The sequence below is a fragment of the Fulvimarina pelagi HTCC2506 genome, assembly GCF_000153705.1.
GTDB lineage: Bacteria > Pseudomonadota > Alphaproteobacteria > Rhizobiales > Rhizobiaceae > Fulvimarina > Fulvimarina pelagi.
In genome coordinates, this window is sequence record NZ_DS022272.1 from 3,448,862 (window position 1) to 3,504,331 (window position 55,470).

The 55,470-nt window shown below is 60.8% G+C and carries 44 protein-coding genes and 2 pseudogenes (1 of these 46 running past the window's edge); 23 read left to right on the forward strand and 23 right to left on the reverse strand.

What is annotated here, in order from left to right; genetic code table 11:
- The 5 genes and pseudogenes from FP2506_RS15990 to FP2506_RS19610 form a co-directional block, all read right to left on the reverse strand.
- Positions 1–801 carry the 5' portion of a zinc-dependent alcohol dehydrogenase gene (locus FP2506_RS15990; protein WP_007068625.1) on the reverse strand. 393 nt of this gene lie to the left of the window's left edge, so only the first 801 of its 1,194 coding nucleotides appear in the window; it begins with the start codon at positions 799–801; its stop codon lies beyond the left edge, outside the window.
- Between the two features lie 11 nt (positions 802–812).
- Positions 813–1,481 (reverse strand): SRPBCC family protein, encoded by a 669-nt coding sequence (locus FP2506_RS15995; RefSeq protein ID WP_007068626.1) that lies wholly within the window; start codon positions 1,479–1,481, stop codon positions 813–815.
- Between the two features lie 119 nt (positions 1,482–1,600).
- Positions 1,601–2,425: a manganese catalase family protein gene (locus FP2506_RS16000; RefSeq protein WP_007068627.1), complete on the reverse strand. Its 825-nt coding sequence runs from the start codon at positions 2,423–2,425 to the stop codon at positions 1,601–1,603.
- Positions 2,426–2,558: 133 nt separating this feature from the next.
- Positions 2,559–3,008: a ferritin-like domain-containing protein gene (locus FP2506_RS16005; protein ID WP_007068628.1), complete on the reverse strand. Its 450-nt coding sequence runs from the start codon at positions 3,006–3,008 to the stop codon at positions 2,559–2,561.
- A 689-nt stretch (positions 3,009–3,697) separates the two neighbouring features.
- Positions 3,698–4,468: pseudogene (locus tag FP2506_RS19610) on the reverse strand (alcohol dehydrogenase catalytic domain-containing protein); the annotation flags it as partial.
- An 821-nt stretch (positions 4,469–5,289) separates the two neighbouring features.
- Between FP2506_RS19610 and FP2506_RS16020 the strand changes: the two are divergent.
- Together FP2506_RS16020 and FP2506_RS18570 are read left to right on the forward strand one after the other, a co-directional pair.
- Complete coding sequence (locus tag FP2506_RS16020; protein WP_007068631.1) at positions 5,290–6,162, forward strand: SDR family oxidoreductase; 873 nt, start codon at positions 5,290–5,292, stop codon at positions 6,160–6,162.
- A 664-nt stretch (positions 6,163–6,826) separates the two neighbouring features.
- The gene (locus FP2506_RS18570) at positions 6,827–8,320 is read left to right on the forward strand and encodes a phospholipase D-like domain-containing protein (RefSeq protein ID WP_081448376.1); all 1,494 of its coding nucleotides are present in this window, start codon (positions 6,827–6,829) and stop codon (positions 8,318–8,320) included.
- Here the strand turns inward: FP2506_RS18570 and FP2506_RS19615 are convergent.
- From FP2506_RS19615 to FP2506_RS16045, 3 genes are all read right to left on the reverse strand, one after another.
- The gene (locus FP2506_RS19615; protein ID WP_148227604.1) at positions 8,304–9,362 is read right to left on the reverse strand and encodes a lysylphosphatidylglycerol synthase domain-containing protein; all 1,059 of its coding nucleotides are present in this window, start codon (positions 9,360–9,362) and stop codon (positions 8,304–8,306) included. The two genes, FP2506_RS18570 and FP2506_RS19615, sit on opposite strands and share 17 nt — an antisense overlap.
- 248 nt (positions 9,363–9,610) lie before the next feature.
- Entirely contained in the window at positions 9,611–10,345 is a 735-nt protein-coding gene (locus FP2506_RS16035) for an endonuclease/exonuclease/phosphatase family protein (RefSeq protein ID WP_007068635.1), read from the reverse strand.
- A gap of 520 nt (positions 10,346–10,865) precedes the next feature.
- A complete protein-coding gene (locus FP2506_RS16045; RefSeq protein WP_050765099.1) occupies positions 10,866–11,561 on the reverse strand; it encodes a Crp/Fnr family transcriptional regulator in 696 nt (231 codons plus the stop codon).
- Positions 11,562–11,759: 198 nt separating this feature from the next.
- On the opposite strand from FP2506_RS16045, the gene FP2506_RS16050 reads away from it, so the two are divergent.
- The 5 genes from FP2506_RS16050 to FP2506_RS16070 all read left to right on the forward strand — a co-directional run bounded on the left by FP2506_RS16050 (position 11,760) and on the right by FP2506_RS16070 (position 17,545).
- A complete protein-coding gene (locus tag FP2506_RS16050) occupies positions 11,760–12,476 on the forward strand; it encodes a Crp/Fnr family transcriptional regulator (RefSeq protein ID WP_007068640.1) in 717 nt (238 codons plus the stop codon).
- Positions 12,477–13,338: 862 nt separating this feature from the next.
- Positions 13,339–15,270 (forward strand): PQQ-dependent dehydrogenase, methanol/ethanol family, encoded by a 1,932-nt coding sequence (locus FP2506_RS16055; RefSeq protein WP_007068642.1) that lies wholly within the window; start codon positions 13,339–13,341, stop codon positions 15,268–15,270.
- The gene (locus FP2506_RS16060; RefSeq protein WP_148227605.1) at positions 15,251–16,111 is read left to right on the forward strand and encodes a substrate-binding domain-containing protein; all 861 of its coding nucleotides are present in this window, start codon (positions 15,251–15,253) and stop codon (positions 16,109–16,111) included. The genes FP2506_RS16055 and FP2506_RS16060 overlap by 20 nt, the downstream gene beginning before the upstream one ends.
- 91 nt (positions 16,112–16,202) lie before the next feature.
- On the forward strand, positions 16,203–17,045 hold the full coding sequence (locus FP2506_RS18175; protein WP_007068644.1) for a c-type cytochrome: 843 nt from the start codon (positions 16,203–16,205) through the stop codon (positions 17,043–17,045).
- Positions 17,046–17,047: 2 nt separating this feature from the next.
- Positions 17,048–17,545, forward strand: a complete 498-nt coding sequence (locus tag FP2506_RS16070) for a hypothetical protein (RefSeq protein ID WP_007068645.1) — start codon at positions 17,048–17,050, stop codon at positions 17,543–17,545.
- Between the two features lie 745 nt (positions 17,546–18,290).
- On the opposite strand, the gene FP2506_RS16075 is transcribed toward FP2506_RS16070, so the two are convergent.
- The 3 genes and pseudogenes from FP2506_RS16075 to gshB all read right to left on the reverse strand — a co-directional run bounded on the left by FP2506_RS16075 (position 18,291) and on the right by gshB (position 21,020).
- Positions 18,291–18,704 (reverse strand): universal stress protein, encoded by a 414-nt coding sequence (locus FP2506_RS16075; RefSeq protein WP_007068646.1) that lies wholly within the window; start codon positions 18,702–18,704, stop codon positions 18,291–18,293.
- Between the two features lie 520 nt (positions 18,705–19,224).
- A pseudogene (locus FP2506_RS16080) lies at positions 19,225–19,872 on the reverse strand (magnesium chelatase domain-containing protein); the annotation flags it as partial.
- A gap of 206 nt (positions 19,873–20,078) precedes the next feature.
- The gene (gene gshB, locus FP2506_RS16085) at positions 20,079–21,020 is read right to left on the reverse strand and encodes a glutathione synthase (RefSeq protein WP_007068648.1); all 942 of its coding nucleotides are present in this window, start codon (positions 21,018–21,020) and stop codon (positions 20,079–20,081) included.
- A gap of 139 nt (positions 21,021–21,159) precedes the next feature.
- Here gshB and sthA point away from each other — a divergent pair, with 139 nt between their 5' ends.
- Both sthA and FP2506_RS16095 read left to right on the forward strand, forming a co-directional pair.
- Positions 21,160–22,611, forward strand: a complete 1,452-nt coding sequence (gene sthA, locus FP2506_RS16090) for a Si-specific NAD(P)(+) transhydrogenase (protein ID WP_007068649.1) — start codon at positions 21,160–21,162, stop codon at positions 22,609–22,611.
- Positions 22,612–22,788: 177 nt separating this feature from the next.
- A complete protein-coding gene (locus FP2506_RS16095) occupies positions 22,789–23,979 on the forward strand; it encodes a D-alanyl-D-alanine carboxypeptidase/D-alanyl-D-alanine-endopeptidase (protein ID WP_007068650.1) in 1,191 nt (396 codons plus the stop codon).
- 28 nt (positions 23,980–24,007) lie between these two features.
- Here the strand turns inward: FP2506_RS16095 and FP2506_RS16100 are convergent, their stop codons facing one another.
- The 3 genes from FP2506_RS16100 to FP2506_RS16110 all read right to left on the reverse strand — a co-directional run bounded on the left by FP2506_RS16100 (position 24,008) and on the right by FP2506_RS16110 (position 27,332).
- Positions 24,008–25,039, reverse strand: coding sequence for a glucokinase (locus tag FP2506_RS16100; RefSeq protein ID WP_007068651.1), 1,032 nt, complete (start codon positions 25,037–25,039; stop codon positions 24,008–24,010).
- Between the two features lie 154 nt (positions 25,040–25,193).
- A complete protein-coding gene (mepA, locus tag FP2506_RS16105; protein WP_244404218.1) occupies positions 25,194–26,156 on the reverse strand; it encodes a penicillin-insensitive murein endopeptidase in 963 nt (320 codons plus the stop codon).
- Between the two features lie 171 nt (positions 26,157–26,327).
- Complete coding sequence (locus FP2506_RS16110; RefSeq protein WP_007068654.1) at positions 26,328–27,332, reverse strand: adenosine kinase; 1,005 nt, start codon at positions 27,330–27,332, stop codon at positions 26,328–26,330.
- 304 nt (positions 27,333–27,636) lie between these two features.
- Here FP2506_RS16110 and guaB point away from each other — a divergent pair, with 304 nt between their 5' ends.
- Positions 27,637–29,139 (forward strand): IMP dehydrogenase, encoded by a 1,503-nt coding sequence (gene guaB / locus FP2506_RS16120; RefSeq protein WP_007068656.1) that lies wholly within the window; start codon positions 27,637–27,639, stop codon positions 29,137–29,139.
- Between the two features lie 44 nt (positions 29,140–29,183).
- Positions 29,184–29,462, forward strand: coding sequence for a hypothetical protein (locus FP2506_RS16125; RefSeq protein WP_148227606.1), 279 nt, complete (start codon positions 29,184–29,186; stop codon positions 29,460–29,462).
- Here FP2506_RS16125 and FP2506_RS16130 read toward each other — a convergent pair.
- Positions 29,451–30,512 carry a Gfo/Idh/MocA family protein gene (locus FP2506_RS16130; protein ID WP_007068658.1) on the reverse strand — a complete coding sequence of 354 codons (1,062 nt, stop codon included), beginning with the start codon at positions 30,510–30,512 and terminating at the stop codon, positions 29,451–29,453. The two genes, FP2506_RS16125 and FP2506_RS16130, sit on opposite strands and share 12 nt — an antisense overlap.
- The gene (locus FP2506_RS16135) at positions 30,509–34,198 is read right to left on the reverse strand and encodes a hydantoinase B/oxoprolinase family protein (RefSeq protein WP_007068659.1); all 3,690 of its coding nucleotides are present in this window, start codon (positions 34,196–34,198) and stop codon (positions 30,509–30,511) included. Before FP2506_RS16135 ends, FP2506_RS16130 begins: the two co-directional genes overlap by 4 nt.
- Before the next feature lie 207 nt (positions 34,199–34,405).
- On the opposite strand from FP2506_RS16135, the gene FP2506_RS16140 reads away from it, so the two are divergent.
- The 3 genes from FP2506_RS16140 to coaE are packed head-to-tail and all read left to right on the forward strand — an operon-like array spanning position 34,406 to position 36,631.
- Positions 34,406–35,005, forward strand: coding sequence for a Maf-like protein (locus tag FP2506_RS16140; protein WP_007068660.1), 600 nt, complete (start codon positions 34,406–34,408; stop codon positions 35,003–35,005).
- Complete coding sequence (locus FP2506_RS16145; RefSeq protein ID WP_007068661.1) at positions 34,998–36,026, forward strand: shikimate dehydrogenase; 1,029 nt, start codon at positions 34,998–35,000, stop codon at positions 36,024–36,026. Before FP2506_RS16140 ends, FP2506_RS16145 begins: the two co-directional genes overlap by 8 nt.
- Before the next feature lie 17 nt (positions 36,027–36,043).
- Positions 36,044–36,631: a dephospho-CoA kinase gene (gene coaE / locus FP2506_RS16150; protein WP_040490145.1), complete on the forward strand. Its 588-nt coding sequence runs from the start codon at positions 36,044–36,046 to the stop codon at positions 36,629–36,631.
- A gap of 588 nt (positions 36,632–37,219) precedes the next feature.
- Here coaE and FP2506_RS16155 read toward each other — a convergent pair.
- From FP2506_RS16155 to puuE, 7 genes are all read right to left on the reverse strand, one after another.
- Positions 37,220–38,233, reverse strand: coding sequence for a branched-chain amino acid ABC transporter permease (locus tag FP2506_RS16155; RefSeq protein WP_007068663.1), 1,014 nt, complete (start codon positions 38,231–38,233; stop codon positions 37,220–37,222).
- Entirely contained in the window at positions 38,230–39,114 is an 885-nt protein-coding gene (locus tag FP2506_RS16160; protein ID WP_007068664.1) for a branched-chain amino acid ABC transporter permease, read from the reverse strand. Before FP2506_RS16160 ends, FP2506_RS16155 begins: the two co-directional genes overlap by 4 nt.
- A gap of 228 nt (positions 39,115–39,342) precedes the next feature.
- Positions 39,343–40,047 (reverse strand): ABC transporter ATP-binding protein, encoded by a 705-nt coding sequence (locus tag FP2506_RS16165; protein WP_007068665.1) that lies wholly within the window; start codon positions 40,045–40,047, stop codon positions 39,343–39,345.
- Positions 40,040–40,798, reverse strand: coding sequence for an ABC transporter ATP-binding protein (locus tag FP2506_RS16170; protein ID WP_007068666.1), 759 nt, complete (start codon positions 40,796–40,798; stop codon positions 40,040–40,042). Before FP2506_RS16170 ends, FP2506_RS16165 begins: the two co-directional genes overlap by 8 nt.
- 143 nt (positions 40,799–40,941) lie before the next feature.
- Positions 40,942–41,433: an ureidoglycolate lyase gene (locus tag FP2506_RS16175; protein WP_007068667.1), complete on the reverse strand. Its 492-nt coding sequence runs from the start codon at positions 41,431–41,433 to the stop codon at positions 40,942–40,944.
- On the reverse strand, positions 41,421–42,455 hold the full coding sequence (gene alc / locus FP2506_RS16180; RefSeq protein WP_007068668.1) for an allantoicase: 1,035 nt from the start codon (positions 42,453–42,455) through the stop codon (positions 41,421–41,423). Before alc ends, FP2506_RS16175 begins: the two co-directional genes overlap by 13 nt.
- Complete coding sequence (puuE, locus tag FP2506_RS16185) at positions 42,452–43,924, reverse strand: allantoinase PuuE (protein ID WP_007068669.1); 1,473 nt, start codon at positions 43,922–43,924, stop codon at positions 42,452–42,454. Before puuE ends, alc begins: the two co-directional genes overlap by 4 nt.
- A 388-nt stretch (positions 43,925–44,312) precedes the next feature.
- Between puuE and FP2506_RS16190 the strand changes: the two genes are divergently transcribed.
- The 9 genes from FP2506_RS16190 to FP2506_RS16230 all read left to right on the forward strand — a co-directional run bounded on the left by FP2506_RS16190 (position 44,313) and on the right by FP2506_RS16230 (position 55,356).
- Positions 44,313–44,981 carry a DUF1236 domain-containing protein gene (locus FP2506_RS16190; RefSeq protein ID WP_007068670.1) on the forward strand — a complete coding sequence of 223 codons (669 nt, stop codon included), beginning with the start codon at positions 44,313–44,315 and terminating at the stop codon, positions 44,979–44,981.
- Positions 44,982–45,502: 521 nt separating this feature from the next.
- Entirely contained in the window at positions 45,503–45,871 is a 369-nt protein-coding gene (gene uraH, locus FP2506_RS16195) for a hydroxyisourate hydrolase (RefSeq protein WP_007068672.1), read from the forward strand.
- The gene (gene xdhA / locus FP2506_RS16200; protein ID WP_007068673.1) at positions 45,871–47,373 is read left to right on the forward strand and encodes a xanthine dehydrogenase small subunit; all 1,503 of its coding nucleotides are present in this window, start codon (positions 45,871–45,873) and stop codon (positions 47,371–47,373) included. Before uraH ends, xdhA begins: the two co-directional genes overlap by 1 nt.
- Positions 47,373–49,790 carry a xanthine dehydrogenase molybdopterin binding subunit gene (gene xdhB / locus FP2506_RS16205; protein ID WP_007068674.1) on the forward strand — a complete coding sequence of 806 codons (2,418 nt, stop codon included), beginning with the start codon at positions 47,373–47,375 and terminating at the stop codon, positions 49,788–49,790. Before xdhA ends, xdhB begins: the two co-directional genes overlap by 1 nt.
- A complete protein-coding gene (gene xdhC, locus FP2506_RS16210; RefSeq protein ID WP_007068675.1) occupies positions 49,787–50,593 on the forward strand; it encodes a xanthine dehydrogenase accessory protein XdhC in 807 nt (268 codons plus the stop codon). Before xdhB ends, xdhC begins: the two co-directional genes overlap by 4 nt.
- Before the next feature lie 44 nt (positions 50,594–50,637).
- Entirely contained in the window at positions 50,638–52,188 is a 1,551-nt protein-coding gene (locus FP2506_RS16215; RefSeq protein WP_007068676.1) for an ABC transporter ATP-binding protein, read from the forward strand.
- On the forward strand, positions 52,188–53,312 hold the full coding sequence (locus tag FP2506_RS16220; protein WP_007068677.1) for an ABC transporter permease: 1,125 nt from the start codon (positions 52,188–52,190) through the stop codon (positions 53,310–53,312). Before FP2506_RS16215 ends, FP2506_RS16220 begins: the two co-directional genes overlap by 1 nt.
- Positions 53,313–53,314: 2 nt before the next feature.
- Complete coding sequence (locus FP2506_RS16225; protein ID WP_040490152.1) at positions 53,315–54,223, forward strand: ABC transporter permease; 909 nt, start codon at positions 53,315–53,317, stop codon at positions 54,221–54,223.
- A gap of 29 nt (positions 54,224–54,252) precedes the next feature.
- Entirely contained in the window at positions 54,253–55,356 is a 1,104-nt protein-coding gene (locus FP2506_RS16230; protein WP_007068679.1) for a BMP family ABC transporter substrate-binding protein, read from the forward strand.
- Positions 55,357–55,470 lie beyond the last annotated feature (114 nt).

A 55,470-nucleotide genomic window follows, 5' to 3' on the forward strand; every position in this document is an offset into this window, starting at 1 on the left:
GTGCGACTCCATGCCGACCGCGTCGATAACCGCATCCGGGCCGATGCCGCCGGTCATTTCCATCAGCGCTTCGGTGACGTTGGTCTGCTTGAAGTCGATCACTTGAGCGCCTGCCTGACGCGCAAGCTCGAGACGGCGGGAATAGTGATCGATAGCGATGACACGGTCGGCACCCATCAGGAGCGCGCTCTGAATGCAGAAGAGGCCGACAGGACCGCAGCCCCAGACGGCGACTGTGTCACCTTCCTCGATATCGGCGTTGTCCGCCGCCATCCAGCCGGTCGGCAGAATGTCGGAGAGGAACAGCACCTTGTCGTCATCCAGATGGTCCGGCACCACGATTGGGCCGACATCGGAGTATGGGACTCGGACGTATTCGGCCTGGCCTCCGGAAAAGCCGCCTGTGAGATGGGAATAGCCGAACAGGCCGCCAACGGCATGCCCGTAAAGCTGCTCAGTCATGTCCTGCTTCTCGGCCGGATTGGCATTGTCACAGGCCGAGAATTGCTGCTTCTCGCAGAAATAGCATTTGCCGCAGGAGATGGTGAACGGCACCACCACCCGCTGCCCTTTCTTAAGCGTACTCTTCGGGCCAGTTTCGACGACTTCACCCATGAACTCATGGCCGAGGATGTCGCCATTGAGCGTCCCCGGGATAACGCCATCATAAAGGTGGAGATCGGAACCGCAGATCGCCGTCGAGGTGATCTTGATAACAGCATCGCGTGGATTGATAATTTCTGGATCTGGCACGGTGTCGACGCGAACGTCCTTGGTGCCGTGATAGGTCAGGGCGCGCATGGGTCATCTCCTTACGACTGGCGACGGGTTCGCCACGAGGTCGAGACCTCGCCGGCTTCCATTAGCATTTTGAACCGTTTCAGATCGTGTCGGGCCTGCACATGAGGCTCACGGCGGAAGAGATCGGCAATAGCTCGGCCGACGGCGCCGCCAGGCGGCTTATATTCGATGAGCGCGTCAACATAGGTGCCACGACCAGCGGGAGCGTCGCGAAAATCTATCGTGCCCTTAGTTTCAATTTGAGATTGGGGCGTCGACTTCCAAGCCAGACGTTCATTGCGCAGATCCTCGACTACCTCGACTTCCGCAGTCACGGTTTGTCCCGCGGGTGCCGCGATCGTCCAAGTTGAGACGTCGCCGTTCACTTCGACGGCGCGGATGTTCTCCATGAACTGGGGGAACAATTCGAAGTCGCGCCAGAAGTCGTAGAGCTCTGCGCGAGGGCGGTTGATGAGAACGCTCTTGCCCACAAAGGCTGGAGAGCCTGCCCGCTCGCGTGACAAACGGCGGGGCGCGTCGTCCTCCAGTTCGCGGCGGCGTTGAGCGGGGGAATTTCCAAAGAGAGGTTTTGCCGCAAAGGCCAGAAGCGCGATCGCGGTGCCAGCGGCTGCAAAGAGTGCTAGCCGGGGAAGCGGGTCGGGGCCCCGATAGCCACGCACTTCGATCGGATGTCTCGACATGGAGCTACCTCGTTGAATTGAGAAGGAAAACGGGCGGAATTGGTTTGAAAAAGCGATGCCGCGAGATTGCCGCCGCGCAGCTGACAAGGCTCCGCGCAGCGGCGTCGACGCTAGGCTTTCTAGATCTGCTCGGTTTGAGCGCCGGAGTTCGGCCGGGCCTTGCCGAGATCAGGTTCCTGCCCTTCAGGGGCTGGCTGGTCCACAACGTGGAACTCGGCGCGACCGTCAAGCGAGGGTCCTGACGACCAACGACCTTCTGGCGCCTTCTTGTCGAGAAGCGTGTTGAGGTAATAGTAGGAATGCTTCATCGCCTCGTGATCCTCCGGCGTCGAATTGGGGATCGGCAGCGCTGCAGCCATGCCGCCCAGTTCCTCGATCACCGCGAGCCATTGCTGCTGATGATAGGTGTCGCGGGCGATCAGGAAGGAGAGCATGTCCTTCATGCCGCTGTCGGACGTCCAGTTGTAGAGGCGCGAGGCAAGCACGCGGCCGCCGGCTTCTGCGGTGGCGTTGGCCAGCATGTCCGCCCCGATATTGCCGGTCGCGTAAATATGGCTCATGTCGAAGGGAACGCCGTTCGAGTTCACCGGCATTGCCGAGAGACCCGATGAGAGAAGGTGGCGCGGATTGGCGCCGCCGAGGATTGCGTTCACCACCGGATCCTTCGCGGCCTCTTCCTGAGCGGTCACCGGGGCGCCTTCGAGGTTGAGGGCGACCGCATGGCCGAGAAACTCGATATGCGAAAGTTCCTCGGTCGCTGTCGAGATGAGCAGATCGCGGATGCGGCTGTCGCCTCGTGCACCCATTGCCTGAAAAAAGTACTGCATGGCAACGCGGATCTCGCCTTCGATGCCGCCGATCGCCTGCTGGAGAAGCTTGGCGAACTGCGGATCGGGCGTGTCGACTTTCACGGTGTACTGAAGCTTTGAGGAATGATGGAACATGATGGTCTCCGAAGAAGTAGGGGAGCAATGCGTTTGCGCGCGCGAGATCCCTCGCAAGCAAGAGGAGGGCAATCGGCTTGTATGGTGAAGCGCGGGCGGGTAGCCGCCCGCAGATAAGACCCGATCCGGTGGATCAGACGCTCTGGGCCATTCGGTTCATCCAGGTGCGATGGCGCTCTTCGTCTGCGAGCGCCTTGGCGAAGAAATCCTTGGAGCGCTGATCGGCGTCGGCGTGACGGTTTGCCCGCTCGTATGCCTCGACCGTATCGTCCTCGTTGGTCTTCATTGCTTTGAGAATGGCCGAGTCGCCCATGAGGTTGGCAAGAGCGATCTTGCCGGTCGTCAGCCACTCCTTGGCATCGCCATGCTGCGGCGTCTCGATCGACAGGTCTCGTGCCATGAAATCCAGCATGTCGAGATGCTGCTTATGGTCTTCCCGAAACTCGGCGACCTGTTCTCTCAACGCGCTGTCGGAAAGCTTCTCGATCGTCGAATCGTAAGCGGCGATTGCATCGCGCTCCAGCCGGATGAGGTCTGTGACCAAACCTTCGATATCACCTTCGCGCCCAACCAATGTGGCCATGATAATAACCCTATCTGCGTTTTGTTGAAGCTGTCGGGATAAATAAATCGCTGGCAATGCGTTCCAAAATTGGAACGCCAACTTCGTTGTTGTGCTAAGTACTTTTTGAATGCTTGGCTAAACGATATGCTGATAAGATTAAACCAGTTTATAGACTTGCCGACTTACAGTTATGTCGGCCAGGAAACTCAATGAACGTGGTCCGGTTGCAACCCGCGCCTCGTTCGAGAATCTCAGACCGCGGTCGGATCGAGTTCCACCTTGATCCAGCCTTTCTGCTGATCGTCAAAGGTCTCATAAGCCTTCAGCACGTCCCGCATCGGTTCTTCCTCGGTCAGGATGGCCTCCGGTTTCAGCCCGCCCCTCCGGACCAATTCGACGAGGTGCTGCACATATTTCTTGTGATTGGCGTTGCCCATGCGCATCGTGATGTTCTTGTTCATGGCCGTACCGATTGGAAAGAACGGATCGGATTGCGGGTAGACGCCGATAATCGAAAGCGTACCGGCTTTCGCGAGAGACTGGACCGCCCATTCGAGGGATAGCGATGGTGCGTCTCCGGCGGCGTATTGTACGGCGTGGGTATCGGCACTTTCTTCCGCCAAATGCTTTACCTGCATCGCGTAGAAGTCGGATCGTTTATCGACCATCTCCTTCATCGGTCCCTTGGTCGGCTTGAACGCGTCGACTCCGACCGCGTCGATCGCTCGATCCGGGCCGATCCCACCAGTGAGATCCCGAACCGCCTCGATTGGGTTCTCCTCCTCGAAGTTGATGGTCTCGGCACCAAGCCTGCGTGCCATGTCGAGCCGGTCTGTGCGTCGATCGACGGCGATCACTCGCTGGGCTCCGTAATGCCATGCGCCGAGAATGGTGAAGAGGCCCACTGGGCCGCAACCCATGACGAGGACGGTCTTGCCGTCGCCGGCCTGAATGTCGGCGATATCGGCACCGAACCAGGCAGTAGACGCAATATCAGACAAACAGATCGCCTGATGGTCCGATATTTCGGGATGCAGAGGGACGAGATTGACGTTCGCGTACGGAATACGCGCATATTGCGCCTGTAGCCCATCGAACGGACCAGTCGGCCCCGGCCCACCATAGAAAGACGTGCCGGCCAGATGACCATTCGGATTGGCATCGTCGCACTGGGCAGTATACCCGGAGCGGCAGTAGGAACATGTGCCGCAGGCAATTGTGGACGGAATGACAACGCGTTGTCCGGGCGACAGATTGCGGACGCCGGGTCCGACCTCCTCTACGACGCCGACGCCCTCATGACCGAGGACTGTTCCTTCGACCATGCCAGGCATGGTACCTCGCACCATGTGAAGATCAGTTCCACAGATCGCGCTCGAAGTGATGCGGACAATGGCATCGGTCGGCTCTTTGATAGAGGGGTCGGGGACGGTGTCGAGACTGATGTCGCGCACACCGTGAAAGACGACTGCCTTCATGATTGAGGCTCCCTGAGCGAGATTGCGCTAAAGGTCATTCACTCTCTTGGCGCAATGGCGAGCCGGATGCCTCGTTGCACTACGCGCATCGGAAAAAGCTGTTCCCGTCTAAAGACTTGGCGACTTTAGCCGCCGTTCTTCGGGACGGAGCTTCCATGGCAAGTCGATACAAATCCCCGCAATCTCGGCTCTGGCACCGCTGCTCCCATCCTGCAGATTTGCTGTTGTCCTGTGCGAAAATTCGGCTCTGTCGGGTTCCAGACGGTTCGTTTCCGTTAACAAAGTTAAATTCGCTGGCCGGATCAGGAGGCTACGGTTCAGGAGATCGTTCAAGTGAGGTTCGGCGATGTTTCTGCAATTCGAATTGAGCGTGCCCGAAGCGGTTCTTCTCGATCGTCTGTTCCGACACGGGCCCGTTAGGGTCGACACGCTTCCGGTCGCGCAAGGGCTTATTGAAAAGGATCTGGCTTGCTGGGCAGACAGCGAAGGTCTGATCGAAATCAGTGAACTCGGCCGAAATTCGGCTTGCATTTACCAGATCAGTTGACGCGACCGAGCCAAATGGAAGGGTTGAAATGTAGTTGATAGCAAGACTTGTTCGAGGTTAGCTACGACGAGCATTTTTGCTACGCTTACGTTTAGGTCAACACATATTTTATTTTTCTTTCAGCTAGTAATCGGCGAAGACAGTACCGCGCTATCCGCAGCCCGCTGTTCGGAACATTCACGTGATCTCGTGTATTTGCTGTCGATACTTCTGCTCGCCTTATCTGACGATCGAAACCATGCGCTTCATCAATTCCGAATAGAGGAGAACATTCATGGCTCGCGATCCCAGAACCGCCTATCCACAGCCCCCGCAGCCGCTGCAGAAACAGGAGCTTCCCGGCAAAACAGACGCGATGGAGCCAGTGCCCGACCATGGCGAGAAGAGCTACACGGGCTCCGGCAAGCTTGAAGGGCAGGCGGCAATCATCACGGGTGGTGACTCCGGGATCGGCCGCGCCGTCGCCATCGCCTTTGCCCGCGAGGGAGCGGACGTGCTCGTCTCATATCTCGACGAACATGGCGATGCTGAAGAAACGAAGACTTGGGTCGAGAGAGCCGGCAAGCGCTGCGTGTTGCTGCCGGGCGACGTTAAGGAAGAGGCCCACTGCGCGGCGATTGTTGAGCGGACCGTCTCAGAGTTTGGTCGGCTCGACATTCTCGTCAACAATGCGGCCCATCAGAAGGTCATCGCTGATTTCGAGGATCTCTCGGCCGAAGAGCTCGACGTCACCTTCCGCACCAATGTCTATTCCATGTTCTTTCTGGCGAAGGCGGCGGTGAAGCACATGAAACCGGGCGCGACGATCGTGAACACGACCTCGATTAACGCCACCGATCCGTCGGCCGGTCTCCTGCCCTATGCGGTCACCAAGGGGGCAATCTACAATCTCACTGGCGGTCTGGCTCATCGGCTGATCGACCGGGGCATCCGCGTCAACGGCGTTGCCCCGGGGCCAATTTGGACACCGTTCATCCCGGCAACGATGACCGATGAAAAGATCAAGTCTTTCGGTTCTTCGACACCGATCGGCCGCGCCGGCCAGCCGGCGGAACTCGCGCCCGCCTATGTCTATCTAGCTTCCGACGACTCGACCTATGTAACCGGCGAGGTGATCGCTGTAACGGGCGGCCGGCTGATGCTCTGAACGCGGGACGGTCTCGGTTCTCAGGCTACGCAGACCTGGAACCATTTAAGGTTTGCTCAAATGCCGTCCGTCCGAGCTGGCTTGCAGGCGAAAAACGACGGTCCCGGTAAGGCGTCAGCGTCCCGATAGATTGTTCAACTGTGTTCCCACGAAAAGGGGGCAGGTATTTCTACGCCGATCGCCGCCTGCAACAAGGCCTGTAGATCACGACCCGTCACCGAGCCCGAACACCGAGACGGACGGTGGAAATTCGGGCTAGAGGACGAAGTAGTCCACAGTGATTTCAGGAAGGCGATTGGCTTACTCGTCGTTCGCTGCGGCTGATTGGAAAAGCGTGTTCAGTGGTCCACGCATCCGAGCCTCAGTTCCAGCAAGACTTCTTTGCTAGACCGCGGAGCCTCCTCACATTTCGGCGGAATCGTGCTTACGGCTGTCGTCTGGTCGTTAAGACGATCGTAAGACGTCGGTCCGGGCGTCTAGCCCTAGTCAGGGAAAGGGGTGACCGTCCGAAACATGCGCCATGGGTGCTCAATGTCGGATAGCAGACACTCGATAGGAGGAAGGCCTGACCTCTGGATAGGGTCGGCTGTCGAGCCAACTTTCCGTTACATAGCGGCGGTTTGCGGCTCGACCGACAGCTTTAGAAACCCAACATCGAGGGCTGATGCACTGGGAAGCCGGAATGACAGAAGAACCGAAGAATGCCTCCGTGCCAAAGCAGAGAGGAGTCTTCAAACCTGGTCGAAATTGCCCACGGATCTCACAGGTCGAGCGGGGGAAAGTGCTGATCGACGGTGCGAATTATTTCGCACAACTCGATGCTTGTTTTGAAACAGCCGGCCGCTCGATCGTCATTGTAGGCTGGGATTTCGACGCCAATACCCGTCTGACACCGGATCTACATGGAGGCGGGATAAGCCTCGGGGATAGGCTACGGTCTCTGGTCGATGAGCGGCCAGACCTAGAAATTCACATTCTCGTCTGGAGCTTGGCGGCAGCCCATGGGCCGAGCAGGGGCTTGCCTCTCATCTTGGGGGAGCAATGGCACGCTCATCCCCGTATTCACCTGAAACTCGATCGAAATCATCCAATTTTCGGATCGCATCACCAGAAGATCGTCATCGTCGATGGCACGATCGGCTTCACCGGTGGGATAGATCTGACCGTCGGTCGCTGGGATACCCCGCACCATCCTGCGCATGATTTGCGTCGCAATGAGGGAGAAGGCGATCCGACCCATCCCGTTCATGACTGTCAGATTATGATATCTGGACCGATCGTGAACGACCTGACGGCCATCGCCGTCAAACGCTGGCGCGCAGCGACTGGTGCCGAACCGAACTTCGCGGGGGTACCTATGGACAGTTCATGGTGGCCCAAACGTGAGACGAGCGATCTCGAACACGTTCCTGCAGCTGTCGCAACCACTGAGCCCGGCCTTTGGAGGCGTAAACAGAGTTGGCATTCCGCCATTCTCGCAGCCGATGTCTTTCGAACCGCGCGATCCGTCGTCTACATTGAAAACCAATACTTCGCAGGCGAACTCGCGCGACAGGTGCTCCCCGATCTTTTGCTCCGAGAGAATGGACCGGAGATTGTAGTTGTAACGACCAATACAATGAACGGACGAGTTGAACAGATTTCAAACGGTCGAAACCGTGATCGGCTCATTCGCCATCTCAAGCGCTTCGATCGACACGATCGTTTGCGTGTTTTTTATCCGGTCCGCGACGAACGTGGAAAGAGAACGGAAATTTTCATCCATTCGAAGATCGCGATCGTAGATGATCACGTGCTTCGGATCGGTTCAGCCAATCTGAATAACCGCTCGATCGGTGTCGACAGCGAATGTGATGTCGCGATCGAAGCCAATAGATCACAAGCTTCCGCCGCGATTGCGGGAATTAGATATCGGCTCATCGCCGAGCATCTGGGCGTCGGGATGGACACTTTGTTGGGCGTCGCGCAAAGGGCTGGCTCGCTTATTGCAGCGATCGAGAAGCTCAACGGCGGCACGCGAAGTCTTGTGCCGTTCCCTGCCCTTTGCGACAGAGGTCAGTTAAATCCCGGCCTTGGCACCCGCCTTTTCGACCCGATTGCGCCGTACGGATCCTTAAAGTGGCTTCGCGGCAGCATCGATTTCAGCGCGCCGGTTTAGTGTTGATCTGTCTTCCCAGTTTCTTGCCCTGTCGCAAACGCCAGATCGCCTCGGTTGCCCCGAAGCAAATGGCACCGAGCGCGAGCGGAGCGATAAAGTAGACAAAGCGAAAGACGAGCAGCGAGGCGATAAGGCGTGCCTCCGACAAGAGGGTGAGAACGACGGCCTCGATGATGCCGAGCCCGCCCGGAACATGTGTGATCATCACTCCGGCATTGGCTAGAACATAAACGGTCGCAGCGGACGTGTATGGAACGTCAGCTAGACCGAGTATTGCTTGGTGAAGACATGCGGCGACCAGCATGAAATTGATCGTACCGACAACCACTTGGCCGACTGCGAGCTTTAGCGGCGGCATTTCCAGCTGGAATGATCGAATCTGAAGGGGGCGTCGCAGGAAAGCGGATCCTATGAGGTAGAGTACGACGGCAACTGCCGCCAAGCCCCCGACAGCCATTGTCGCCGGAACGCCTAGCCCCATGACATCAGCGGCGATTTCAGGTCGCACCAGCGTTGCAAGCGAACCCAGCGTCGCCAGGCCGAGGCCTACCGTCAGTCCTGAAAAGAGTATGAGCTTTGCGACCTCTTGCACCCTAAGCCCCCATCGCGAGTAAAAGCGATATCGGATCACTCCGCTGCTGAGGCCTGCAAACCCGATCGAGTGACCGAGGGAGAGGGATACGAAAGAAGCGAGCGCGACCCGCCGGTATGCAAGGGGGCGACGAACATAACGTGTCCCCAGCCAGTCGAAGCAAGTAAGGCTCAGGTAGCTGGCCGCAGCGAAGAACGCTGCATATCCGAGTCGATTTAGTGGAAATCGAGTGATCGCATCGACGAGTTCGGTAAGGCTATATTCCCGAAGCGTTCGCCAAAGCAGGAAGCCGGCCAAGGCAATGAACGAAACGATCGCAGCCCGTCCGAGCCATTTGAACCATGGCTTTCCCCCACCTGGATCCGACTTCGGTGTCCCGACTGTCTCCGCACGCGTTTCGGGGTCCGTCGGCTCGTCCAAAGTTCCAGATCGTGCTCTTGCCCCAGTCATTGATGGATCAAGCCGAAAAGACGAGCGCGGAGATCCCACCGAAGACGAGTATGAAGGCCAGGAGCAACACGCCCAGTCGGACCCAAGGCGCGAGACCTCGATGGCCAAAGATTTTGTACCAGGTGCGTGGACTGGCTAGCCCGCTTCTTTTCTTGTTCGCCAAGTGGGTGCCTCTCATTCCTTTTCGTCCTTGTTAACGGTTGAGCTGAGCATTGGTCTCGCAACGACGCCGGCAAAGTCGCTAGCCGTCACGCCAATCGTCTCTGCGCGTCGAAATCAATCACGAGCGGCAAGTGATCTGAGGCACGGCGAACGAGAGGACTGCGTACGACGTATGCAGACCTGACCTTGAGATCGCCTCGAAAGAAGCAGTGGTCGAGCGCAAGAATTGGAAATCGGCTCGGAAAAGTTGGCCGTAGCCCCGAACGGCCGCCGAACCGGCGTGCATCGTCCAAAGAGGCCGTCAATAGGCTGTGGGCCTTCGATCCAGATACGGCATTGAAATCGCCAAGGAGCACAAACGGGGCAGAGAGGTCGGCAAGCCATTCGGACGCTAAAAGAGCCGCAGCCTGAGTCAGTCGTTCGCGCGATCGAAGACCAAGATGGGTGTTCACAACGTTCATGACACCTGCCTCACTCTCGAGTTGCACAAGAAGCGCACCTCTTGGTTCGAGGTTTGGGTATGTCTGGAGGCCAGGAAGGAGCGCGGCCTTCATCAGTGTCGCAGCAGAGCGCGTCAGGAAGGCAATGCCGTAACGCTCACCGCATTCCTCGACCGGAGCAAAAAAATAGTGATGGAGACCCGTCTTTTCGGCAATCCGTTGCGCCTGATCGACAAAACCCGAACGGGCTCTTCCGACGTCAACTTCCTGAAGAGCGACGACATCAGCACGAAGATCACTAATGACCGCCCCGATCCGATCGGGATCTCGGCGTCGATCGGTCCCAAGGCAGGAATGAATGTTATAGGTGACGAAGCGCATGGTTTTCAAAACGGAATCTGCAAAGATCGTTTTTCGATATGTTCCTTTGCCGCGTTTTGCGGGTGCCCATCTCGCGGAGTGAGATGGACTACGGGACGGGAGATAACCGCCGTCGAGAAAGGCCGTAGGGCCGCCATCTCCGTGCGACCAGCTTCAATTGCAGTTTTCGTGAAGCCAATTTTTCGCGGAATCGAGATCGAAGAACGGCTCCGGCAGCGAACCCTTCAGAGCGCACGGGCCGAAGCTTGCCTCTAGGAACCACCTGCCTTCGTTTTCTCCGTAATGATCTCCGCTGAGATGCGTCAAGAGTGCTACGAAAACGTCGTCCAGGAACACAAGACGACTGTCGAGGAAATCTGTTCCTGCCTGAAACGAAGATGCTTGCAGTGTGAACTTGCGATCCAAAATGAAGCTATTCCCGTCACTGAAGAATGGGGTTCTTGAAGCAAGACAATCTACTATAGCCGAGTTATATTCAAATCAATACGCTAATACATGTTGCCGGGAAGTGATTTCAAGATCAGTGCAAATATGTCGCATCGAAGCCGGCTACTGCGCATAGCTTCGGCCAATCGAGGGCAGACAGTATTCGATCTTCCAGCGAAACGAGCCTTTGCGACCGCAACTCTTGAAGTGACCTATTGATCTGAACGACCGAGAGACCCGTAGCGTCTGCTAGATCGGCCTGTATGAGGGGCATCGAACATGTGTACTCCTCATCAAGGTCCCGATTGCATGCGATGATTTCGCAGAGAAGATGTGCTAGTCGTTGCCTTGCATCCCTTCGACCAACGTTCAGAACCCATTCATAGGCAACCGCTTCCCGGCAGAGTGATTGAGTCAACAATGCTTTGGCGATCGCGGGTCGCGCACACAGCAAACTTCTCATGTCGGTCTTCGAAGCGATCGCGATCTCGCAGTCAGTCACGGTTTCGATGTTGTGATCGGCGCTTTCGAAGAAGACCGAGGCCAGATCGCAGACTTGACCCGCGGTAACAAGGCCGACGACCTGACGGCCACCGTCTGCGTTCTGCTTCGACCGAAAGGCGAGACCTTCTTTAATTATCTTTACGTCATGAGATTGCTCGCTCTGCCGCGCGAGGATCGATTTTCCCCGATACACCAATGTCCGCGAAAAGATTGCCGCCAATGCTGCTTCGTCATCGGAATGAAGGGGAAACGGCAACGCCATCAAAGTTTTCGGAAGCTTTTGCATCCGCACCTCTTCGTCAGGAAATTTCTCTTCTGAGTTTCCTCTAACTGCGGCGGAATGCCTTTTGGTGGTTCGTCGAGTACCCCACGGTCCATTGTAATTTGTATCACGGATACTGTGTCACTGTTATCGCGTGCAGGATTGTCCGGGCGCACGCGGCTGTGAGCTTTAGTGCTTCCGCCCTGACAGGAGGCGGATTCAATGCTCCAGCTTTCTCAGCACAACTGCAAAAACCTTCTTCTTCGTTCGCTCGCGCAGGACGATTTTGACGCCCTCGTTCCGCATCTCCAACACGTCGATTACGCTCGCGGGGATTCGATCATACAATCTGGAGAGACCATCGAAACGATCGTCTTCCCAGAGAGTGGAATCTTCTCGATCACGCTTTCGTCTTCTGACAATCGAAAGATCGAAGTCGGTATCTATGGTCGCGAGGGGCTAAGCGACGGCTCGATCTTCGCTGGAATTCATAAAATTCCGCATGACAGCTTCGTGCAGGTCCCTGGCAGCGGCCTGCGGATCTCGGCAGAGGTTCTGCTAGAGATTGCAACCGAACGGCCGGTTTTTCATCGAAGTGCAATTCGCTGGCTTCATATTTCGCATCTTCAAACAGCCCAAACCGCTCTGGCAAACGGCACCTACAATGTCGAGGAGCGGCTCGCTCGCTGGCTTCTCATGTGTCAGGATCGCATCGGTCCCGATGTTGCGCTGACGCATGATTTTCTCAGCGTCATGCTGGCAGTGCAGCGTTCGACGGTCACTCTCGCGACACATATTCTCGAGGGCGCACGCCTAATTCGGGCGACGCGTGGAAACATCCGCATTCTCAACCGCGAAGGACTGCTTGCGATCGCCGACGGCTGCTATGGTAGCGCGGAGGACGAGTACGAGCGGATAATTGGTCCATTCCGGTATTAAGAAAGCAGAGGCATTGTCAGTAAGGCGGTGCAAGCCGAAACACGGGGATTACTGGTTTACCCTAGGGTGGTTATCGGGTCGGATGGTAGCGAGACCAATCGGTCGACCTGTGACGAGCCGAACCTCCCTTCCATACTTATTAACATCATGTCCGTGACGACGGATTCGGCGCCGGCCCCAGTCTCTAATTGGTCGCTTTGCCATTCCTTTAACGCATTTCAAGCGCTCGCCGAGTGGGAAGTATTGGCCGACCAAGCAAATTAAAATTGAGCGGACATAAGTCGTTCGAGGTTCCTAAAAGGCCTGAAATACAGAGGACTTAGCCTCCGATTTTGCATGCTGCATTGCGGAAGGTCTTCTCTGAACAGCTTTTTGCTGAACACAGCACTTGAAGCGGTTCTTTGTCGCATCAGCCTTTCTTCGACAAGAAGCAGAGTTCGCCTCCAGCAGATCCAAAGGAGATAGGCTCATGGGCTCGTCGAAGATGTCTACTCAGTTTTCCTGCTTGCGCTTAGGACTAAGATTGACAGCGGCGAGTGGGTTGTTGGCACTCCCGCTTCCGATGGTGTCCGCTGCTAACGCTCAACCGAATGGCGCGACAGCGAACATCGAGCGAACGACAGTGAAGTTCGAAAGCGGATCGCCAGAAACGGTGGCCATGGTTTTGAACGACAGAGGCAGCTCCCGCAAAGACAAGGCCCCGAGGTCAAGTGGCGGGAAAAACGACAGCGGCAGTTTTAAGATCCGCACTGCACAAACCTCACAAACAGATAGCGCTTCCCCCGAGGAGACTGGCGCTGCGAATATCCAGGATCAAAGCAACGGCAGCGGTGCTTCGAGAGCCGAAAATAAATCGGGTCAAGTGCAGGCGAAGAAGGCTGGAGGCGCCGCGGGAAGTGGAACCGTTGCCGGCGCAGGCGGTGATCTCACTGAACTCTCAAAGGATCCGAACCAGTGGGTAATGCCTGGCAAGAACTATGCCGGAACCCGCTACAGCGAACTCGACCAGATCAACGCCGACAATATCGGCAACCTGCAGCTCGCTTGGACCTTCTCGAACGGCGTGAACCGCGGGCAGGAATCGATCCCGCTCGTCGTCGACGGGATGATGTACATCGTCTCGCCGTGGCCGAACAATCTCTTCGCGCTCGACGCGACGACTGGTGATCTGAAGTGGACTTTTGAGCCGCCGACAGCTCGTGCCGCACAAGGCGTTGCTTGCTGCGACGTCGTCAACCGCGGCGCGACCTATGCCGACGGAAAGGTGATTTATAACACCCTGGACAACCATACGGTCGCGGTCGATGCCAAAACCGGGGAACTCGTCTGGCGGTCGAAGCTCGGAGAGATTTCAAACGGCGAGACCATGACCATGGCGCCGCTCGTTGTGAAGGACAAGGTGCTTGTCGGAAATTCAGGCGGAGAGATGGGTGTGCGCGGTTGGATGACTGCGCTCGACGTTGGCACTGGGGAAATCGCATGGCGGGCAATGCACACCGGCACCGACGACGAAGTGCTGATCGGCGAGGACTTCAAGGCGCCCTATGCATGGATGGAGGGCCAGGATCTGGGCGTTAGCACCTGGCCGAAGGATCGCTGGCGAACAGGTGGCGGCACGGCCTGGGGTTGGATCACCTACGACCCTGAACTCGATCTCATTTACTACGGAACCGGAAATCCGGGGCCATGGAACTCGAACCAGCGTGAAGGCGACAATCTGTGGACAGCGACCATTTTCGCTCGCGACCCCGATACCGGGCAGGCGAAGTGGGCGTATCAGACCTCGCCACACGATCTTTGGGATCATGACGGAATCAACGAGGTGATGCTACTCGATCTCGAGATTGAGGGCGACACACAGCAGGTTGCCGTCAGACCGGGTCGAAATGGATTCATGTACGTGCTCGATCGAGCGACGGGGAAGGTGATCTCGGCCGATCCGTTTTCCAAGGTCACCGTCTACGAAGGCGTCGATTTGGAGACCGGCAGGATAATTCCGGTCGCCGAGAAAGACCCGGTGCTTGGAAAGACGATTACCGAAATATGCCCGGCACCCCCCGGCGCGAAGGACTGGCAGCCGACGGCCTATTCGCCAAGGACCAAGCTCCTCTACGTGCCGCACCAGACACTGTGCGCCTCAATGACCACTTCAGAGGTGAGCTACATTTCCGGTACGCCCTATCTCGGCGCGACAGTCGACATGTATGCCGGGACCGAAGAGGGTACCCGAGGCCAGTTCATGGCTTGGGATCTGGTGAAGCGCGTACCAGCCTGGCAGATCACCGAGGAGTTCCCGGTCTATTCGGGCACCGTAGTGACGGCTGGCGACATTGCCTTTTACGGGACCATGGACCGCTGGTTCAAAGCGGTCGACGCGCGAAGCGGCGAGCCGCTCTGGCAGTTCCGGGCGCCCTCCGGTATTATTGGTCAGCCCTCCACTTTCATGGGCTCGGACGGCCGTCAGTATGTGGCGATCATGTCCGGCGTTGGCGGATGGGCCGGCGCGATCGCTGCGGCCGAGTTGGACGGACGCGTACGCAACGGGGCGCTCGGCTTCTCTGGAGCCAGCCAAGACCTTCCTGCCTATACCCGCGGTGGCTCAACTCTGATGGTCTTCGCTTTACCGGACAGTGGCGGTGACGCAGCCTCCTTAGGCGCTAGCGGATCATCTGAAGACAGCGAAGCGAAGAGCGATTCTGGAAGCAGAAGCGGCGGGGATACTGAGGCAAGCGGCAACGCGAATGCTGACGAGGCATCCGGCGAGGAGGCCGCTGATGGAGTGGCAGCGCAATAAGTTCGGGTCCAGCTTGGCGGCGCTCGCGCTCGCGGGGTTCGTCCTCGCCGCATCGCCGGCCGTTGGCGAGGATGCCGCGTCGCCGGGCGCGGACCGGCTTGCGACTTCGGTCGATCCGCCTATTCTGCGGGTTTGCGCCGATCCGAACAATCTGCCGTTTTCGAATGAGGATGAGGAGGGCTTCGAGAACAAGCTCGCCGACCTCGTGGCGGACGAACTCGGCGCGACAATCGAATACACCTGGTGGGCTGAGCGGCGCGGTTTCCTGCGCAACACACTAAACGCAGGCGCCTGCGACGTGGTGATGGGCACGCCGCCGATCGACTTCCTGACGCCGACCCAGGCTTATTACAACTCGACCTATGTTTTCGTAAGCCGCGCCGAGGACGCGATAGACGTCGCGACACTCACCGATCCGAAGCTGCGCGATCTCACCATCGGCGTCCATCTGATCGGCGATGACGGTGCTAATACGCCGGCCGTCCATGTGCTGGGAGAGCAAGAGATCGTCGACAATGTGGTCGGCTATTCGATCTACGGCAATTACGACGAGGATTCGCCGCCTTCGCGTCTGGTTAAGGACGTTGCGGCAGGCGAAATCGATATCGCGGTCGTCTGGGGCCCGCTCGCCGGCTTTTACGCCAAGCATTCCGAAACGAAATTGACCGTGACGCCGCTCGAGGAAACCGTCCGCCTTCTGCCGCTGGTATTCCAGTTTCCCATCGGCATGGGTGTGCGCAAAGACGACCACGTCCTCAAGGACCGGTTGAACGCGGTTATCGCCAAGAAGCACAAGGCGATCGAAGACCTGCTCGACGCATACGGCATCCCGCGGGTCTAGATGCGGGCATGAAGGAACGACGCTCGGTGCGCGTTACCATTAAGGGAGGCACATGATGCCTAGAACGGACAAGCCAGCATTCTCGACCCGAATGAGATCGCTCCGCCTGGCAGGAGTCGCAGCTCTTGCCGTGGGTGCCTGTGCTCCGGCCCTCGCGCAATCGGATGGGGAGGAACAGCCAAAGGCGCAAAGCGAAGCCGACGGCGACCTTGGCAATGCGACGATTGGGCAGAACAGCAATGCGAGCGGCCCGGCCCCAAGCGCCGACGAGAAACAGGCCAAAGCGGAGAATGCCGGGGCACCCGACGCCGAGGCACTGATGTCTGTCGACGTCAATACGATCTATCCCGGCTCGGTAACCGCCCAGACGGAGCTCGATCTACCGCCGATGGGCCAGGCAGCGGCGCAAAGCGGCATGAACTACTTCAATACGATGAACTGCATCGGCTGCCATGCGCCGAACGGCGCGGGCGGAATGGGACCGGCGCTCTCCAACAACGTTTTCGTTTATGGCGGTCAGCCTGCGGAACTCTTCCTCACCATCAAGCAAGGCCGTCCGAACGGAATGCCGGCCTATGGCACGATGCTGCCCGACGCCGCGATCTGGCAGCTCGTCGCCTATGTCAAGAGTATCAGCCAGGATCCGAACGCCGAGAACTGGGGCACGACCGTCTCCCTCGACGCAATGACCATCGAGCAGGTGCCGGCGGAATACCAAGATACGGTCGACCCCTGGTCGAACACTAAGGACTTCAGCTTCGGCAAGGACCCCTACGCGGACGCAGAGCCGCCAACGAAGGAAGCGAAAGCGCAAACCGATGGCGAGGCGGAAGAGGAGGGCGCCGCAGAGGAGGGCGAAGGGCAGGAGGCCGCCTCCGGTGAGTCGGCTCCCGAAGAAAGCGAACAGCCAGAACAGGGTAAGGGCAACCAGTGAGCATGCAGGCCGACGCGTGCGGTCAGTGGATCGCTTTACTCGCTCTAACGGCCGGATCATTCCTTGGGATAGTCGCTTCGACAGCGGCCGCAAACACGGAGGAGGAAGTCGACTGGGTTGTCGAGGAGGAGGCGACCGGCACCACCTATACACTGGAGGGCGACAACAGCCGGCTATCCGTCGAATGTGTGTCGGAACGGTTCGGCGGCGGCGCGGTCGTCAGCATGGTCGTGAATGGCTTCGATCCGGTGCCGCGATCGCGGACGAACGTAATCATCGGCGAGCGCATCTTTCACGTCCGGCACGATTTCGTTGGTGTCGGCGTGACCGATTGCCCGGAATGCGCGACGGATTTTGAGGCCCTCTGGTCGACCCTGCGCGAGCCGGGGACGGACGAGATTACGCTTAAATCGGCCGAGGAGCGTCGCTACTTGCCATCCCGCGGCGGCGAGATCGCTCTGGGCGGCTGCGTCCCGGACTCAAAGCGCGTCAATCCATGACGGAATGCTCTGACGATCATGCACAGTCAGCAGCGGCGATTCGACCTCGACAAACGTCTACGCCCAAAGAGCTTCGGATGGGAGCCTGCACCAAAGCCGGTCGACCACTAAGACGACAAGATCCGCTGGGCGATAGGAGCTCGGTTGGGTGTGCCAGTAGTGAAAGCGCAGGCGCACGAGATGGCCGAGCTGACGGAGGGGGCTTAGCATTACTCCTCAGCTATGGCGCGGCGGGGTCTTGTAGACCGGCGCAGTAACATTCGCACGCCTCGGCGAGCGGTGTCGTAGGCTATGCGAAACTCTTGACCCTTCGAGGCGGTTTGGGACTCGCTGAATGCGGCCAAGATCAGGAGCGGTCCCCTACTTTAATGGTTCGATTGTGCCGACTGCGCATTTGACGCCACGCTTGTTCGACCTCCGAGTGATGAATTTCGTCGAACCACAAGAATTGTCGGATAACTGACAAGGACTGAATTAAAATTGACAACTCCGTTTCCGATGTGGCCCGATTATTTCTTCAAATGGTAAAACAAAAATCGCCTGGGTCAGCAAGCATGCCAATAAATAAATTAAGATCAGACACGCGCCGCCGTCAGCGATCGAAGATGCTCTACATCCTTGTCACTATAGCCGTTCTCGCGGCTTTGGTATCATACATCGTTTACGATGCGCCTCCGCGCGAGAACGACATAGGTGTTCGAACACCAACGAATATCCCTGAAAACAGCCAGTGACGCAGCAATATCTATCTGACCACAAAGACCGATACATCTGCCTTTGCGGCGATAGTCCCGGAATTCGATGAGATGAAGTGATCGAGAAAACCTGGAATATGGGACATGGTCACGACGACGTCGGCATTTGTCGCATCGACCGCTTCAAGTAGTTCTGACGTAAGATTTGCAGTGGGGTCGGGGCTCGTAATCACGTGTGATTCCGTTGGAACGTTGTACTGGCTGGCCTGCTCGCGTGCAAAAGCAGCAAGCTGACTTGAGAACTCTTTCGGGTTCGACGCCACAGAACTCGCTGTCACCGTGGTGACGCCAGCGTAGATGACGGATGCATCGCAATCACGGGCGAGCTTACCTGCCACTTCTAACGCCTTCACAAGGCTGTCTTTATGTTCCAGATCGACAGGAAAGAATATTCTCTTGAACATGGCTTCGCCTTTCCTTCTACGTGTCGAGAAAATAAACTGCGGACGTCAATAAAACAGAAAAAACGACTGCAAAGATCAAAGCATACAAAACCAGCTTTCCCGTCCGACCCCGAAGATTTTCTTCCGTATTTGCGGTTTGTTTGTCATTTTTCTTACGTTGGCCGTGGTGCGGGTGAATACACGATTCGCCAATCAGAGCGCGTTCAAACGAAACGTATACTTTCAGGGACTTTCGTCACCGTTTCTCAGAAACATTGATCCTAGTCTATTTTAGACATCAGGCTTGAGTCGGCCGGCACGTGACGGGCAGTTTTTCGTTCACTGGTGATCCTCGCTCGTAATCGGCCTGCACTTTTGTGAGATCGCTGATTGCAGCTGAGCAGCCGTCTCTTGCAGCTTGTTCCGAGGCAGACGGCAGCTTTCCCAACAATCAAACCACATAGCCGTCCGTCCGCTTTCGGCCCTCACCAGAAATAAAGTGCGATCGAGACCCATCTCCATCAATTGGTAACATGTCTCATAATATTAGTAGATTGTGCCCGCCTGCCGCGGCAATCTCTAAAGCGCGTTTGGCGACGATCTGCCCCTTGATCTCGGCGAGGTCTGGCAGATTGGCCGGCAGCGCTCTCACGGCCGGTTCCGGCCGTGAGATGACCTGCGTTCCCCGGAAGTGATTGGCGATCTGGATCAGGCTGCGCGCCGCGACGATGGTCATCTCCGAATCGGCCCAGGCCGCCTCGGGCCCGCATTCGGCGGGACAGATCAGTCCGAGACCTAGACTGTTCGCGCCCATCGCCGCCGGCAGGACGCCGGTGACCGAGGTGATCGCGCCATCAAGGGAGAGTTCGCCGAGAACCATGAAATCGGCGATCGCATCTGCCGGGATCGCGCCGAGCGCCGCCATCAGGCCAAGCGCAATCGGAAGGTCGTAATGGCTGCCTTCCTTGGGAAGGTCGGCAGGGGCAAGGTTGACCGTGACGCGTTTGGGCGGCATCGCGAGGCCAGAGGCGTGGATGGCCGCCTGCACCCTTTCTCGGCTTTCGGCCACCGCCTTGTCCGGCAGACCGACGATCGAAATGCCCATCTTGCCCGGCGCGACCATCACCTGGACATCGACCGGTCGGGCCTCGATACCCTGAAATGCGACGGTCTTCACGCGCGCGACCATGACGAGCCTCCCTAGCCGAGCGACCCGTGCCAGCTTCGAAGGCGGTCGCGCTATACCATTCAAGGTAAGCACGTGCCCAGGAATAAAACAAGAACAAATGACGAGGGCAGCGGCCTGCCGGCTCAGTATCGCTTTACCGCATAGAGAATCTAGCGGTTACGGGACGCAGGCTGTCCGCGCGATCCCCTCCGCCTCGCCAAAATCGCTCAACCGACACGGGCCTCAATCGCGTCCCAGAGAAGCGAGGCGATATCGGCGCCGCCGAAGCGCTTCACCTCGCGGATGCCGGTGGGGGAGGTGACGTTGATCTCGGTCATCACGTCGCCGATCACGTCAATGCCGACGAAAATCAGGCCACGTTCCTTGAGGGCCGGTGCGATGCGGGCGCAGATTTCACGATCCCGCTCGGTGAGTTCGGTCGCCTCGGCGCGGCCGCCGACATGCATGTTGGAGCGGGCGTCGGTCTCTGCGGGGACCCGGTTGATGGCGCCGGCGATCTCGCCGTCGATCAGGATGATGCGCTTGTCGCCCTTGCGCACGCCAGGCAGATAGCGCTGGCAGATGAAGGGCTCGCGATAGAGCATGCCGAACATTTCCATGAAGGAGGAGAGGTTCTTGTCCTCCTTCGTGATGTGGAAGACGCCTGCGCCGCCGTTGCCGTAGAGCGGCTTCATGATCATCTCGCCGAATTCGGCGCGGAAGGCCTTCACCTCCTCGATGTCTTTGGTGATCAGGGTCTCCGGCATGAGATCGGGGAACTCGGTCACGAAGATCTTCTCCGGCGCGTTACGCACCGAGGCCGGATCGTTGACGACGAGCGTCCTCGGCTGCACCCGCTCGAGCAAATGGGTCGAGGTGATGTAGCTCATGTCGAACGGGGGGTCCTGGCGCAGTAGGATGACGTCGATCTCGGACAGATCGATCCTTTCCGTCGCACCGAGCGTGAAGTGATCGCCCTCCACCTCGCGCAGATCCATCCGTTCGGCGCGCGCGGTCAGAGTCGATCCGCGCATGGACAGGCGTTCGGGGGTATAGTGCCAGAGCTCATGGCCCCGCTTCTGCGCTTCCAGCCCGATCGCGAAAGTCGAATCGCCGCGTATCTGTATCGAGGACACGTGATCCATCTGGACGGCGACTTTCAGACCCATGCCCTCATCCTTTCTTCGAGTGCTTCCGGCATGGCGAGCGAGGTAAGGTGGCGCGTGTGCCCTGGCAATGGCGAAGGACTTGCGAGAAGCCGGCTCTTGTAATTGGAACGGGGGCGTTGGAAGGTCGCGCGCGGGTGGAATGGACGCTTCATACGAGGGGAAAGCATTGGACCATTTCGATCTTCTGGTCATTGGCAGCGGGCCTTCCGGCCGCCGCGCGGCGATCCAGGCCGCCAAGCTCGATAGCAGCGTTCTCGTCGTGGAGCGAGGCCGGCGCGTGGGCGGCGTGTCCGTGCATACTGGAACGATCCCTTCGAAGACAATCCGCGAGACGGCGCTGAATCTCTCCGGTTGGCGCGAGCGCGGCTTCTATGGCCGCTCTTACCGAGTGAAGAAGGATATTACGGCAGGCGACCTTCGTGAACGATTGCACAAGACGCTCAACCACGAGATCGAGGTTCTGGAACACCAATTCGCACGCAACAAGGTCGCGACATTGCGGGGCGAAGCGCGCTTCGTCGATCCGCACACCGTAGAAGTGGAAAGCGAGGGCGGCGAGACCCAGCGCTTTACTGCTGACACATTCATGATCGCCGTCGGCACTCAGCCCTTCCGACCGGACTACGTTCCCTTCGACGGCAAGCGCATCTTCGACAGCGACGAGATATTGGAACTCCCCGAATTGCCGCGGACGATGGCTGTTATCGGGGCGGGCGTAATAGGGGTCGAATACGCCTCGATCTTCAATTCGCTGGATGTAAAGGTGACGTTGGTCGAGCCCCGCCAGACGATGCTCGACTTCATCGACGACGATATCCTCGACGATTTCACCTATGATCTGCGCGACCGGGGCGTAGCCATGCGCTTCGGACAGAAGGTGGAGGCCGTGAAGCGTGTCGGCGACGGCTGCGAGATCGTGCTTGAAGGCGGCCGAAAGGTGCAGGCGCAAATGGTGCTCTTCGCCGCCGGACGCATGGGGTCGACGGATCGGCTGGGCCTCGATGCCGCGGGCCTATCGGCCGATCATCGCGGGCGGCTTTCGGTCAATCCGAAGACGCTTCAGACAGCCGTACCGCATATCTATGCCGCGGGCGACGTGATCGGATTCCCGAGCCTCGCCTCGACCTCCATGGAGCAGGGCCGGATTGCAGCCTGTCATGCCCTGTCGAAGCCGACCCATCAGCCACCAGAGTTCTTTCCGTATGGCATCTACTCGGTGCCGGAGATCTCGACAGTCGGCATGTCGGAGAAAGAGGTGCTGGAGCGTGATATCCCCTACGAGGTCGGCGTTGCGCGCCTGCGCGAAACCTCGCGTGGGCATATCATGGGCCTCAATTCCGGCATGCTGAAACTGCTGTTTTCCATAAAGACCCGCCGGCTTTTGGGATGCCACATCGTCGGCGAAGGGGCGACGGAACTGATCCACATCGGCCAGGCGGTGCTGAACCTAAAGGGAACGCTGGAATATTTCGTCGAGAACACGTTCAATTATCCGACCCTCGCCGAGGCCTACAAGATCGCCGCACTCGACGCCTACAATCGGATGAGCGCAACGAAGGTGGCAGAGGTCAGCGACATGCCGGCGCAATGAGTCGGACGCTGTAAAGCTCGACAGTTCGCTGTCACGAAGTTCAAGCCTTTACTCGAATGAACCGAGAGCACGTCATTCTGAATATACTTTTTCGGTAACCTGGATTTTGTCCAATACCGTACTGGCTGTAGGCTTCCCGCCCAGACCCGACCGTTTTAAACACCCGGACCTTTCATAGTGTTTCAACTCATTGCCTTCGTCTTTGCCCTTGCACTGCTTGCCGCGCCAGCCAAAGCCGATACGGCCGACGGGATCGCCGCGATGGCACCGTCGGGCCTCGTTCTGGTACTCGACGAGGATGGCGAGGATCTGGTGGCGCAGAACACGGATGAGGCGTTCGTGCCGGCGTCCGTCGCTAAACTCGTGACAGCCTGGCTCGCGATGGAGGTTCTGGGCGGCGACTATCGATTCAAGACAAAGTTCTACATGGACGAGGACCGGGTGCTTTATGTGCGCGGCGGGGGTGATCCGTTCCTGGTGTCGGAGGAATTCGCGCTTCTCGCTCCAAAACTCGTGGATTCCGTCGGTGAAGAGCCGCTGAAGCGTGTGGTGCTCGACGCGAGCTATTTCCCGGACGATCTGCAGATCCCGGGAATCGAGGCTACGGACGAGGCCTACGATGCCCGCAACGCCGCGTTCGCCGCGAACTTCAATACGATCCACGCCGAGCGCCGAGGCAGCACCGTTCGCTCGGCTGAAGAACAGACGCCGATCACACCGCTGGCAATCGAACAGTTTCTCGCGCACGGGCCAGCTGGGCGAGGGCGGATAAGCCTTGCCCAAGAAGACCCGAAGGTGGGCCTGCTTTACGCCGGCGAATTGCTGATTGCCTTCATCGAACGTGCCGGCGGCGATGTCGAGGGCGAACTGACGACAGGCAGCGTGCCCGACGAGTTGAAGCCAGTCTATGTCCACGAGCAGTCGCGTCCGTTGTCCGAGATCGTCGGCCAGATGCTCCTAGGCTCAAACAACTACATCGCCAATCAGCTCTTCCTGGAGGTCGGCGCCCATCGAAGGGGGTCGCCGGTCAGTCTGGAAAAATCTCTCGACGTCGCGCAGGAAGAACTCGCCGAACTCGAACTGATCGATGCAATTCAGCTCGTCGAAGGTTCGGGCATCAGCCGCGACAACCGTTTCACCGCGCGGGGCCTTGCCGTGCTGCTCGACGACTTTCGGCCCCATGCCGAACTCCTTCGGAGCACCCGAGCGGGTTCACGCTACAAGACTGGCACCTTTTCAGGCGTGCGCACTCTTGCGGGATTTGCCCGCACGTCGAACCACGGGGATGCACTCTTCGTGATTTCGCTCACCGGGAACACGGGCAAGCTGCGCTTTCGGATCCTGTCGGCGATCGAGCGGGGATTCTAGCGATCTCCGTTGGCCCGTCGCGCCTTGCCTATTTCGCGATGCTCCAGTGACGGCCGGTCGTCTCCAGACCAAAGAATCGAGGAGAGCGAGCAAAGGCGGCGAGCCCTGCCAGCGCCGGCTGCGGCTCAGTGATGACGTAAAGCGGTATCTCGCGCATCAGTTCTGAATGGGGCGCCTTGTCTTCGAACGCTTTGCGGATTTTTGCCTGGTCGACCAGTTTCATGATGCGCTTGAAGATGCCGCCCGCGATATAGACGCCTCCGCGGGCGATAAAAATGAGCGCGATATCGCCGGCCACGCGCCCGAGATAGATTGAGAAGAGGTCGACCGCCTCGCGGGCCTGAGCATCGTTTCCGGCCTCCACCGCCTGGGTCACGTCGGCCGGCCGGGTGTGAACAGGCTCGATGCCGTCGGCCTTGCAGATCGCTTGATAGAGGTTCACGAGCCCGCGCCCGCAGAGGATCTGCTCGCCGGAGACGCGGCCCTCGATGGTCTTCAGATGGGGCCAGATCGTCCGGTCGCGCTCGGTGCGGGCGCCAAGATCGATGTGTCCCCCTTCACCGGCGACGGGGATCCACATGTTGCGGGCGCGGACGAGGCCGGCAACGCCGAGTCCGGTCCCAGGACCGAGAACGGCGCGGCTTGCGCCCTCGCGATGGATGCCGCGGCCGATTTCCTCGCGGGCGTCCTCGCCGAGCGCAGAGATCGCCAGCGCCTGGGCCTCGAAATCGTTGATGACCACCACCTCCTCTACGCCGAGATCGGCGATCATCCGGCGAGGGTGGATCACCCAGTGGCAGTTGGTGAGATCGATCTCGTCGCCGCCGATCGGCCCGGCGATGGCGAGAACGGCGCTTTCTGGTTGGACCGAAGTTCGATCAAGGACATTGGTCTGGATCGCCTCGTCGATTGTCTCGAACTTTTCTGTCTCGGCGATCTCGAAGAACTTCGGGTCGGCGAAGGCGTCCTTCAGGATGGCAAAGCGCGCATTGGTGCCGCCGATGTCTCCGATCAGAATCGGGAACTTCAGGAAGGTGTCAGGTTGGCGCCGCGATGCCATGGCGAAAATCCCCTTTTGACCACATCGCCATTTAGCCGGCGCGGCATCAAAGGCAAAGCCGGTCACGGCGCAGCGCGAAGCTGTGTGCGCCGATCAGCCAAGGCTTATCAACAAACTTCCCCAGTCGTTGCCTTCGACGCGGCGGTCGACTTCCTCAACGCCCGGGTCGCGGCCTCGGCACCGGGATGTCCCCAATATCGGGTGTCAACGCGGCTATTGCCGGAGCGCCGCCGGGGCCTGCAGTAAGGACCCGTTCACAAGCCCGAGGAAGGTCCGACAGTGTCAGGTCAGGCTTTGGCTTATAGGGCTTGGCGTTCGGAGGTGGCGGTTGCAGCGCGACGTCGAACCACCAGTCGAGATCGCCGCATCCGTCGCCACCTCCTGTCGAGCGCTGCGGTTCACAGTTCGGCGAGCCCGGCTGACAGAACAGACGGACATGGAAGTGGGAATCGTGTCCGTAGTAAGGGCGGACCTTGTTCAGCCACCGGCGATCGCCGCGCGTCGTCTCGCAAAGTTTTTTCTTGATGCCCGGATGAACGAGGATGCGTTGGACCTTCGTATCGCTTGCCGCGAGCTGAATGAGATCGCGATAGCTGTCGTCCCAGATCCGATCGTCGACGGTAAGGGCGCCCTCTTTCAGGACCGATCGGAAAGGATATTCCTCGCGCTGTTCCGGGCTGAGGCGCTCGCGCGGCATCGGTCGCAGCCAGATGTCGGCGTCGAGGCCGATCTGGTGGGAGGAGTGGCCGAAGGGCATCGGGCCGCCACGGGCCATCGAAACGTCGCCGAAGAGGACGCCCGACCAGATCCCTCGACGCCGGGCCTCGGTAGCAAATCCCTTGAGGAACGACACCATGACCGGATGCCCCCAGCGCCGGTCGCGCGATAGGCGCATGGCCTGCCAGGCTTCGCCGTCTGCGGGCAGCTGTTCCGCGCCCGCAAGGCAGCCCTTCGAATAGAAGCCGAAACTCTGTGGCGGCAGGGGTGCCGGCGAACGGGCCGCTTCGAACAGCGCTTTGGCGGCCGGTTCTGCTGCGGCGGAGAACGCTGCAAGGCTCAGCGCGCAGCCGAGAACAACCGCCCTCGGCCATACCGAAACCATCCGTAAAACGCTCATGATCCGCCTCGAAACTTGCTGTCGCCGCGCTGCAAACTCGCTCGCCCGCGGAACCTTAAGCTCCGCCGATAGTGCGGAGCTTGATGAGCCTGATGACGATCCGGTTCGTCGAAACGATGACGGCCCGGATCGAAATCCGGGCCGTCATCTTCTCTGTATCTTCCCCGACCCTCAGGCGGCGAGCATGGTCTGAACCGCGGAAAGCTCTTTCAAGGGGCGTTCCGGGCGGGCGCCGACCTTGGCGATGATGTGCGCGGCGCACTCCACACCGAGGCGGCCGCAGAGCTCGCTCGGCATGCCGTCTATGTAACCCTTCAGGAAACCGCCGGCGAAGGCGTCGCCCGCACCCGTCGCATCGAGAACCTTTTCCACCTTGCTGGCGGGGACCACCGTGCGGGCCTGTCCCTCGACGATGATGCAGCCTTTCTCGCTGCGCGTGACGACGGCGAGTTTCGGCGCGTCGCGGCCAAGGCCATCGAGAGCGTCATCGAGATTGTCGGTCTCGTAAAGCGATAAGGCTTCTGCCTCGTTGGCGAAGACGATGTCGACCGTGCCGGAACGCAGGAGGTCTAGGAATTCCGCCCGATAGCGCTCGACGCAGAATGCGTCCGACAGCGTCATGGCGACCTCGTTGCCCGCTTCGTGCGCGGCTTTCGCGGCCTTGACGATCGCTTCCTTGGCGCGCGGCGGATCCCAGAGGTAGCCTTCGAAATAAGTGACCTTCGACGCCTTCACGAGCGCTTCGTCGATGTCCTCGGGCCCGAGTTCGGTGCAGGCGCCGAGAAAGGTGTTCATCGAACGCTCGCCGTCCGGCGTCACGAGGATCAGGCAGCGGGCCGTTGGCTCACCTTCCCCCCGGTTCGGCTCGGAATTGAAGGCGATACCGATCGAGCGGATGTCGTGGCTGAAGATCGAGCCGAGCTGATCGTCCGCCACCTTGCCGATGAACGCCCCCTTGCCCTCGAGACTGGTAAAGCAAGCGATGGTGTTGGCGGCACTGCCTCCGGAAGCTTCCATGCCGGGCGGCATGGCATCGTAAAGCTGTTCGGCGCGAGCAGTGTCGATCAGCGTCATGCCGCCCTTCTGGATCGACTCCTTTGTCAGGAAATCTTCTTCGCAGTGAGAGATCACGTCGACAATCGCATTGCCGATGCATAGGAGGTCGTATTCGGCCATGGAATTCCTTCTTTTCTGACTGCTCGACGCGCGTCGCCCTTGAGCTGGCGCCAGGCGTTTCGAGTTCTGGGGTTCTGGGAATGTGTTAACGGACCGAGCCGCCTCTGGCTAGGCGAGGCGCAAAATGACCTTGCGAAACGTATGGGCGGAATGACGCAAGCGCTTCCGTTTGCGGGTCTTGGCGGATTTGCCGGCGTTCCGCGTCTTCCCAACGTCAAGGAGGCATGCTAGCGGATGCCGCCATCCTTTTGCACCGCACGCGATATTGTCTGCGTGCCGTCCGAGGACCTTCGAAAGGACTGGCATGGCCCGCATCATCGAGACCGCTTCCGGCACCACAGCCCTCACATTCGACGATGTCCTTCTTCAGCCTGGACATTCCGAAGTCATGCCCGGTCAGGTGGACGTCAGCACGAAAATAACCCGCGAAATCGCGCTGAACATTCCGATTCTGTCCGCCGCCATGGACACGGTGACCGAATCCGCTCTCGCGATTGCGGTCGCCCAGGCTGGCGGCATTGGCGTGATCCACAGGAATTTCACGCCGGTCGAGCAAGCCGAACAGGTGCGGCAGGTCAAGAAGTTCGAAAGCGGCATGGTCGTCAATCCGGTGACGATAGGACCTGAAGCAACACTCGGCGACGCCCGGGCCCTCATGGCCCAGCATCGCATCTCCGGCATTCCGGTCGTCGAAAAGGGCAACAATGGCGGGACCGCGCTGGGCAAGCTCGTCGGCATCCTGACGAACCGCGACGTGCGCTTTGCCTCCGACGACGGTCAGCCGATCCACGAGTTGATGACCAAGGACGACCTCGTCACCGTCAACGAGAGCGTGACCCAGAAAGAAGCCAAGCGCCTTCTCCATCAGCATCGGATCGAGAAGCTGCTGGTGACGGACAATCAGGGCTTCTGCATCGGCCTCATTACGGTGAAGGACATCGAGAAGTCGCAGCTTCATCCGATGGCGGCGAAGGATGCGCAGGGCCGGCTTCTGGCTTCTGCCGCGACTAGCGTCGGCGAAGACGGTTTCGAACGTGCCGAACGGCTGATCGATGCCGGCGTCGATCTCCTCGTCATCGACACGGCGCATGGCCATTCCCAACGCGTTCTCGATATGGTCGCGCGGGTGAAGCGCGAATCGAACAGCGTCCAGATCATCGCCGGCAATGTCGCGACGCCGACGGGCACCAAGGCACTGATCGATGCAGGCGCGGATGGCGTGAAGGTGGGCATCGGACCGGGCTCGATCTGTACCACCCGCGTCGTCGCCGGCGTCGGCATGCCGCAGCTCGCGGCCGTGATGGGTGCGGCCGAAGAAGCGGCCAAGCAGGGCGTTCCGGTGATTGCCGATGGCGGCATCAAGTTTTCAGGCGATCTTGCGAAAGCGCTGGCGGCCGGTGCATCGGCTGCGATGGTCGGTTCTTTGCTCGCCGGCACGGACGAGAGCCCCGGCGAGGTGTATCTCTATCAGGGTCGATCCTTCAAAGCCTATCGCGGCATGGGCTCGGTCGGCGCGATGGCGCGCGGCTCGGCCGATCGCTACTTCCAGGCCGAAGTCCGCGACACGCTGAAGCTCGTGCCGGAAGGTATCGAAGGTCAAGTCGCCTACAAGGGCCCGGTCTCCGGCGTCCTCCACCAACTCGCCGGTGGCCTGCGCGCCGCCATGGGCTATGTCGGCGCCAAGAATTTGCAAGAATTCCGCGAGAAGGCCGAGTTCGTCCGCATCTCGAATGCGGGCCTGCGCGAAAGCCACGCCCACGACGTGACGATCACGCGCGAAAGCCCGAACTATCCGATGGCGGGCTGAGGCGATACTTCCCCATAGTTTGATACGCTGCAGTGGATTCCGCGGTGAATTGGACGAGGGCGCTACCTCACGAAGGTCGCGATAGTCGGCTCCGGCTGTCTCGCCGACCACGACACCTGACGCTCGCGAACCATCCCAAGGCGGATCTCGAAGGCGCCTGTGACCGCGGTCCGGCGATCGCCAGGGCGGCGGGGGAGGGGCGGATACTCGACTTCGACGCCGACTTCACGTTGCACGTCACCGAACTCGCACTGATCATTCAGAACGCCGAGAAGTATGCGATGCCATACCGGCCGAAATCGAGCTTTGCCCTACCGGCCTGAGACCGTCTCGATCGTTTGGAGGACCGCCGCGGTCGCAGCCAGTGGATGGATCGGGCTCTGCGCGGCGCCCCGGCGCAGGTATGCGGCGAAGTGATCGGCCTGATACTGAAGCCCGGATCCTTGAAACGAGGTCATGATCAGCTTCTCGCGATAGGCAGAAGCGATCTTGCGTGCGTTGGAAAACCAGGGCAACCGCGACGGCTTGTGGAGCGGCGCGACGGGCTTTTCTTCGGCCGGCGTGTAAGGCGCAGGCGGCGATTTCGACTTGAAGGCGAGGGCTGGCGGGCAGAGGAGCGAACCCTTCGTGGAAACATAGCCGCGTGTGGCGGCTATGGTCGCAGTATTAGGCCCTTCCGCCTCGAATCCGCAGGCAATGCTCGCCATCGCTTCGCCGAAGCGTAGGGAGAGCGAGGCCTGCCGGATACTGCCGTTGTCGAGCCGCGAGGTCAGCCCGGAGACTTCATCCGGGGAGCCTAGGAGGTTCTGCGCGAGCGCGACCGGATAGACGCCAAGATCGCGCAGCACGCCGCCCGAGGCGGGATCGAACAGCTTGTCGCCTGCGATGTGCGGCCGGCCGTAGGATAGGCTGGCCGTGAAGGAGCGCACGGCGCCGATCCGGCCCTCGCGGAGCATCTCGCGCAGGCGGACGATGCCTGGCGTGAAGAGGATCCACATAGCCTCCATGGCGAGGAGGTTCGCGTCCTTGGCCGCCTCGTGGATCACTTGAGCCTCGGCTGCAGAGACTGCCGCCGGCTTTTCGATCAGCACCGGCTTGCCGGCCTGAAGCGCCGCAATTGCGCTTTTGGCATGGTCCGGATTGGGTGTCGCGACATAGACCGCGTCGATATCGCGGCGTTCCAGCACGGTCGCCGTCTCGTCGCCGGTGATCTCGACGCCGCCCATCGCCGCCGCGAATTCCTTGGCACGTTCCGCCCGGCGCGAGCCGACGGCTGCGAGCGTCCCGGTCTTTGACCAGCGCAGATCGGAGGCGAACTTGCGCGCGATATGGCCGGTGCCGACGATCGCCCAGCGCAGCTTCGGCTCGCTCATCGTCCACTGCTGAAATTCGCATTGCCGAAGCCGCCGGATGTCGGCGTGCGCACGATCACCGCTTCGCCGGCTTCGAGCACGGTCTGGTCGCAGGGTTTGAGCTCTTCCGTCTCGCCGTTCGATCGCCGGACGAGCGTCACACCCTTCTCGCCGGGTGATCCGCCCGCGATGCCTTCCGGTGGCCGCGTGCGGTGGGAGGAGAGGATCGAGCAGTCCATGCGTTGTAGGAAACGGATCGTGCGCTCGGTGCCGTCCCCGCCGCGTTTTGCGCCGTCTCCGCCCGAGCCATCGCGGATATGGAAATTCTCCAGCACGACGGGATAGCGCATTTCGAGTATTTCGGGATCGGTGAGCCGCGAATTCGTCATATGACAGTGGACACCCGATGTTCCCGCGAAGGTGGTCCCGTCGTTCAATTTGCCGGCGGGCGAGCCGGAGCAGATGGTTTCGTAGTACTGGTAGGTCTCGTTGCCGAAGGTGAGATTGTTCATCGTCCCCTGATGGTTGGCAAGCGCGCCGAAGGCCTGGAACAAGGCGTTCGTGACGTGTTGTGACGTCTCCACATTGCCGGCGACGACGGCGGCCGGATAGCTCGGCTTCAGCATCGAGCCGTCCGGGATGACGATCTCGACGGGCCTGAGGCAACCAGCATTCATCGGGATCGGCTTTTCCACCATCACCCGGAAGGCGTAGAGGACGGCCGCGCGTGTTACCGGTTCAGGTGCGTTGAAATTGTTCTCGCGCGCTTCCGATGTGCCGGTGAAATCGACCTTCGCCGTGCGGTTCTTCTTATCGACCGTGATCTTCACGCGGATGGTCTGGCCCGTATCCGTCGGATAGTCGCATTCGCAGTCCGACAGCTTCTCGATCAGCCCGCGCACGGCTTCTGCAGCGTTGTCCTGCACATGGCCCATGTAAGCCTGCACGGTGTCGAGGCCGAAGGTCTCTACCATGCGGCGGAGTTCCGTGACGCCCTTTTCGTTGGCCGCGATCTGGGCCTTCAGGTCGGCGACGTTCTGGGCTGGATTGCGTGCTGGATAGGCGTGGCCGGTGAGGACGCCGAGCGTTTCCTCCTCCTGAAAGACGCCTTCCGAGACGAGCTTGAGGTTGTCGATGAGGACGCCTTCCTGATCGACCCTGGTCGCGCGCGGCGTCATCGAGCCCGGCGCGATGCCGCCGACATCGGCATGATGGCCGCGTGAGGCGACGTAGAAGAGGATGCGCCTCTTCTCTTGCCCCTCATCCTCCTCGAAGAGCGGCGTCACCACCGTGATGTCCGGCAGGTGTGTGCCGCCGTTATAGGGCGCGTTCAGCGCGTAGACGTCGCCGGGCCTGATCTTGCCCTCGTTCGCCTTGATGATCGCCTCCACCGAGCGATCCATCGAGCCGAGATGGACGGGCATGTGCGGGGCATTGGCGACGAGCGCGCCGTTTTCGTCGAAGACCGCGCAGGAGAAGTCGAGCCGTTCCTTGATGTTCACCGAGGACGATGTGTTCTGCAGCGTCACGCCCATCTGCTCGGCGATCGACATGAAGAGGTTGTTGAAGACTTCGAGGAGCACCGGATCGGCCCCTTCCCTGCCGGCCTGCCCGGTGCCGAGCGCTGCGAGGCGCGGTTTCTTTTCGGTGCGCTTCATCAGGATGTCGCCGGATTCCGTCTTTTCCGCGCGCCAGCCCGGCTCGACGACTATGGTCTGGTTCGGCTCGATGATGAGCGCGGGACCGTTCAGCATCGTATGGGTCGACAACATCTCGGAGCGGTAGACGCCGGCTGAACGATGCTCGCCGCCGGTGAAGACTTGCACCGTCTCCGATGCTTCACCGTCCGCTGCCGCACCGTCCGTGTTCTTTTCGGAAGCTTCCACCTCGCGGATCTCGCTGGCCTCCAGCGAGACCGTCTCGACGGTGATCGCCCGGCCTTCGTAGATGAAGCCGAACTGCGCCTTGTGGGCGGCCTCGAAATCGCGCCGCGCCGCGTCGAGATCGCCGGTCCAAGTGACGGGCAGCGTGGTATCCGTGCCGTCGTATCGCAGCTGAAGGATCGTTCCCGTCTTGATGCGATCATCAGCAAGACCCTGGCTTTTCAGTTCGGCGGTCGCCTCTTCGGTAAGGCGACTTTCGAGGGGGGCGATCTCGCCGGGTGCTTCGCCATTGAGCGGGATCACGATCGCCTGAGATCGGCTTGCGAACAGCGAGGAAAGCCCGATGCCGTAGGCGGAGAGGAGCCCGGACATCGGATGGATCAGCACGGTCTCCATCGACAGCGCATCGGCGACGAGGCAGGCATGCTGGCCGCCCGCGCCGCCGAAGGAATTGAGGAGATAGGTCGAGACGTCGTAGCCGCGCTGGACCGAGATCTTCTTCACCGCATTCGCCATGTTCTCGACGGCGATGGTGAGGAAACCTTCGGCAATCTCCTCTAGCGAGCGCTCGCCGCCGATTTCCGTGCGCAGGGTCTCGAACTTCTCGCGGACGACTTCGGCGTCGAGCGGCTGGTCCTGGTTTTGGCCGAAAACCGCCGGAAAGAGGGACGGGCGCAGTTTGCCGAGCATGACGTTCGCATCGGTCACCGTCAGCGGCCCGCCCTTGCCGTATGCCGCAGGGCCTGGATGGGCGCCGGCCGAGGCGGGACCGACCTGAAAGCGTCCCTGGTCTAGAGAGAGGATGGAGCCGCCCCCCGCCGCCACCGTGTGAATGCGCATCATGGGGGCGCGGATGCGCACACCGGCGACCTCCGAATCGAGCGCCCGCTCGAAACTGCCGGCATAATGCGTGACGTCGGTCGATGTGCCGCCCATGTCGAAGCCGATGATCTTTTCAAAGCCGGCCGCCTTACCGGTCTCGGCCATGCCGACGACGCCGCCGGCGGGACCGGAAAGGATCGCATCCTTGCCGTCGAACATCTCGGCCGCCGTCAGCCCGCCGGACGACATCATGAACTGAAGGGACGGTGCCTTCTCGTCGCCCGTCTCGGCCCCGAGCGCGGAGGCGACCTTGTCCACATAGCGTCTGAGAATTGGCGTCAGATAGGCGTCGACCACCGCCGTATCCCCGCGCCCGACGAGCTTGACCAGCGGCGACACCCCGTGGCCGGTCGAGACCTGGCTGAAGCCCGCCTCCTCCGCGAGGGTCTTCGCCCGCTTCTCATGGTCCGGATAGCGCCAGGAATGCATGAAGCAGATGGCGACGGCGTCGATACCGTCCTCCTTCGCCGCCTTGAGCGCTTTTCGTGTCGCTGCTTCGTCGAACTCGGTCTCTATCGTCCCATCGGCAAGCACCCGCTCCGGCACCTCGACGACGCGTTCGTAAAGCTGTTCGGGGAGAACGATCTGTTTGGCGAAGATGTCCGGACGCGCCTGGTAGGCAATCTTCAGGGCGTCGCGGAAGCCGCGCGTGATGAGTAGCAGTGTCCGGTCGCCCTTCCTCTCGAGCAGCGCGTTCGTTGCCACGGTCGTTCCCATACGAACCATGCCGACGCGGGACGGAGGGATCGGCCCGCCGGTCTCGATGCCCAAACTGCGGCGGATGCCTTCTAGAGCTGCGTCGTCATAGACGCCGGGGTTTTCCGACAACAGCTTGAGAGGCGAGAGCGTGCCGTCCGGTGCTTTTGCGATGACATCGGTAAAGGTGCCGCCTCGGTCGATCCAGAAATCAGTGGCGCCCGTCGCCGCATTTTCACTCGCCATGGCCGGCAATCCTCGAAACCATTCTCGATCGCGGTCGCACGTTCCGCGCTTCCACCCTCGGTGAATATGGCGCAGGAGACCAGATGGGCATGTTCCGGTGAAGCCCCTTGCGCCGAAAAACGAAAATCACGACAAGCAATTCAGACAAACGACCGGCGCAACTCGGACATACGCCGGCAATCAAGATTTCCGGGAGGCATTTGCCCCATGTCGAAAGGCATCGTGCTCGCATCGTCGAGCGTCCATCGCCGCGAGCTCCTGAAGAATGCAGGCGTCGATTTCATCACCGAGTCGGCCGATATCGATGAGCGTAGCGTCGAGGCTCCCCTGGAGGGCAGCGGGGTGTCGCCCGACGAGATCGCCCAGATTCTCGCTGAGGCGAAAGCGGTCGACGTTTCGGAGCGGCATCCCCAGAGCCTTGTGATCGGCGCCGATCAGACCCTCTCGCTTGGTGACACCGTGTTCCACAAACCGGCCAATATGGAAGAGGCGCGCCGCGCGCTGCTGTTGCTGTCCGGCCAGACCCACCATCTCAACAGCGCAGTGGTGTTGGTCGAAGGAGGTGAGGTCGTCTGGCGGCACACCTCGATCGCAGCGCTCACCATGCGCGAGCTCGATCCGGGTTTCGTCGGACGATATCTGGCCCAGTGCGGGCAAAAATCGCTCACCAGCGTCGGCGGCTATCAGATCGAGAAGGAGGGCATTCAGCTGATGGAAAAGATCGAGGGCGATTACTTCACCATCATTGGTCTGCCCATCTTGCCGCTGCTGAAGGAACTGCGGGCTCGTGGGGAAATCGATGGCTGAGACGAAGGGCGAACGACCCACGGAGATCGATTCGGTCGAACCAGACCGGCGCAAGCAAACGATTGCCGAGCGGGACGCGGCTTGGGAGCCGAAGCCTTATGTCAGCGGCGAAACCCGTGTCCGGGGCGAGAACTCGATCTTCGATCCCGACTTCAACAAGCCGCAGATCCAAGGCCCATCCGCGTTCATCACCGGCTGGCCGGTCTGGCATTCGCGCTCGCCGATGATCCACGGCCACTGGCTGAAGACGCATGGTATCGCCGGCACATACGGTCGGCAGGGCGTGCCGCCGGAGGAATTTCCGTTCTTTCTGAAGAAGCTGCGCGATAAGGGCTTTTCTGGCGGCAATGTCACGATCCCTCACAAGGAGGCCGCGTTCCGCCATGTCGATGCGCGGGACGCCGCCGCCGAGGCGATTGGGGCGGTCAACACTCTCTGGTTCGAGAATGAACGCCTGATCGGCGGCAACACGGACGCCTATGGCTTCGCGGCCAATCTCGACGAGCGACTCAATGGCTGGGACAGTGCCGAATATGCCGTCGTCATCGGGGCAGGCGGTGCTGCACGGGCGGTGATCCATGCGCTGATCAAGCGGGGCATCACCCATGTCTTCATCGTCAACCGGACGGTCTCGCGGGCGGAAAACCTCGTGCGCGATTTCGGGCCGAAGGTTTCGGCCCATGGTGAGGAAGAGCGCGACGATCTCCTCAAGATCGCCGATCTCGTCGTGAACACCGCGCCGGTGCCGGAGCGCGATCCGGAACTGCCGGCGTGGTTTCCGGAAAAGCTGCCCGACCTTTCCATGATGAAGCGCGACGCGATGGTGACCGACATCGTCTATTCGCCGCTGATGACGCCCATCCTCCGCGCTGCCGAGAAGGAGGGCCTGAAGCATTGCGACGGCCTCGGAATGTTGCTGCACCAGGCGGTGCCGGGCTTCGAGCGCTGGTTCGGCAAGCGTCCGGAGGTGACGGGGGAATTGAGAAAGATGGTTCTCAAGGATCTCGGGATCGAGGGCTGATGGGGAGGGCCGGCGCCGTGATCGTCCTTGGCCTGACGGGCTCGATCGGCATGGGCAAATCGACGACGGCGGCAATGTTCGCGGCCGAAGGCGTGCCGGTCTATTCGGCAGATGCGGCGGTCCACCGCCTCTATGCCGGCCGCGCCGTGCCACTCATCGAAGAGGCCTTTCCGGGGACTGTCGTGGATGGGTCGGTCGACCGGCAAAAGCTCGGTGAGGCCGTGGTCGGCAACCGCGAGGCGATGAAGCGGCTCGAAGCGATCATTCATCCGCTCGTGCGGGAGGAAGAGACGGCGTTCCTCGAACGCGAGCGGGAGAAGGGCGCTGCCGTCGCTGTGCTCGATATCCCCCTTCTCTTCGAGACCGGTGGAGACATGCGCTGCGACAAGGTCGTTGTCGTTACCGCCCCGCACGATATCCAGCGCAGCCGCGTCCTTGCCCGGCCCGGCATGAGTGACGCCAAGTTCAAGAATATCCTCGCCGCTCAGATGCCGGACGCGGACAAGCGGGAACGGGCTGATTTCCTGATCGATACGTCGAAGGGAATGGATGCGGCTCGCTTTCAGGTTCGCGAGGTCATCGCGGGCCTGAAGGCGTTCGCGTAAAGCGAGGACTATCCGTCCGGCACTCATCGACACCCACGCTCCGTCATGCTCGGGCTCCGTCCCGAGCATCCAGTGGGGACTCCACCAAGTGGAAAATCCAATGTGCTCACTGCCGGCGTTCACCACCGCCGAGCCCGGCCCTCGATCCTCGGGACGGCGCCCGAAGATGACGAAGAGGAGAGAATGTCCGTACCCTCTCCTACTCTTGGACCCCACCATCCTGCCTTCGAAAAAGTCAACCTGCGGCGAAAAAGATCAACCATACAAAGAGTTCGCGCTTGCGTGTCGCTACAGTCGTCCCCATACTCGGGCTGTGTTTAACGAAGCGAAAGGAGGTGATCCAATGTCGAGTGATTGTCTGAAGCCGGTTGGGTCTTTGAATCTGACGGTGCGCGAGGAGCAGCCTCTTCGCTTCGCCTGATGATTTACGGCCGGGTTTCATCGCTTGCCGATGGCCCTACCGGCTCGAAATCACGGAGGCCGCTTCCGAAAGGGGGCGGCCTTTTTGTATGGACAGATGGAATTAGATCGGCAGTCTGAGGCCGACTTCGTTCCGAGGGCGGGCTTTCAGGCGGCTCTACGCCGCACTCAGGAGCGGCCGCGCCAGGTCGTCCAGCGATGTTTGATCTCTCCGACGATGCCGCGCCGGAAGGCGAGCACGCAGAACACGAAGACGGCGCCCTGCACGATGGTCGATACCGATCCGATCTGGGCGAGTTCGTTCTGTAGCGTGATGATGATCGTCGCGCCGACGAGGGGGCCGACCATCGTCCCGATGCCGCCGAGCACCGCCATCAAGACGACTTCGCCGCTCATCTGCCATTGAATGTCCGTCAGCGAAGCGAGCTGGAAGACCATGACTTTGGTCGAGCCGGCAAGACCGGAGAGAGCGGCCGACAGCACGAAGGCCATCAGCTTGTAGCGGTCTGCATCGTAGCCGAGGGAAATCGCCCGCGGCTCGTTCTCGCGGATCGATTTCAGCACCTGTCCGAATGGCGAATGCACTGTGCGATAGACGATGAAAAGGCCGATGCAGAAGACGCCTAGCACCAGATAGTAGACGTTCATGTTACTCGACATGTCGATGATGCCGAAGAGGTCGCGTCGCGGCACGCCCTGCAACCCGTCCTCGCCGCCCGTGAACGGCGCCTGGAGAGCGACGAAATAGACCATCTGGGCGAGTGCCAGGGTGATCATCGCGAAATAGATGCCTTGGCGCCGGATCGCGAGGAGGCCCATTGCCAGGCCGAGCAGAGCGCCGGCTGCGGTGCCGGCCAGAATGCCGAGTTCAGCGGTAAAACCGAGGGATTGCAGGCAGTAGCCCGTCACATAGGCCGACATGCCGAAGAAGGCTGCGTGGCCGAAGGACAGAAGCCCTGCAAAACCGAGGAGCAGGTTGAAGGCTGCCGCGAAGAGCGCGAAGCAGAGCACCTTTGCGATCATCACCGGGTAGACGTAGTGCGGCAGGATCAGGAGGACGACGATGCCGATCGCCGACCAAAGCCGGATATCGGTCAGGACAGCCGCCGCGCCTGAAGTCGATGCGGTACCGGCTTTCGCCTCGCCCGCCCTGTTGAAGTCGGTTTTGGTCGTATCGGTCATGCGGTTTTCCCGAACAGTCCGGCGGGTCTCACGACAAGGACGATCGCCATGACCACGAAGATGACGATGTTGGAAGCCTCCGGATAATAGACCCTCGTCAGGCCTTCGCACAGGCCTAGCAGGAAGCCGGAGATGATTGCGCCCTTGATCGAGCCGAGACCACCGATGACGACGATCGCGAACACGACGATGATGATATTTGAGCCCATCAGAGGGTTCACCGAATAGATTGGCGCGGCGAGTACCCCGGCAAAGGCGGCGAGCGCGACGCCAAGGCCGTATGTGAGCGTCACGAGCAGGGGCACGTTAACGCCAAAGGCGCGTACGAGATCTGCGTTTTCCACCGCCGCGCGCATGGTCGCGCCGAGCCGCGTCTGTTCGATCAGGAACCAGGTGGCGCCGCAGACGATGATCGCCGCCACGATGACCCATGCGCGGTAGGTGGGCAGGAACATGAACCCCAGATTGAAGCCGCCCTGGAGTATACTTGGGATTGCGTAGGTTTCCCCCGAAACGCCGTACATCTGGCGGAAAAAGCCCTCGATCAGGAGAGCGAGGCCGAAGGTGAGAAGCAGACCGTAGAGATGGTCGAGATCGGCGATGGGACGGAGCAGGAAGCGCTCGATCACCATACCGAAGAGCCCGACGATGATTGGCGAAAGAAGCAATGCCGGCCAGTAGCCGATGCCGAGGATGTCGAGCAGCAAGAAGGCGACGAAGGCGCCGACCATGTAGAGCGCGCCATGGGCGAAGTTGACGATGTTCAAAAGGCCGAAGATCAGCGCGAGACCGAGGCTGAGAACCGCGTAGAACGCGCCGTTGATCAGCCCAATCAGGAGCTGGCCTGCGAAAACCGGGAAGGGGACTCCGAGAAAGTCCATAGGTTTCGAAATCCTCGATCTGCGATTGTCACGGATCCGGTTGGCGTTGTCGGATCGTGAAGCCGCTCTTCAGGAATGGATGGAACGCGTCAGCGGTCGGTGCCGCGCTTTGCGTGTTGTCAAACTCCTAGCGGCTCGTTCCGGCGTTTTCGCCGTCGGCGCCTGCCGGTAGTAGACATTCTGTCGATATCATCCGCATGTCCTCCCAAGACCTCGGCATCCGGCGCGTCAGACGCCGAGATAGCCCGTGATCTTTTCCCTGTTGTTAGCGATCTCCGCGCGCTCGAACCGGTCGACCACCTCGCCATGCTCGATGACGTAGTGGACATCGCCCATGCGTTCGGCGAAGCGGAAGTTCTGTTCGACGAGGAGGATGGTGAACCCCTCGTCCTTCAGGCGTTTGATGATCTCTCCGATCTGCTGGACAATCACCGGGGCGAGGCCCTCGGTGGGTTCGTCGAGCAGAAGAAGTTGCGCCCCGGTCCGCAGGATCCGAGCAATCGCGAGCATCTGCTGTTCACCGCCCGAGAGTTTGGTGCCTTGGCTATTGCCCCGCGTCTTGAGGATCGGAAAGAGTTCGTAAACCCGCTCTTCGCTCATGCCGCCGTCGGCGATCACCGGCGGCAATTGCAGATTTTCCTTCACGTTGAGCGAGGAAAAGATGCCTCGCTCTTCCGGACAGTACGCGATGCCTCTTTTGGCGATCTGGTTGGAGGCGAGTTTTATCGTCTCGGTCCCCTCATGGACGACAGAACCCGTCCGATTCTTGACAAGACCCATGATCGAGCGAAGCGTCGTTGTCTTGCCGGCCCCGTTGCGGCCGAGTAAAGTAACGATCTGACCCTTTGGAACGGAAAACTCTATCCCGTGCAGGATGTGGCTTTCTCCATACCAGGCCTGCAGATTCTTTGTCTGGAGAAGGGTATCAGTCATCGGCTTCGCCCATATAGGCCGAACGGACCTCCCGGTTCTGGCTCACCTCGTCGTAACTGCCTTCGGCGAGCACCGCGCCGAGCTGCAGCACGGTGATTGTGTCGGATAGGTCGGCGACGACGCTGAGATTATGCTCCACCATCAACACGGTGCGCCCTTTGGCGACTCGGCGGATGATATCGGCGACTCGCTGGACGTCGCCGGTTCCCATGCCGGCCATCGGCTCGTCGAGCAGCATCACCTTGGGTTCGAGTGCGAGTGTGGTCGCAAGTTCGAGCAGGCGCTTGCGGCCATAGGGCAATTCGGTGGCAAGGACGCTTTCGGAATCTTCGAGCCCTACCTGTGTGAGGATGGTGCGGGCATCATCGTTCAGGACGTCGAGCCGCGATTCGGGCTTCCAGAAATGATAGGAATTGTGCATCCGCCGCTGCAGGGCGACGCGGATGTTCTCCAGAAGCGTCAGATGCGGGAAGACCGAGGAGATCTGGAACGAGCGGACAGCACCTTTCCGCGCGATCTGCGCCGGCTTTTGCGACGTGATGTCTTTGCCGTTCAGCAGGATCGTGCCTGTCGTCGGCTCGAGGAACTTCGTGATCAGGTTGAACATCGTCGATTTGCCGGCGCCGTTCGGGCCGATCAGCGCGTGGATGGTGCCGCGCTCGACTTTTAGGGAAACGTCGTCAACCGCCGTGAAGCCTTTGAACGTCTTGGTCAAATTACGCGTCTCGATGGCGTAATCGGCGCTCGACAATCGCTACCCCTCCCAAAGCTCGAATCGTCATTTCGTCTGCGATCTAACAAGACTCGAACGTTTAGGTCAAAGGATTTGGTCCCGCGAGTAAATCGCCGAAGACACTGCGGCGGCGCCCGATGCGCGCCAGTCGGCATGTCGACTCAGGCGACGATCTCGTAGATCACGGCGCAGTCCGACTCCTCAAGGTTGTCACCCTTGCCGCCGCGGTCGACCACGAGGAAATCGGATACCTCCTCGAGCGCCAGCAACGGGTGATGCCAGACATTGCGGTGATAGGAGATGCCCTGACCCGGCGCGGCGAGAAAGGCGACCGGTTCGCCAGGCGCTCCGCTTTCGTCATGCGCGACGACGATGAGATAGGGCCGGGCAGAAAGCGGCATGAAGGCCTGACTGCCGAGCGGATGGCGTTCCATCATCTCGATCCGGATGGGGAAATCGAAGGGCTTTCCACGAAAGATCGATATCAGCGGATGTCCGCCTTCCGCCGATACATCCACCGGAGCGATGTCGTGGAAGCGGGTGGTCGTGCCCTTGTTGATGAGCCGGATTTCGGACGCGTTGTCGGTCTCGATGACCTCGCCGAAGGGACGGAATGCGTCGGCAGAGAGGGGGGTTGTCTTCAATTCCCACATGTTTTTTTCCCGAAAAGCCGCAGGCGCGAAATTCCGCCATCGGGGAAGATGTCGAGGCGGACGTGACTGATAGCGCCGTGGCGTTCGATGTCGCGCCCTTCGATCGTCAGTTCCGTATCGGCTTGGAGCTTGGTCGAGGTGACGATTTCCGGCCATAGCGAGGAGAGCGCCTCGATCTCCCTCTGCTGCGGGTTCTGAGTGAGCTTAGCAGCGCGCAGGGTGCATCGGTCGGGGTAGTTTCCCTTGAAATGCTTTGTGTCGATGAGGATGCGCTCGATCGTGCCGGGGTGTCCAAGACGGATCACGCACCAGTCGTTGCCGGGTGTGCGGCGGCGCGCGGTTTCCCAGCCGTCTGACATGACCGGCGCCGTACCGGGTGCGAGCATATTGGCAGGCGAGCCGTAATGGGCATCGTTCCAAGCGATAGCCGAGCCACCATTGACGAGGGCGGCGAGATCGACGGTTTCGTCTGCGCCGACTTCGCTCCAGTCCTTCTCCACCGTGCCGTAGACCCGAAGCCGCGCGACGCCACCATCGGGAAAAATGTGAAGGCGCAGCCAGCGCGCGCTGGTGGGTGCGTCGAGATGGACGAGATTGTGCGAATCGCCTCGTAGCGATCGTTTACCGACGAGCGGCTGCCAGTCGTTCTCGCCGGGCTCACCCGGCACATCGGCTGCTTCGATCTTTGCTTCGGGCGGGAAGTTGCCGGTGAAGAACGAGGTGTCGATGTCCACAGCCGCGATCGTGCCGCGCTGCCCGAGCTTGACGACCGCATGGTCGTGGCCGGGCTCGCGCTTGCGGCGGGACTCCCAGCCGTCCATCCACTTGCCGTGATCGTCGAACCGGTCCGGGTAGAAGAGCGGGGGCTCAGGCAAGATCATGCGCGACTTGTCTGCGAAGAAATCGTCGGTCGCGAAAGTGACCTTCGTGCCGAGGCGCGGGTGAGCAAGATCCACAAATTTCCGCAGGAGCTCGGGCTCTTCGGCAAGGGGGTTGGAGGTAAGGAAGCGTTCGAAGCTCATTGCGTGTCCTTGGCCGTTGATCCGGCATTCTCTTTCTCGAAGATCGCGGCGATCCGGAAGGCCGCGATCTTCTCGACTTCGCGGCAGGCCATCTCGAATTCGGCCTCGCGATCGTTGTCGAGGCGGGTTTCGAAGGCGGCGAGAATGTCGTCCTTCGTCTTGCCTTTGACGGCAATGATGAATGGAAAGCCGAAGCGGTCGCGATAGGTGGTGTTGAGCTGGGTGAAGCGCTGGAATTCGTCCTTGCTCAGTCGGTCGAGCCCGGCACCGGCCTGTTCGGCCTTGGAACGTTCGGTCAGTTCGCCGGCAATCGCGAGCTTGCCGGCAAGATCGGGGTGAGCCTGAAGCACAAGCTGCCGTTCGCTTTCGCCGGCAAGTCGGAATTCCCGCGCCATGCCCGCAGCGAGCGTCTCTGCCGTATCGAAGGCGGGGGACAGGCCGAATCTATAGGCGCGTTCGGCGATGAAGGGTGAATGCTCGTAAACGCCCCCGAAGAGCGAGACGAAGGCTTCCCATTCCATACCGCTCGGCCGGAACCGGGCTCGATAGGGAAATCGCGAGCGCCAGTGCTCGGCGATTTCGATTCGCTTGGCGACCCAGACATCCGGCTTCGACTGAACATAATCGAGGAATTTCGCCAAAGCTGCCGCGCGTGACGGGCGACCGACGAGTCGGCAGTGAAGGCCGATGTTGAGCATCTTCGCGCTTCCGGCCTCGCCCTCGGCATAGAGGGTGTCGAAGGCATCCTTCAGAAACGTGAAATACTGGTCCCCGGAATTGAAGCCTTGAGGCGTCGCGAACCGCATGTCGTTGGTATCGAGGGTATAGGGAATCACGAGGAGCGGGTTCGTCTCGGTCTCCTGCCAATAGGGCAGATCGTCGGCATAGGCGTCGGATGCATAGGCGAAACCGCCGTACTCGGCGGCAAGCTCCAAGGTGTGGATCGAAGATCGTCCCGTGTACCAGCCCTTCGGTTTCCCGCCGGTAATCGCCTCGTGGAGCGCGATCGCCGCCTCCATATGCTTGCGCTCGGCGTCCCGGTCGAACTCCTTGTACTCGATCCATTTCAGCCCGTGCGAGGCGATCTCCCAGTGGGCGTCCTGCATGGCAGCGACGACGGCGGGATTGCGGGCGAGAGCAGTCGCGACTCCATAGACCGTGACCGGCATCCCGCGCTCGGTGAACATGCGGTGGAGACGCCAGAAGCCGGCGCGCGCGCCGTATTCGTAAATCGACTCCATGTTCATATGGCGTTGGCCGTCCCACGCGCTCGCGCCGACGATCTCCGAGAGGAAAGCCTCCGATGCCTTGTCGCCGTGAAGGACCGCGTTCTCGCCGCCCTCTTCGTAGTTGACGACGAACTGGACACAGATCTTCGACGGGCCGGAGCCGTTCGGGTTCGGCCATCGTGGATCCGGCGGCCGAGCACCATAGCCATGCAGATCACGGGGATAGCGGTATGATTTCATTGGGTGGAGGACCTGACGTTCGAGGCATCCTCGTAGCCGATTGCCGCTGAGCGCCGCAATGGTGCGATCGAGCAGGACTGGGCGGAGAGACGTGGTTCGAGGTCAAGAAAAGACCCTTCGAATACATCGACGCATCGATCCAGCCTTCGGATTCATGGCTTTTACAAGGAGATATTGTGTCGAATTCTTGCCTAGCGTTCCAGGATTTTGCTTACTGGCAGCCCTAAAACCCTATTTCACAGGGGAGGTTGGCGACATGAACGGCGTATGAACAACGCCAATAGTGTTCGTTCATCAAAAACTTGGGAACCGATGCCCCTGCTCCGATCTTTCTTGGTCGACCCGCCGCGAGACGACAGCGGCGGCCAAAAATTCGGAGTATATCTCGATGAAAGTTCTTCGTACCACGGCTCTCGTAGCCGGCGCTTCGCTCGCCGCTCTCGCGGCGACCCCGTCACTCGCACAGACAGCCGTTTCCTCGACCACGGATCTGAACGTTCGCGCAGGCCCGGGTCCAAACTACGAAATCATCGGCGTCCTGCCGCAGGGCTCGGCTGGTACTCTCGCCGGCTGCACTGAAGGCGGTAGCTGGTGCCAGGTCACCGTTGACGGGACGCAGGGCTGGGCTTCGGCGCAGTATCTGACAACGGACGTCGATGGTGAGACGGTCGTCGTGGTGCAGCGGCGCCAAGCAGCACCCGAAGCAATCCCCACCGTCACCTATGAGGATGATGGTGGTGCAGGCGAGGTTGCCGGTGCAGCAGCAGGTGCCACGATCGGCGCGCTTGTAGGCGGCCCGGTTGGCGCGGCCGTCGGCGGCGGTGTCGGTTTGGCGGCCGGCGCGGCTCTTAATCCGCCCGACGAGCGCGTCGAATATGTTCGCTCCAATCCGGCCGAGCCCGTCTATCTCGAGGGCGAGACCGTCGTCGGTGCGGGCATCCCGGAGAACGTCCAGCTGAACCCGGTCCCGGAATACGAATACGAATACGCCAATGTGAACGGGCAGCAGGTTCTCGTCGATCCGGGCACTAGGCAGATCGTCTACATCGTCCGCTGACTTCAGCGGTCAGAATGTATGGAAGCGGGCGTCCCTTGGGCGCCCGTTTTTCATTTTGCGTGTTTACCAAGGTCGCATCCGCACCCTGACTGTCCCAGGCGTCGGCGGTTTCGACATGAAGGTAACGATTGGCCGTTGGTAAATCGCGAAAACGAGGTAACGAAACCCGAAGCTGGTGGCCGCCTCATCAAACCGCACCAAACCGGTCGTGCTGCTGCAATCGAAGTTTTTCAGGAGACCGGACTGGTCGCTCGTTCAAGTTTCTCGACGGGATACAGAGCCGTCGCAGGACACATCTATCTCATTTGATTTTTCTGATACATGGGGGGCGGCAGTCGCGGGGTTCGTCGAATGCCATTTCGTTGCAGGAAATGGATTGGGAGGAGCGCTGAGCGCTTTGATTGTCCTGCGCTCCTGTTCTGCTTTTGGTTTCAATGCAATGGGATAGCCCTCGTTCCTCTTGCAGCCCTACGCCCTTGCAGTGCATCATCAAAGCCCAGAGAACGAAATCGAGGCGCAGGATGGCGGGCGAAAGCGGCGGCACACTGACGACCCATGTGCTGGATACCGCGACCGGCCAGCCCGCTCGCGGTCTCAGAATCAAGCTCTATTGGGTCGGCTCCAGCGGGGCCCGCGATCAGATTGCGGATTTGACCACGAACAGCGATGGCCGCTGCGACGGGCCGATTCTCGGCGCAGACGATTTCCAGATCGGGCTCTACGAACTGGTCTTCGAAGCAGGCGCTTACTTCGACGGGCTCGACCTCGATCTGCCCGACCCGAAATTCCTCGACGAAGTCGTGATCCGTTTCGGAATGAGCGAGCATACCCATTATCACGTGCCGCTTCTGATGTCTCCCTTCGGCTATTCCACCTATCGGGGGAGTTGATGAGCGATCAGTCTGCACAGCCGATCCGCTTTCTTCTGAATGGTGAGGCGCGCTCCGTCTCCGGCCAGCCCGCGACAACGACGCTTCTGCGATACCTGCGCGAGACCGAGCGCCTGACCGGCACCAAGGAAGGTTGCGCCGAGGGCGATTGCGGGGCCTGCACGGTGCTGATCTCGGAAAACGACGGCAATGGCGGCCTGAAACGCCGGCCGGTGAACGCCTGCATCCAGTTCCTGCCCGCCATGAACGGCCGCGCGATCGAGACCGTGGAAAAGCTCGGCAGCCATCGCGGCGCGGACGGGGCGGACGCCCTGCGCGAGGCGATGGTGGAGGGCCACGCCAGCCAATGCGGTTTCTGTACGCCGGGCTTCGTCGTCCAGCTCTTTTCCGCCTGGGACGGCGGAAAGCTGACGGATCGCCAGGCGGTGAAGGATCAGATTTCCGGAAACTTATGCCGCTGCACCGGCTACGGCCCGATCATCGATGCGGGCGAGACGCTGGCGAAGCTTCCGAAGCCGGACACATTAGGCGAGGATCTGGCGCTCGCCAAACGCCTTGGAGACATCCAGAACGGTGCGATCTTCCGCTACGAGGCCGAAAGCTCCGGCGGGCCGCAGCTCTGGTTCGCGCCGGAAAATGTCGACGATCTCGCTGACATCTATGGCGCGCATCCCGATGCAACCCTCGTTGCGGGTGCGACGGACGTCGGGCTTTGGGTGACCAAGCAACATCGCGATCTTTCCGTCCTCATCGACATCTCCAAGGTGCGCGATCTGCAGATGATCGAGGAGCGGCTTGGCGTCCTCTATTTCGGGGCCGGCGTCACTCATACGGAAGCGCTGGAAACCCTCGCCGATATCCACCCCGACCTCGGCGAGATGATGCGCCGCTTCGCCGGCGCGCAGATCCGCAATGCGGGTACGGTCGGCGGAAATATTGCCAACGGCTCGCCCATCGGCGACCTGCCGCCCTGTCTGATTGCCCTCGGCGCACGGCTCTATCTGCGCAAGGGTGAGGACATGCGCGTTCTCGATCTGGAGCGCTTCTTCGTCGAATACGGCAAGCAGGACCGCGCACCGGGCGAATTCGTGGTCGCGCTCGAAGTGCCGCGGCTGGAAGACGACCAGCGTTATTTCGCGCATAAAATCTCGAAACGCTTCGACTCCGACATCTCCGCCGTCATGGCGGCCTTCCGGTTGACATTCGACGGTGAGCTTGTGAGCGAAGCCCGCCTCGCCTTCGGCGGCATGGCCGGCGTGCCGAAACGGGCAAGCCATGCGGAAGCCGTGCTCTGTGGTCGGCCTTTCGATGCGGTGGCGGTCCGCGATGCGCAGGCTGCGCTCGCCGAGGATTTCCGGCCGTTGACCGACATGCGGGCGTCGAGCGAATATCGGCTGAAGGCGGCGCAGAACCTCCTCGAACGCTTCCGATTGGAACTCACCGCGGAAAGACCGGCCCGTATAGCCGGTTTCGAGACCGGCGAGGCGAGAGGAACGGCGTGATGGACGAAACCCGCATCCAGGATCGCTCCGGGGCAGGCGAACCGTCGATCGCCGAACTCGGCGAGCGCCCACCGACCCATGAACGGGCGATCAAGGGCGGCGTTCATACCAAACGCATCCACGACAGCGGCGTGAAGCATGTCTCGGGCGCTGCCCGATATGTCGACGACGAGCCTGAACTGCCGGGCACGCTGCAGATTTATATCGCCATGAGCGAGAAGGCCCATGCGCGGATCGTCTCGCTCGATGTTTCGAAAGTCCGCGATGTTCCCGGCGTCGCCTGCGTCCTGACGGCCAACGACATCCCCGGCCAGAACGACTACTCGCCGGTCTTCGGCGACGATCCGATCTTCCCGCAGACAAGCGGTCCCGAGGCCCTCGTCCAGTATGTCGGCCAGCCGATCTTCGCCGTCGCAGCCGAAACGATCGATCTCGCGAGGCGTGCGGCGAAACTTGCGATCGTCGAATACGAGGAACTGCCGGCGGCGATCACCATCGAACAGGCGCTGGCTGCAGCCGGAGAGGCGGGGCACGACCTTCTCGATCCCCATGAAATGCGGATCGGTGATGTGGATGCTGCGCTCGAGGGCGCCCCGCACCGTGTCCTCGGCCGCGTCGCGGTAGGCGGACAGGATCACTTCTATCTCGAAGGCCAGATCGCATACTCGATCCCCCTCGAAGATGGCGACGTTCTGGTGCGCTCCTCCACCCAGCACCCTTCCGAGGTCCAGCACAATGTCGCGAAGATGCTAGGTGTGCCGGACCATGCTGTGACGGTCGAGGTGCGGCGCATGGGCGGTGGCTTCGGCGGAAAGGAGAGCCAACCGGCACTCTTCGCGGCCGTTACCGCGCTTGCGGCGGTCAAGACCGGGCGGCCCGTGAAATGCCGGCTCGACCGGGACGACGACATGGAGATGACCGGCAAGCGCCACGAGGTCACGATCAATTATGCGGTCGGCTTTTCCGGGAACGGCCGCATCGCGGCGGGCGATTTCTCCCATCTCGTGCGCTGCGGTTATTCGCGTGACCTGTCCGCCGCCATCGCCGATCGGGCGATGTTCCACGCCGACAATGCCTACAGCCTTCCCGCCGCGCGCATCCTGTCGCGCCGCCTGAAGACGCATACTGTCTCCAACACCGCTTTTCGCGGTTTCGGCGGGCCGCAGGGCATGGTCGGCATCGAGCGGGTGATGGACCGAATTGCCTTCGAGACCGGGATCGATCCGCTCGACGTGCGCAAGGTCAATCTCTACCCATCCTTCGATTCAGACCGCGCGCCGGGTGTGACGCCCTATCATATGCCTGTCACCGACTCGATCATTGCCGAACTGGTCGAGGAACTGGAGGTGACATCGGGCTATCGCGCCCGGCGCGAGGCGATCCGCCAGTTCAACGCCCAAAGCCCCGTGCTGAAAAAGGGTCTCGCCCTGACGCCGGTGAAATTCGGCATCTCCTTCACCACCAGCCATCTCAATCAGGCTGGCGCGCTCGTCCATGTCTACAAGGACGGCTCCGTTCACCTGAACCATGGCGGCACGGAGATGGGGCAGGGGCTCTTCGTGAAGGTCGCCCAGGTGGTGGCCGAGGAATTCCAGATCGACATCGAAAAGGTAAAGATCACCGCGACGACGACCGCGAAAGTGCCGAACACGTCGGCGACGGCGGCCTCCTCGGGCTCCGATCTTAATGGCATGGCGGCGCAAGCGGCGGCGCGGACGATCAAGAACCGGCTGATCGACTATGCCTGTGGCCGCTATCATGTGCCCGAGGAACAGGTGGTGTTCGCGGCGAACCGTGTGCTGATCGGCAACGAGGAAAAGCGCTTCGCCGATCTCGTGGGCGAAGCCTATCTCGCCCGCATCTCGCTCTCTTCGACAGGCTTTTACGCCACGCCCGACATCCATTACGACCGCGAGAGCGCGAGCGGCCAGCCCTTCTACTATTTCGCCTATGGCGCGGCCTGTTCGGAGGTCGTCATCGACATGCTCACCGGCGAATACAAGCTTTTGCGAGCCGATATCCTGCACGATTGCGGAACATCGCTGAATCCGGCGATCGACCGGGGGCAGATCGAGGGCGGCTTCATCCAGGGCATGGGCTGGCTCACCATGGAAGAGCTCTGGTGGGACGACAAGGGACGGCTGAAGACCCACGCCCCCTCCACCTACAAGATCCCGACCGCCAACGATCGGCCGGACGATCTGCGCATCGCGATCTGGGAGAAGGGCGAGAACCGCTCCGACACGATCTATCGCTCAAAAGCCGTCGGCGAACCGCCCTTTATGTTGGCGATCTCGGTGTTCTCGGCTCTGACCGATGCGGTGATCGCAGCCGGCGACGGCAAGGCCTTCCCCGATCTCGACGCCCCGGCGACGCCGGAACGCGTATTGAAGGCGGTCGAAGGGGTCAGGGGATGAAGCAAGACGCCATCCTCGTTACCATCACTCGCGCCTACGGCTCGACGCCGCGGGAGGCAGGGGCCGCGATGATGGTCACGTCCGACCATGCCGATGGCACGATCGGCGGCGGGCGCCTGGAATTCGATGCCATCGAGACCGCCCGGCAGATGCTTGCGACCGGCGCGACGCGGGAAGAGCGCTCGGTGCCGCTGGGACCTGAAATCGGCCAGTGTTGCGGCGGCCGCGTTGATCTTCTCTTCGAACGCGCCGATGAAACCACGTTGAGCCGACGGCGCGTGGAGGCGGCGTCGCGAGATGCGATGCGGCCGAACGTCTTCCTCTTTGGCGCGGGGCATACGGGCCGTGCGCTTGCCCTTGCGCTCGCGCCTCTGCCGCTCAACGTTACGCTTGTCGATCCGCGTTCCGAGACGCTCGCCGGACTGCCCGAGTCAATTCGTACAGTCGCCGCCGCCATGCCGGAAACGATGGTCGCCGATGCCCCATCCGATGCTGCCTTTGTCGTGATGACCCATGACCATGCTCTCGATTTTCTGATCGCCGCGGAAGCGCTTCGTCGTCGGGACACCGCTTATGTCGGCATGATCGGTTCGGCGACGAAGCGCGCGCGGTTCAAGACCTATCTGAGAGAAATAGGCCTCGAGGCCGAGATCAGCCGGTTGACCCTGCCCGTAGGCGGTTCCGCGCTGCGGGACAAGCGCCCGGAAGTCATCGCCGCGATGACAGCGGCCGAGCTCTGTACATGCCTTCTTTCCGGTCAACAGAAAACAATGCCCGTTCGCTTGGCAGATGCGGTTTTGTAGTGCCATAGTGCGACGAACGAATTGAATGGGATAGCCCGCGATACATGACGTTGCGTCTCGAGCTGAACGGGATCACCAAACGCTTTCCGGGCGTGATTGCCAACGAGAACGTCTCGTTTGCCGTCGCGCCGGGCGAAATTCACGCACTCCTCGGCGAGAACGGGGCCGGCAAATCGACTCTCGTGAAGATCATCTACGGCGTCCAGCGCGCTGACGAAGGGACTATCGCCTTCGATGGACGGAAGGTCGAAATCGCTTCACCTCATGCTGCTCGGTCACTCGGCATCGGCATGGTATTCCAGCATTTCTCGCTGTTTGAGGCGATGACGGTGCTCGAGAATATCGCGCTCGGCATGGACAATCCTCCGCCTCGTCGGGAACTGGAGGAGAAAATCCGGCATGTGCTCAACACCTATGGTCTGTCGCTCGATCCGCACCGCGACGTTCATACGCTGTCGGTCGGCGAGCGCCAGCGCATAGAGATCGTCCGCGCGTTGATCCAGAACCCGAAACTGCTCATCATGGACGAGCCGACCTCCGTGCTGACGCCGCAGGAAGTGGACCGATTGTTCGACACCCTCCGCCAGCTGAAGGCCGAGGGCTGCTCGATCCTCTACATTTCCCACAAGCTTCACGAGATCAAAGCGCTATGCGACACAGCAACAGTGCTGCGCGGCGGCAAGGTGGTCGCCACCTGCGATCCGGCTGAGGAAACCGCGCGCTCCATGGCCGAGATGATGATCGGCGGCAGCCTGAAGGACCTTTCTCCCAAGAACGATGGCGTCTACGGCGAAGAGCGTTTCGCGATCTCGAACCTCTCGGCGCCCGGTGAGCCGCCCTTCGGTGTCAGCCTGAAGGACGTGTCCTTTGCGATCCGTTCGGGCGAAATCCTCGGCATCGCGGGGGTCGCCGGCAACGGCCAGAACGAGCTTATCTCGGTGCTTTCCGGCGAACGGACGGATGGCGTTTCCGGCGTTATCAGGCTTGATGGCAGCGATCTTTCCAAGCTCGGCGTCGGCGCGCGTCGGCGCGCGGGACTTGCTGCCCTTCCAGAGGAGCGGAACGGCCATGCCGCGATCGGCCAGATGACGCTTGCCGAGAACACGCTTTTGTCCGCACGAGGTCCGAAATTGCTCGCCGGCAGCGGCATTCTGCGCACCGGCAAGGCCCATGATTACGCGAGAACCGTCATCGAGGCATTCTCGGTGAAGGCGACCGGCCCGAAGGCCAAGGCCGGCAGCCTCTCCGGCGGAAACCTGCAGAAATTCGTCGTCGGCCGCGAGATCATGACCGATCCGGCGGTCTTCATCGTCTCCCAGCCGACCTGGGGCGTCGATGCGGGCGCGGCCGGCTTCATCCGTCAGGCAATGATCGACCTTGCCGCCAAGGGGGCCGCGATCCTCCTCGTCAGCCAGGATCTCGACGAACTCCTCGAGCTCTGCGACCGGCTTGCCGTGATCAACGCCGGCAAGCTGTCGGAGACGATGGACGTTAAGACGGTGTCGATCGAGAAGATCGGCCTCTTGATGGGCGGCGTCCACGGCGAGGACGACGCAGCAGCGGACGCCGAGATGCATCGCGGGAAAGCCGCGTGATGGGCTGGGAACTGGAGCCCCGGGGCGAAGCGAGCCGCAAAGCCAACCTCGCGGCCCCGGTGATCGCCGTCTTCGGCGCGCTCGTTACCGGCGCGATCCTCTTCACCTTTCTCGGCCACAACGGACTCTCGGCAGTCTACGAGATCTTCATCGCACCGCTCACCAATACCTACCGATGGCAGGACCTTCTGGTGAAAGCTGCGCCGCTCGCGATCATCGCGACGGGACTCGCGATCGGCTTTCGCGCCAATGTCTGGAATATCGGGGCGGAGGGCCAGTACATTCTCGGCGGTCTTGGCGGGACGTGGGTGGCGCTGCAGACCCTCGATATGACGGGGGGCTGGATTCTCCCAGCGATGATCCTGATGGGGATGATCTGGGGCGCGGCCTATGCAGCCGTGCCGGCAATCCTGAAGACCAAGCTCGGCGTCAACGAGATTCTTTCCTCGCTGATGCTGAATTACGTAGCGATCCAACTCCTCTATTACCTGATGCGCGCCCCGTGGAAGGATCCGATGGCCTTCGGCTTCCCGCAGACGGCGATGTTCACGTCCGACCAGACACTGCCCATGATGGCGTCAGGAACGCTCATCCATCTCGGCGTACCGATTGCCGCTGCCATCGCGCTGACCGCCTGGGGCGTCATGACCCGCACCATCGTCGGGTTTCAGGTGCGCAGCGTCGGCGCGAGCCCCAAGGCGGCGCGGTTTGCGGGCTTTTCGGCCAGTTCCACGGTCTGGCTCGCGCTGCTCGTCGGCGGCGGCCTTGCGGGACTCGCGGGTATTCTGGAAGCTTCCGGCCCGTTCGGGCAAATGGTGCCGCAATTCCCTACAGGCTACGGCTATACGGCGATCATCGTCGCCTTTCTCGGACGGCTGAACCCGCTCGGAATCCTGATCGCGAGCTTCGTGCTGGCGCTCACCTATGTGGGCGGCGAGAACGCCCAGACGGCCATCGGTCTACCGAATGCTGCGGCCGGCGTATTTCAGGCCCTGATGCTGTTCTTCCTGCTTGGCTTCGACATCCTCGCCTCCTACCGGCTTAAGCGAACCGCGCCGAAGCCTTCGCCGACTGCAAATACCAGCGGTGTCACTCCTGTGGAGGCGGAGGGAGCGAGGGCATGAGCGTGCAACTCACCGTGGCGATCATGATGACAATCGCAGGCGCCGCGACGCCGCTTCTGATTGCCGCCCTCGGCGAACTTGTCGTGGAAAAATCCGGCGTCCTGAACCTCGGCGTCGAGGGCATGATGCTGATCGGCGCTGTCGCGGGCTTCGCCGTTGCCTATTCAACCGGCGTGCCGACACTGGGTGCGATCGCAGCGCTCATTGCCGGAGCTCTCGTGTCGTCGGTCTTTGCCTTTCTGACGCTTTCGCTGATGGCGAACCAGGTCGCGACCGGCCTTGCCCTGACGATCTTCGGCACTGGCGTTTCCGCGCTCATCGGCGCGCCGTTCGTCGGCATCACGACATCGACGCTTGGACCTCTCTTTGCTTTCGATAATCCGCTTCTGCGGCTTCTCTTCGGCCACTCGCCGCTGGTTTATCTCGGCATCGCGCTCACGATTGCCGTCTGGTGGTTCCTCAAGCATTCCCGACCCGGACTCATCCTGCGCGCGGTCGGCGAATCCGACGATGCGGCGCATGCGATCGGCTATCCAGTGCTGAGGATCCGCTATCTCGCCGTCCTCTTCGGCGGAGCGATGGCGGGTCTCGCCGGGTGTTATTATTCCCTCGTTCTGACGCCGATGTGGGCCGAACGGCTGACGGCCGGGCGTGGCTGGATCGCCATCGCCCTCGTTGTCTTCGCCTCGTGGAAACCGGGCCGCGTATTGCTCGGCGCTTATCTCTTCGGGCTCGTCATCACCATGGAGCTCCAGGCCAAGGCCGCCGGCTTCAACATGTTCGCGCCGGAGTTCCTCGCCGCGCTTCCCTATCTCGCGACGGTCGCCGTTCTTGCGATCATCTCGTTCGCCCCGCAGGGTGGGGCCAATGCGCCCGCCTGCCTGGCTAAACCTTTCCGGGCCACGGCCTGACAGACAGCATGGTACAACAGGAGAGTTTCATGTTTGAGATCACCAAGCGCCGGCTTCTCGCTGCCGCCAGCATCGCCGCGATCGTCTTCGCGGTTCCGTCCACAATGGCGCAGGATTCGGGCGAGGGCGCTGGCGGTCAGGAACCGGTAAAGGCCGGCTTCGTCTATGTCGGCCCAGTCGGCGATTTCGGCTGGACATACGCCCATGACCAAGCCCGCCAATGCATGGTCGAGGAACTCGGTGACAGTGTCGAGACGACCTTCGTGGAAAATGTCGCCGAAGGTCCCGACGCCGAGCGCGTCATCCGCCAACTCGCCCAGGACGGAGCGGACATCGTCTTCACCACGTCCTTCGGCTTCGGCAACCCAACCGTGAAGGTCGCCCAGCAGTTTCCGGACGTGAAGTTCGAGCACGCAACGGGCTTCAATCCCGGCGGCGACAACATGGCACTCTACAACGCGAAGTTCTATCAGGGCCGCGCTGTGCTCGGCACAATCGCTGGTATGATGTCCGACAGCGGCAAGGCAGGCTACATCGCCTCCTTCCCGATCCCGGAAGTCGTCATGGGTATCAACGCCTTCCAGCTTGCTGCACAGAAGCAGGACCCTGAATTTACCACTCAGGTGGTTTGGGTGAACTCCTGGTACGACCCTGCGAAGGAGGCCGATGCGGCAAATGCGCTGCTTTCTCAGGGCGCCGACGTCATCACCCAGCATACGGATTCGCCCGCCCCGCTTCAGGCGGCCGAAAAGGCCGGCGCGATCGCATTCGGCCAGGCTTCCGATATGACAAGCTTTGCGCCGAACGCGCACATGACGGCGATTATCGATGAATGGTGCCCCTATTACACCAAGCGCGTTCAGGCAGTGATGGACGGCACCTGGGAGCCCGGCAATGTCTGGCTCGGCATGGAGGACGGCGAGGTGGTCATGTCCCCGTTCAATGACGCCATGCCAGACGACGTGAAAGCCGCCGCCCAGAAGGTCTACGATGATACCAAAGCAGGAAACTACGAGGTCTTCACGGGCCCGATCCGCGATCAGTCCGGCGAAATCCGTGTGCCGGAAGGCGAGACGATGACGGAAGAAGAGCTGTTGAAGATGGACTGGTATGTGGAAGGGGTACAGAGCTGAGGGCAGGCGGCCTAAGTCTCTGAACCATGGTCACCCCCTGCCTCCTGGCCGGGGTCTGTTTCGGGGGGCTCGACCCGCGACCGAGCCTCAGACATGGGTCCCCAACTCTCCTCG

Coding starts and splice junctions, on each gene's coding strand:
- FP2506_RS16140 (WP_007068660.1), top strand. CDS start 34,406: ATGTCGAAAGGCATCGTGCTCGCATCGTCGAGCGTCCATCGCCGCGAG.
- FP2506_RS16035 (WP_007068635.1), bottom strand. CDS start 10,345: ATGCGCTTCGTCACCTATAACATTCATTCCTGCCTTGGGACCGATCGA.
- FP2506_RS16110 (WP_007068654.1), bottom strand. CDS start 27,332: ATGGCCGAATACGACCTCCTATGCATCGGCAATGCGATTGTCGACGTG.
- mepA (WP_244404218.1), bottom strand. CDS start 26,156: ATGAGCGTTTTACGGATGGTTTCGGTATGGCCGAGGGCGGTTGTTCTC.
- FP2506_RS16175 (WP_007068667.1), bottom strand. CDS start 41,433: ATGTGGGAATTGAAGACAACCCCCCTCTCTGCCGACGCATTCCGTCCC.
- FP2506_RS16145 (WP_007068661.1), top strand. CDS start 34,998: ATGGCTGAGACGAAGGGCGAACGACCCACGGAGATCGATTCGGTCGAA.
- FP2506_RS16135 (WP_007068659.1), bottom strand. CDS start 34,198: ATGGCGAGTGAAAATGCGGCGACGGGCGCCACTGATTTCTGGATCGAC.
- FP2506_RS18175 (WP_007068644.1), top strand. CDS start 16,203: ATGAGATCGCTCCGCCTGGCAGGAGTCGCAGCTCTTGCCGTGGGTGCC.
- sthA (WP_007068649.1), top strand. CDS start 21,160: ATGGACGCTTCATACGAGGGGAAAGCATTGGACCATTTCGATCTTCTG.
- FP2506_RS16160 (WP_007068664.1), bottom strand. CDS start 39,114: ATGGACTTTCTCGGAGTCCCCTTCCCGGTTTTCGCAGGCCAGCTCCTG.
- FP2506_RS16060 (WP_148227605.1), top strand. CDS start 15,251: ATGGAGTGGCAGCGCAATAAGTTCGGGTCCAGCTTGGCGGCGCTCGCG.
- FP2506_RS16230 (WP_007068679.1), top strand. CDS start 54,253: ATGTTTGAGATCACCAAGCGCCGGCTTCTCGCTGCCGCCAGCATCGCC.
- FP2506_RS16020 (WP_007068631.1), top strand. CDS start 5,290: ATGGCTCGCGATCCCAGAACCGCCTATCCACAGCCCCCGCAGCCGCTG.
- FP2506_RS16220 (WP_007068677.1), top strand. CDS start 52,188: ATGGGCTGGGAACTGGAGCCCCGGGGCGAAGCGAGCCGCAAAGCCAAC.
- xdhB (WP_007068674.1), top strand. CDS start 47,373: ATGGACGAAACCCGCATCCAGGATCGCTCCGGGGCAGGCGAACCGTCG.
- FP2506_RS16165 (WP_007068665.1), bottom strand. CDS start 40,047: ATGACTGATACCCTTCTCCAGACAAAGAATCTGCAGGCCTGGTATGGA.
- FP2506_RS15995 (WP_007068626.1), bottom strand. CDS start 1,481: ATGTCGAGACATCCGATCGAAGTGCGTGGCTATCGGGGCCCCGACCCG.
- FP2506_RS16075 (WP_007068646.1), bottom strand. CDS start 18,704: ATGTTCAAGAGAATATTCTTTCCTGTCGATCTGGAACATAAAGACAGC.
- FP2506_RS16100 (WP_007068651.1), bottom strand. CDS start 25,039: ATGGCATCGCGGCGCCAACCTGACACCTTCCTGAAGTTCCCGATTCTG.
- FP2506_RS16005 (WP_007068628.1), bottom strand. CDS start 3,008: ATGGCCACATTGGTTGGGCGCGAAGGTGATATCGAAGGTTTGGTCACA.
- guaB (WP_007068656.1), top strand. CDS start 27,637: ATGGCCCGCATCATCGAGACCGCTTCCGGCACCACAGCCCTCACATTC.
- uraH (WP_007068672.1), top strand. CDS start 45,503: ATGGCGGGCGAAAGCGGCGGCACACTGACGACCCATGTGCTGGATACC.
- FP2506_RS16045 (WP_050765099.1), bottom strand. CDS start 11,561: ATGCAAAAGCTTCCGAAAACTTTGATGGCGTTGCCGTTTCCCCTTCAT.
- FP2506_RS16190 (WP_007068670.1), top strand. CDS start 44,313: ATGAAAGTTCTTCGTACCACGGCTCTCGTAGCCGGCGCTTCGCTCGCC.
- xdhC (WP_007068675.1), top strand. CDS start 49,787: ATGAAGCAAGACGCCATCCTCGTTACCATCACTCGCGCCTACGGCTCG.
- FP2506_RS18570 (WP_081448376.1), top strand. CDS start 6,827: ATGCACTGGGAAGCCGGAATGACAGAAGAACCGAAGAATGCCTCCGTG.
- alc (WP_007068668.1), bottom strand. CDS start 42,455: ATGAGCTTCGAACGCTTCCTTACCTCCAACCCCCTTGCCGAAGAGCCC.
- FP2506_RS16155 (WP_007068663.1), bottom strand. CDS start 38,233: ATGACCGATACGACCAAAACCGACTTCAACAGGGCGGGCGAGGCGAAA.
- FP2506_RS16000 (WP_007068627.1), bottom strand. CDS start 2,425: ATGTTCCATCATTCCTCAAAGCTTCAGTACACCGTGAAAGTCGACACG.
- puuE (WP_007068669.1), bottom strand. CDS start 43,924: ATGAAATCATACCGCTATCCCCGTGATCTGCATGGCTATGGTGCTCGG.
- FP2506_RS16070 (WP_007068645.1), top strand. CDS start 17,048: ATGCAGGCCGACGCGTGCGGTCAGTGGATCGCTTTACTCGCTCTAACG.
- gshB (WP_007068648.1), bottom strand. CDS start 21,020: ATGGGTCTGAAAGTCGCCGTCCAGATGGATCACGTGTCCTCGATACAG.
- xdhA (WP_007068673.1), top strand. CDS start 45,871: ATGAGCGATCAGTCTGCACAGCCGATCCGCTTTCTTCTGAATGGTGAG.
- FP2506_RS16130 (WP_007068658.1), bottom strand. CDS start 30,512: ATGAGCGAGCCGAAGCTGCGCTGGGCGATCGTCGGCACCGGCCATATC.
- FP2506_RS16215 (WP_007068676.1), top strand. CDS start 50,638: ATGACGTTGCGTCTCGAGCTGAACGGGATCACCAAACGCTTTCCGGGC.
- FP2506_RS19615 (WP_148227604.1), bottom strand. CDS start 9,362: ATGACTGGGGCAAGAGCACGATCTGGAACTTTGGACGAGCCGACGGAC.
- FP2506_RS16050 (WP_007068640.1), top strand. CDS start 11,760: ATGCTCCAGCTTTCTCAGCACAACTGCAAAAACCTTCTTCTTCGTTCG.